The sequence below is a fragment of the Mogibacterium pumilum genome (genome assembly GCF_002243385.1).
Lineage (GTDB): Bacteria > Bacillota > Clostridia > Peptostreptococcales > Anaerovoracaceae > Mogibacterium > Mogibacterium pumilum.
The window spans coordinates 801,209-854,687 of record NZ_CP016199.1 but is presented as its reverse complement, the minus strand read 5'-3'; the positions used below and the strand labels follow the sequence as shown (position 1 = coordinate 854,687).

43 protein-coding genes, 1 tRNA gene and 2 pseudogenes are annotated in these 53,479 nt (G+C 42.2%); 11 read left to right on the top strand and 35 right to left on the bottom strand.

Translation table 11 applies throughout. The features are described from left to right. Positions 1-337: 337 nt before the first annotated feature. The 5 genes from AXF17_RS04085 to AXF17_RS04065 all read right to left on the bottom strand — a co-directional run bounded on the left by AXF17_RS04085 (position 338) and on the right by AXF17_RS04065 (position 6,014). Positions 338-1,639, bottom strand: coding sequence for a galactokinase (locus AXF17_RS04085; protein WP_094233928.1), 1,302 nt, complete (start codon positions 1,637-1,639; stop codon positions 338-340). A 10-nt stretch (positions 1,640-1,649) separates the two neighbouring features. Next, on the bottom strand, positions 1,650-3,515 hold the full coding sequence (locus AXF17_RS04080) for a Na/Pi cotransporter family protein (RefSeq protein WP_094233927.1): 1,866 nt from the start codon (positions 3,513-3,515) through the stop codon (positions 1,650-1,652). A gap of 65 nt (positions 3,516-3,580) precedes the next feature. Next, positions 3,581-4,240 carry a manganese efflux pump MntP gene (locus AXF17_RS04075; protein WP_094233926.1) on the bottom strand — a complete coding sequence of 220 codons (660 nt, stop codon included), beginning with the start codon at positions 4,238-4,240 and terminating at the stop codon, positions 3,581-3,583. Between the two features lie 63 nt (positions 4,241-4,303). Beyond that, positions 4,304-5,173, bottom strand: a complete 870-nt coding sequence (locus AXF17_RS04070; protein WP_094233925.1) for a phosphoribosylaminoimidazolesuccinocarboxamide synthase — start codon at positions 5,171-5,173, stop codon at positions 4,304-4,306. 76 nt (positions 5,174-5,249) lie between these two features. Further along, on the bottom strand, positions 5,250-6,014 hold the full coding sequence (locus AXF17_RS04065) for an alpha/beta hydrolase (protein ID WP_157682562.1): 765 nt from the start codon (positions 6,012-6,014) through the stop codon (positions 5,250-5,252). A gap of 96 nt (positions 6,015-6,110) precedes the next feature. Here AXF17_RS04065 and AXF17_RS04060 point away from each other — a divergent pair, with 96 nt between their 5' ends. Then, positions 6,111-6,593 carry a YfcE family phosphodiesterase gene (locus AXF17_RS04060; protein ID WP_094233923.1) on the top strand — a complete coding sequence of 161 codons (483 nt, stop codon included), beginning with the start codon at positions 6,111-6,113 and terminating at the stop codon, positions 6,591-6,593. Positions 6,594-6,760: 167 nt separating this feature from the next. Here the strand turns inward: AXF17_RS04060 and AXF17_RS04055 are convergent, their stop codons facing one another. The 6 genes from AXF17_RS04055 to galE form a co-directional block, all read right to left on the bottom strand. Further along, positions 6,761-9,115, bottom strand: a complete 2,355-nt coding sequence (locus tag AXF17_RS04055; protein ID WP_094234735.1) for an ABC transporter permease — start codon at positions 9,113-9,115, stop codon at positions 6,761-6,763. A gap of 8 nt (positions 9,116-9,123) precedes the next feature. Beyond that, on the bottom strand, positions 9,124-9,822 hold the full coding sequence (locus tag AXF17_RS04050) for an ABC transporter ATP-binding protein (protein WP_094233922.1): 699 nt from the start codon (positions 9,820-9,822) through the stop codon (positions 9,124-9,126). Between the two features lie 177 nt (positions 9,823-9,999). Then, positions 10,000-11,448, bottom strand: a complete 1,449-nt coding sequence (locus AXF17_RS04045; protein WP_157682561.1) for an aminoacyl-histidine dipeptidase — start codon at positions 11,446-11,448, stop codon at positions 10,000-10,002. Positions 11,449-11,688: 240 nt separating this feature from the next. Continuing rightward, positions 11,689-12,600 (bottom strand): translation elongation factor Ts, encoded by a 912-nt coding sequence (gene tsf / locus AXF17_RS04040; RefSeq protein ID WP_094233920.1) that lies wholly within the window; start codon positions 12,598-12,600, stop codon positions 11,689-11,691. A 97-nt stretch (positions 12,601-12,697) separates the two neighbouring features. Beyond that, the gene (gene rpsB / locus AXF17_RS04035; protein WP_094233919.1) at positions 12,698-13,438 is read right to left on the bottom strand and encodes a 30S ribosomal protein S2; all 741 of its coding nucleotides are present in this window, start codon (positions 13,436-13,438) and stop codon (positions 12,698-12,700) included. 235 nt (positions 13,439-13,673) lie between these two features. Continuing rightward, positions 13,674-14,717: a UDP-glucose 4-epimerase GalE gene (gene galE / locus AXF17_RS04030; protein ID WP_094233918.1), complete on the bottom strand. Its 1,044-nt coding sequence runs from the start codon at positions 14,715-14,717 to the stop codon at positions 13,674-13,676. A gap of 313 nt (positions 14,718-15,030) precedes the next feature. Here galE and AXF17_RS04025 point away from each other — a divergent pair, with 313 nt between their 5' ends. The 7 genes from AXF17_RS04025 to AXF17_RS03995 all read left to right on the top strand — a co-directional run bounded on the left by AXF17_RS04025 (position 15,031) and on the right by AXF17_RS03995 (position 23,088). Further along, positions 15,031-16,398: an NCS2 family permease gene (locus tag AXF17_RS04025; protein ID WP_094233917.1), complete on the top strand. Its 1,368-nt coding sequence runs from the start codon at positions 15,031-15,033 to the stop codon at positions 16,396-16,398. A gap of 149 nt (positions 16,399-16,547) precedes the next feature. After that, complete coding sequence (dinB, locus tag AXF17_RS04020) at positions 16,548-17,774, top strand: DNA polymerase IV (RefSeq protein WP_094233916.1); 1,227 nt, start codon at positions 16,548-16,550, stop codon at positions 17,772-17,774. 1 nt (position 17,775) lies between these two features. Then, positions 17,776-18,948 (top strand): GH25 family lysozyme, encoded by a 1,173-nt coding sequence (locus AXF17_RS04015; RefSeq protein WP_094233915.1) that lies wholly within the window; start codon positions 17,776-17,778, stop codon positions 18,946-18,948. A 78-nt stretch (positions 18,949-19,026) separates the two neighbouring features. Beyond that, positions 19,027-19,776 carry an exodeoxyribonuclease III gene (locus AXF17_RS04010; protein WP_094233914.1) on the top strand — a complete coding sequence of 250 codons (750 nt, stop codon included), beginning with the start codon at positions 19,027-19,029 and terminating at the stop codon, positions 19,774-19,776. Positions 19,777-19,926: 150 nt separating this feature from the next. Continuing rightward, positions 19,927-20,205: a thioredoxin family protein gene (locus AXF17_RS04005; RefSeq protein ID WP_094233913.1), complete on the top strand. Its 279-nt coding sequence runs from the start codon at positions 19,927-19,929 to the stop codon at positions 20,203-20,205. A 248-nt stretch (positions 20,206-20,453) separates the two neighbouring features. Next, positions 20,454-21,674, top strand: a complete 1,221-nt coding sequence (locus AXF17_RS04000) for an AsnC family transcriptional regulator (protein WP_094233912.1) — start codon at positions 20,454-20,456, stop codon at positions 21,672-21,674. Position 21,675: 1 nt separating this feature from the next. Continuing rightward, entirely contained in the window at positions 21,676-23,088 is a 1,413-nt protein-coding gene (locus AXF17_RS03995) for an acetate--CoA ligase family protein (RefSeq protein WP_094233911.1), read from the top strand. A gap of 200 nt (positions 23,089-23,288) precedes the next feature. On the opposite strand, the gene dnaJ is transcribed toward AXF17_RS03995, so the two are convergent. From dnaJ to AXF17_RS03915, 17 genes are all read right to left on the bottom strand, one after another. Continuing rightward, complete coding sequence (dnaJ, locus tag AXF17_RS03990) at positions 23,289-24,422, bottom strand: molecular chaperone DnaJ (protein WP_094233910.1); 1,134 nt, start codon at positions 24,420-24,422, stop codon at positions 23,289-23,291. An 84-nt stretch (positions 24,423-24,506) separates the two neighbouring features. Further along, positions 24,507-26,357 (bottom strand): molecular chaperone DnaK, encoded by a 1,851-nt coding sequence (gene dnaK, locus AXF17_RS03985; protein WP_094233909.1) that lies wholly within the window; start codon positions 26,355-26,357, stop codon positions 24,507-24,509. A gap of 73 nt (positions 26,358-26,430) precedes the next feature. Continuing rightward, positions 26,431-27,033, bottom strand: a complete 603-nt coding sequence (gene grpE / locus AXF17_RS03980) for a nucleotide exchange factor GrpE (RefSeq protein ID WP_157682559.1) — start codon at positions 27,031-27,033, stop codon at positions 26,431-26,433. Beyond that, on the bottom strand, positions 27,026-28,075 hold the full coding sequence (gene hrcA / locus AXF17_RS03975; protein ID WP_094233907.1) for a heat-inducible transcriptional repressor HrcA: 1,050 nt from the start codon (positions 28,073-28,075) through the stop codon (positions 27,026-27,028). Before hrcA ends, grpE begins: the two co-directional genes overlap by 8 nt. Before the next feature lie 272 nt (positions 28,076-28,347). Further along, a complete protein-coding gene (locus AXF17_RS03970) occupies positions 28,348-29,265 on the bottom strand; it encodes a TDT family transporter (protein WP_094233906.1) in 918 nt (305 codons plus the stop codon). Between the two features lie 33 nt (positions 29,266-29,298). Continuing rightward, the gene (locus tag AXF17_RS03965; protein ID WP_094233905.1) at positions 29,299-29,841 is read right to left on the bottom strand and encodes a C-GCAxxG-C-C family protein; all 543 of its coding nucleotides are present in this window, start codon (positions 29,839-29,841) and stop codon (positions 29,299-29,301) included. Between the two features lie 280 nt (positions 29,842-30,121). Beyond that, positions 30,122-31,471, bottom strand: coding sequence for an LVIVD repeat-containing protein (locus AXF17_RS03960; protein WP_094233904.1), 1,350 nt, complete (start codon positions 31,469-31,471; stop codon positions 30,122-30,124). 173 nt (positions 31,472-31,644) lie between these two features. Next, a complete protein-coding gene (locus AXF17_RS03955; RefSeq protein ID WP_094233903.1) occupies positions 31,645-32,517 on the bottom strand; it encodes a LysR family transcriptional regulator in 873 nt (290 codons plus the stop codon). 25 nt (positions 32,518-32,542) lie between these two features. Beyond that, positions 32,543-33,592, bottom strand: coding sequence for an ABC transporter substrate-binding protein (locus AXF17_RS08970; protein ID WP_157682558.1), 1,050 nt, complete (start codon positions 33,590-33,592; stop codon positions 32,543-32,545). After that, a complete protein-coding gene (locus tag AXF17_RS08965; RefSeq protein ID WP_157682557.1) occupies positions 33,589-34,365 on the bottom strand; it encodes an ABC transporter permease in 777 nt (258 codons plus the stop codon). The genes AXF17_RS08970 and AXF17_RS08965 overlap by 4 nt, the downstream gene beginning before the upstream one ends. Next, positions 34,362-35,177 carry an ABC transporter permease gene (locus AXF17_RS03945; RefSeq protein ID WP_330398544.1) on the bottom strand — a complete coding sequence of 272 codons (816 nt, stop codon included), beginning with the start codon at positions 35,175-35,177 and terminating at the stop codon, positions 34,362-34,364. Before AXF17_RS03945 ends, AXF17_RS08965 begins: the two co-directional genes overlap by 4 nt. After that, entirely contained in the window at positions 35,167-36,255 is a 1,089-nt protein-coding gene (locus AXF17_RS03940; protein WP_094233902.1) for an ABC transporter ATP-binding protein, read from the bottom strand. The genes AXF17_RS03945 and AXF17_RS03940 overlap by 11 nt, the downstream gene beginning before the upstream one ends. A 41-nt stretch (positions 36,256-36,296) precedes the next feature. Beyond that, the gene (locus tag AXF17_RS03935) at positions 36,297-36,830 is read right to left on the bottom strand and encodes a helix-turn-helix domain-containing protein (RefSeq protein ID WP_094233901.1); all 534 of its coding nucleotides are present in this window, start codon (positions 36,828-36,830) and stop codon (positions 36,297-36,299) included. 363 nt (positions 36,831-37,193) lie between these two features. Further along, entirely contained in the window at positions 37,194-39,701 is a 2,508-nt protein-coding gene (locus AXF17_RS03930; protein WP_094233900.1) for an FAD-dependent oxidoreductase, read from the bottom strand. Positions 39,702-39,745: 44 nt separating this feature from the next. Beyond that, complete coding sequence (locus AXF17_RS03925; protein WP_094233899.1) at positions 39,746-40,039, bottom strand: ArsR/SmtB family transcription factor; 294 nt, start codon at positions 40,037-40,039, stop codon at positions 39,746-39,748. A 232-nt stretch (positions 40,040-40,271) separates the two neighbouring features. Further along, positions 40,272-41,129, bottom strand: coding sequence for an Mrp/NBP35 family ATP-binding protein (locus AXF17_RS03920; RefSeq protein ID WP_094233898.1), 858 nt, complete (start codon positions 41,127-41,129; stop codon positions 40,272-40,274). A 72-nt stretch (positions 41,130-41,201) separates the two neighbouring features. After that, positions 41,202-42,146 (bottom strand): NAD(P)/FAD-dependent oxidoreductase, encoded by a 945-nt coding sequence (locus AXF17_RS03915; RefSeq protein ID WP_094233897.1) that lies wholly within the window; start codon positions 42,144-42,146, stop codon positions 41,202-41,204. A gap of 275 nt (positions 42,147-42,421) precedes the next feature. Here AXF17_RS03915 and htpG point away from each other — a divergent pair, with 275 nt between their 5' ends. Further along, a complete protein-coding gene (htpG, locus tag AXF17_RS03910) occupies positions 42,422-44,356 on the top strand; it encodes a molecular chaperone HtpG (RefSeq protein ID WP_094233896.1) in 1,935 nt (644 codons plus the stop codon). A gap of 143 nt (positions 44,357-44,499) precedes the next feature. Here the strand turns inward: htpG and AXF17_RS03905 are convergent, their stop codons facing one another. From AXF17_RS03905 to AXF17_RS08960, 4 genes are all read right to left on the bottom strand, one after another. Then, positions 44,500-45,072, bottom strand: coding sequence for a peptidylprolyl isomerase PrsA family protein (locus AXF17_RS03905; protein WP_094233895.1), 573 nt, complete (start codon positions 45,070-45,072; stop codon positions 44,500-44,502). Between the two features lie 20 nt (positions 45,073-45,092). Further along, the gene (gene selB, locus AXF17_RS03900) at positions 45,093-47,000 is read right to left on the bottom strand and encodes a selenocysteine-specific translation elongation factor (protein WP_094233894.1); all 1,908 of its coding nucleotides are present in this window, start codon (positions 46,998-47,000) and stop codon (positions 45,093-45,095) included. Next, a complete protein-coding gene (gene selA, locus AXF17_RS03895; protein ID WP_094233893.1) occupies positions 47,001-48,407 on the bottom strand; it encodes an L-seryl-tRNA(Sec) selenium transferase in 1,407 nt (468 codons plus the stop codon). 25 nt (positions 48,408-48,432) lie between these two features. Then, a tRNA-Sec gene (locus AXF17_RS08960) sits at positions 48,433-48,529 on the bottom strand. A 228-nt stretch (positions 48,530-48,757) separates the two neighbouring features. On the opposite strand from AXF17_RS08960, the gene AXF17_RS03890 reads away from it, so the two are divergent. Then, positions 48,758-49,912 carry an aminotransferase class V-fold PLP-dependent enzyme gene (locus tag AXF17_RS03890; protein WP_094233892.1) on the top strand — a complete coding sequence of 385 codons (1,155 nt, stop codon included), beginning with the start codon at positions 48,758-48,760 and terminating at the stop codon, positions 49,910-49,912. A 177-nt stretch (positions 49,913-50,089) separates the two neighbouring features. Beyond that, positions 50,090-51,073: pseudogene (gene selD, locus AXF17_RS03885) on the top strand (selenide, water dikinase SelD); the annotation flags it as partial. A gap of 126 nt (positions 51,074-51,199) precedes the next feature. Here the strand turns inward: selD and AXF17_RS03880 are convergent. The 3 genes and pseudogenes from AXF17_RS03880 to AXF17_RS09470 all read right to left on the bottom strand — a co-directional run. Beyond that, positions 51,200-52,099, bottom strand: coding sequence for a selenium metabolism-associated LysR family transcriptional regulator (locus AXF17_RS03880; protein ID WP_094233891.1), 900 nt, complete (start codon positions 52,097-52,099; stop codon positions 51,200-51,202). A gap of 135 nt (positions 52,100-52,234) precedes the next feature. Continuing rightward, positions 52,235-52,672 (bottom strand): ACT domain-containing protein, encoded by a 438-nt coding sequence (locus tag AXF17_RS03875; protein ID WP_094233890.1) that lies wholly within the window; start codon positions 52,670-52,672, stop codon positions 52,235-52,237. 3 nt (positions 52,673-52,675) lie between these two features. Further along, a pseudogene (locus AXF17_RS09470) lies at positions 52,676-53,479 on the bottom strand (threonine synthase); the annotation flags it as partial.

Here is a 53,479-nt window from a genome sequence, read left to right as displayed (position 1 = left end):
TCTCCCGGGGTAAGACATAGTTCTTTCGCCACACAACCTCCAGATTTACTGTCTCGGTGATACGTTTACCTTTTGGGCTTCGGTTTGTGTAGCAACCTCACCCACCGTTTAGCCTTGTATCCGGTTTCTGTTCGTAGGCTCGATGGCTTTGCTACACCGCTTCCTTCACTTGAGCATTACTGCTTTCCGCTTGCGGTTCGCTACACTTGGCGGTAAATACCCGTGACTGGACTCTCACCAGTAAGAACTGTGCCATGCCCGGCACACTAACAAAAGAGCTCCAAGGCAGATATAATCTGCTTGGAGCTCTTTTGATTATCTAGTCCACTTTATATCGCTATATTAACCTAAACTGTCTGGTCTTACTAAATTCATATATCTCAGATATTTCAGTTCCATTATCGTCACCGAATATCTTCTGCATGGATTTAATATATGATTCTACTCTTCCCGTTGCCGCAATGGCAGCAGATATACCCTGTCTGCCATCCCCTATGATGGCGGTAGTACCGCTATCATAGAGAAGCTCATCGCTCACCGAGATTGCAATCGCAAGTTCTTCAAATGTCGGAGCACCTGCAACGCCATAAGATTGAAGGTATTTGAATCTAGAGTCACTTGCAGACTTAAATGTGTTTATGAATCTCTCGATATCATTAGTGATTATATAGCTACTAGCCTCTAATGTCCTAACGATTTCCCCCATATAGCAGAACGCTCTGAGAAGCGCCCTATCACCGAGTTTATCCCTTATCTCTTCTGCATAGCCTATGAGAACATCGTTATTGACATCCCTAAGCACTCTAGCTCCGATAATGCCTGCAACTTGTCTAAGCTCATGGACGATATCCCCAAGTGCCGCGATATCCGTCCTCTCATTGAGAATTGCCTTTGGATACAGTTTCGTGAGCACCAACCGGTAATCTCTCGGCAGAACTTCTCCCAAGACCTTGCTTGAAATAGGAAGTCCTGGTTTCTTAAAATCCGCAAAGCTGAATCCACCCATACAAGAAGCGAGTTGCCTTGCAGTACCACTAGGTACGTCGTAGTGCGAGTTAGATGCGCATTGCCCTATCTCCGCCAGTTCATATTTATTAAGCTCCCCAAGGTTAAATAGTTCAAATATCGCCCTAGTCATCACAACTTCAAAGGTTGGTACATATATCTCATTGAGATTGAAAGGTGCACGTCCAAGAACATAGGCATTAAATCCACCTATCTTATATCCTCGAAGTTTCAGTTCAGCAAGCATCCCTCTAACAAGGCCTTTTTCAGTACGAACCTCATTCTCATTTCTTCTGAGTCCCCAAGGATCTAACTCGAGTATACCTTCAGCTTCAGAATACACGTGAACCATCTTATCTTCGGATTCACATATCACAACTACAAGCTCGCTATCTATGGCCGCACTAAGCACCGCGCCATTCTGAGCTTCTGTAAAGTCTCCGAGCAGCGGAATCGCAAACGGAGCGCTGTAGACAGAAACCTCCATCTGTCCGAAATCTTTCTCAAAGCCACTGATGGCATTACACAGTCTCCCTCTGAGTCTGGAAATCTCAATGGTGCTTGCTGTATCTTCGAGAAGAGAGTCATACACCCCATCATTTAATTCAAAAAGCAATTTGTTAGTTGTTTTCATATCCGTTTTATTACATTATAATATCGAGCTGAAGCTGTTTCTCAATTTCTGCATCATCGTAATCGGTTGAATCAGCTGACATGGAGTCGAGAACTCCCATGTACTTAGCCTTGTATTTTGCAAAAAGCTGATTATAAGTCTCATCGTCCGAGTGATGTATATCACGTAGGTACTGATGCTCATTTCCATAGATGTTATCATCTTCGATACCGAGTATATTAACACCTAGGTCAGAGCACTGGTCAGAGATACGCTCTAGATTCTGTAAGATATTCTGGAAGCTAATACCCTTCACCACATCGCAAAGGTTGTGCTTCATTCTCCACATATGTCTTCGTCTTACTTCATCAACCATCTCGTCGATAACTTCTTCGAGCGGCTCGATTCTCTTAGCCTTCTCATAGCTGCTTTCTTTGTAAGCATCAGCAGTTAATTCGAGAATATCATTAATTGCTGTAAGAAGAAGTCTTATTTCAGCCATAGCTACTCTCGAGAATTCAACATCATCTTCCTTCATACTCTTGATGGTATCCATGATATTGATTGCCAGGTCACCGATTCTCTCGATACTCACAAGTCCCTTCATCAGGAAGCTCTGGAATCTATCGTCATAGTCAAGAGTTATATGAGGAGAAATTTCAATTACGTACTTGTCAGCCACGTCTGTCATCTTGTCGATCATGTCTTCGCGCTGATTCATACGCTCATTTCTATTTGGATCGTACTCATACATCTGCTGAATACAAGCAGTATAGTTATGTAGTGCAACCTCGAACATATTGCTGGTCATGGTGTGAGTTTCACCAAGAGCGATACGAGGATTGTTGATAAGTCTGAGGTCGAGCTGCTTGATGCTCTCCTTGATCATGGTATCTTCTGGATCTTCTGGCTGATCAGGAACAAGTCGCTCTGCAATCTTTGCAAATACTCCAGCGCAAGGAAGAAGCATCAGTGCTGGGATTAGCTTAAATAGTCCGTGTACGTTAGCGACTCCACCTGCTTTAAGTGTCATATACCAGATATGGTCGTCGATAACGCCTGTTCCTCTGAGCACACCTACAGCTACGAACAGAAGAATAGCTGCCGTTACGTTGTATAGAATGTGAATGAGCGCAGTTCTGATCTGCTCCGGCTTTGCACCTATGCGGCACACTAGATAAGTAGTCAGGCAGTCACCGATATCAATACCGATGATTACCGCAAATACTCCGCAGAACTTAATACCGATGGTACTTGCGATCGACTGTAGTATTCCGACTACAGCGGATGAACTCTGTATAACTCCCGTTACGAACACACCTGAGAAGAATCCAAGTAGCGGACTTCCTTCAAAAGAAACGAGCAGCTTACTAAGCACATCGCCCATGTGAGATACTGCTGCACTCATGTTCATAAGTCCGACGAACAGCGTACCGAATCCCATCAGGATGGTTCCAGCCGTATTAGCAGCTCTTGAGTTCACGAACATAATCAGAATTATTCCAGCAATGAGCGCCATCGGCGCTAGATTGTCAGATTTAAAGAATGAAAGAATACTAGTAGAACCAGCCTTAACATCCATCAGTCTGATAATCTGTGCAGTAATCGTAGTTCCTACGTTAGCACCGAGGACGATTCCTATCGACTGTCTAAAAGTCAAGAATCCTGCCCCAACGAGACCTACTGTAAGGACTATAGCCGCAGTAGAACTCTGAATCATGCAGGTTACAACAAGTCCAAGCAAGAATCCTTTAAATGGCTTGTCAGTAACTCTAGCAAGTGCCGCCTTCATCGCACCACCTGATGTTGACTTTAGTCCATCACCCATGATGCGCATTCCATAAAGAAACATTGCAAGTCCGCCGAGCAGACTTACGATTTTAAAGAAAATCTCCAATCTGATATCTCCTTATATTAAAAAATTCGTGTTAAAGATTATAATAATCATGCAGTGTAATTTTATTACAGCAGTGTGCCTTTTGTAAACACTTCTATGCCAATAATTACAAGAATTACGCCGCCTACAATTGTCGCATGAGCAGAGAACAAATTACCTAACCTTGAACCAATTCTCATCCCAGTAAAACACATTATCCAAGTCGTAGATGCGATGATCGTCGAACATACAAAGGCTGCCTTAACATCGTAATCGACTATTGCAAATCCCGTAGATAAAGCATCGATAGATGTCGCAATCCCCTGCAGTAAAAGCGTCATAGCTGTAAGCTCTAAAGTGTTCCCGATATTTCGATCTACATCACTGCTACAGACTTTCATACTAGTATCAGTACTTGTATCTCCACCTATACAGACCTCCGATTCAGACTTACCATTTCTTAAACCTTCACGTATCATGCGCACCCCTAGAAAACCAAGCACCAGTAGTGCAATCCACGGAACAAGGTTATCAAATGCGCCCAAAGCTTTTACAACCTTGTGCACCAGAAACCATCCAAGCAGAGGCATCGCAAATTGAAAGAATGCAAACACCGCTGTAACTCTTATCACATATCCAAGCTCTGCATCTGGCTTACTGATACCATTCGCAATAGATATTGCAAATGCATCCATCGCTAGACCTATACCGAGTAAAATGCTACTTAGAAAAAATATAAAGTCCATAATCACCCTATATAATTTGAGAGCCGCATTTACGGCTCTCAATAAAAGTCTTATTAATACACCTTAGAAGTCTTTCCCTGTCAAAAGCTTATACGCCTCCTTGTACTTCTCGATTGTCTTTGCGATTACCTCGTCAGGTAGTTTGTAGTCGCTGTCTGGATTTGCCTTGAGCCAGTCTCTTACAAACTGCTTGTCGTATGATGGCTGTGACTTTCCTACTTCGTAACCTGCTACTGGCCAGAATCTCGAGCTATCAGGTGTAAGAACCTCGTCAGCAAGTACGATTTTACCCTCTTCATCTAAACCAAACTCAAGCTTAGTATCAGCGATTATAATGCCTCTCTCGAGCGCATAATCTGCACACTTCTTGTATACGGCAAGTGTCAACTCCTTAACCTTACGAGCTAGCTCTTCTCCCCTTCCTGGGTATGCCTTCTCAAGCACTTCGATACTCTTCTCATACGAGATATTCTCATCGTGATCGCCGATTTCAGCCTTTGTACTAGGTGTATAAATCGCTTCAGGGAGCTTTTCAGACTCTCTAAGTCCCTCTGGAAGCTTGATTCCACAAACCTCACCAGTCTCCTGATAGCTTGCCCAGCCACTACCTGTAATATATCCTCTAACGATGCACTCTAGAGGCAGCATGTCTAGCTTGCGGCACATAGTGCTACGACGTGCAAATTTCTCGTTTCTGAAGAACTCAGGCATATCATTGTTATCTACTGAAATTAAATGATTTGGCACAAGGTCGTTCGTCAAATCAAACCAGAACTTCGAAATCTGTGTCAGGATTGCACCCTTGTCAACGATATCGTTCTTAAGAATGTGATCGAACGCCGAAATTCTATCTGTAGCAACCATGATTAGGTTGTCACCGTTATCATAAATCTCTCGCACCTTACCAGCCTTAAAAGGTTTAAACTCCTGCATCTTGCTTCCTCCTAGTGTCTTTAAACAACTTACAAATCTGTACTTTATAAATTGTATCACCAATCGCCTCCGCTCGCTACTCCCAAAGGAATCTTATCGTCTCAGCAACAGCAATTTTTCTTTCTTCGAGTGTAGGAAACAAGTGCTTTCCACCCTCGATTTCTATAAGCTTTGCGTTCGGAAATATCTTTGCCGCCTTACGGGCATAGTCGATATCCACCAGCTCATCATCCGTGCCGTGTACAATCAGCACAGGATTCTTGTACCTCATCATCTCACGCCACTCGCTGATCACGATTGCATCTGCTACGTATCTTTTCCCAACCCTGAACTTGTCGTTCATCACCTTGAAGCTATCTGGAATCTCTTCGCCGTTAAATACAGCTCCGAGCATTGAACCCTTACGAGCGTCGTCAGGTATCGATAGTGCGGGATAGTACAGCACTAGTTTCTTGACTTCATCTTTACGCTTCTCTGCAGCGAGCGAAGCCACGAGACCTCCCTGGGAACATCCCATGAGGAATATCGCATTAGTATTTACGAAAGGTCTATCTTCTACATAATCGAGCACCACAAGCAAATCGACAACTTCTGTGGTAACACTCATCTCCGTAGGCTTTCGTCCTCTGCTAGTCCCACTTTCAGAGCCGCAAAAATCGAATACAAAAACAGCATACCCTTGTTTGCAAAGCATCTGAGCATACCTACTTGTTGATCTCATATTGGTACCGAATTCGTGACATATTATGATAGTTGGGTGCTTCTCTTCGCGCCCGTCCATATACCATCTCCCATGGATTGCCAGCGAACCCTCTCTAATTGTAACTCCTCTTGTAATCACTGTTTTCCCTCACTCAAAACTATTCATTTATATTTTAATTCTTGACCTCGCGCAAAACAAGTATAAGAATCACATCCCATATGCTACAATATCCATATGAATATTTTGGTTTTAAGTGATACGCATGGCGAACTAGACCGTGCACTCGAAATGTACGAACGTATATCAACTTCAATTTGCAAGATAGACCGCATTATCCACTGCGGCGATTTCATTAAGGATGCCCACGAGATAGAAAAGCAAACAGGCACCCCGGTTAGCTGTGTACCGGGGAACTGCGACGGCTGTAACAGGGAAGTTTTTGAAATTATTGATACACCTGCCGGTAAAATCTTGATTACGCACGGTCATGCGTCAGGTGTAAATTCCTCGCTACTTATCCTCAAATATCTTGTATCTTATCACGGCTGTGCTGCCGTATGCTTCGGATACACTCATGTTCCAGTTAACGAAGTTTCATCAGGTATAAGGTTTATCAACCCCGGAAGCCTAACTAACCCTCGCGGTGGAAGCAAGCGCTCTTGTGCGCTTATCATAGCTAAGGATGATAAGCTAGCAACAACTATAATCGAATACTAACTATAGTATAGCTGGATATGAAATCTAAACTTCTTTGACTTATAAGCCTACACTACATATATCTTGTATAACAAAACAGAAGAGCCGCTATACCGGTTGAAACATCAACCGATATAGTGGCTTTCCAATGCACTAATGAGGCTAGATATTTGTAGAAGTTTATAACGTTACTCCGCTTGCTTTAGAGCGATCGCCATTGGAATTTTCTTAATCTGACGCATCAGCACCTTTGATATCAAGAAGTACCCAGCTACTCCCAGCACCAGAATTTTAATGTATACTGATGGAGCTATGTAATACCCAAGGCAGCCGCTGTAATCAAGCATCATGTAATAAAACATTTCTCGTATAATCCGCTCTGCTAGGAACACCGATATTACCAGCGATGAAATCGCCACTATGCCCGTAGCACAATTGTACAACAGACCTATCTCTCTATTTGAATACCCGAGTATCTTGACCAGTGAAATCGAATTCACACTCTTCTCAATCGCGGACTTTGCAAGCAGATACAGGAACAGCATGTATAGCGTACAAGCAAAGGCTCCGAACATCTCAAATATCTCACCCATGGATGATTCTAATTGATCAGCTGTAAGTGTCAAATCCTTCTTAGTGATAATCGTTGCAACAAAGTTATTATCTATCTCACCTAGCTTCTTATCCGAGAAATATCCCGTATAATTATCCGCGGCTTTCCCGAATACCTCGTTATACTTCCGTATAGGCATGAAGATGGCCAGTGAAGATGGATATTTGTAAGTTCTCTTCACCACAAATGTGTATTTCTCATCGCCAAACTTCGCATGTAGCTTTATTTTTGCACCATCCTTCAAGCGATACTTTTCCATATATCCACTTGAAGCGAGAATTTCTATCTCTTTCTTGCCGTCGTCATACTTAGTATTTGAATCGTTTGACGCAGCATTGTCACTTTCGTTATCAGTTTGGCTTATGCTTTTACCATCATCAATTAGTTTCCCTTTAAAATATTTGGAATTCTCTTCGATTCCAAATACCGAAACCTCTTCATCTCGATCGTTCTGTAGCGTTGAGAACGCATACTTCTCAGCATTCTCGTATTTAACATCGTAAGGGGCTTTTAGTACATACTGATATGTAGCTATCTGACTTTTCAGTACATCTGTCTTGAAATGACTCAACATCGGTCCTAGCATGGTTCCGAACATCATGAGTATGCTCGCCATCAGAATTCCTATCGCCAGAGTTGCATATGCACCCATATTATGTAGTATTATTCTCACTCTGAATCTAGAAATAAATCTCCAGTTAGGTAATGTAAGAGGATTTCTCGACTTGCTCTTGCTCTTCACCTCGCCACGGAGTAGCTGAAGCGGTTCAGTTCTAAGCGCCAGGGAAAGTACTATGATATCGACTACTAGAACAATTACAATTGGAACTAACGTCGTCTTAATAAAGGCTTCGCTGCTCCAGTGAGTCGTGTACATCGGAAGCGAATAACTATGATAATATGCCTTTGCAATGTACTTCTTGAGCCAGGAATATCCCAGCAAATTCCCTATAACCGCCGCTACAAACGATACTATTATAGGGAGCATCATGTAATACGATAAAAGTTCTCTGCGTGTATATCCTGTTGCTCTCAGCGTTCCAACCGTTTTCGACTCTTTCTCGATACTGTTTCTAGCGCTAATCGCAAATATGAACGCTATTACCGCCATGATGATATACAGCATCCACTGCATCATCACAATATCATGCCCGAAGTCATTGCCGGTAAACATAATCGCATTGTTATCTGGTCTAGCGATTATATCACTTAGCATCACCCGCTTACCGATCAGCTCAACCTTTACATCTACAGCCTTATCCTTTTGCGCCTTTTCAGACAGTTTCTGATTGTTGTTTCGCCATGCATATGAGTAAACGATACCGTTATTTCCGAGCTTATCCCACGCATCATCTGTCACTACAGCCACCGTGAACTTCTGCGCATCGAACATCATGTCCGCATTATTTTTAAAAAGCGCACTATAATCGGAGAATGCACTAAACCCCGATACCTTGAATTTATGCCCATTTATGCTTAAAATGTCACCGATTTTTATCTTATTATTTTCAGCATATAGACGGTCTATAGCTATCTCGTCAGCTTGTTTTGGCAAATGACCAGACATCATGGATATCTTGTTTAATGTCTTTCTGCTCTTGTAAATTCGTAATGTATCTCCCTTGTGTTTGCCTGATGTCACGTCTTGTTCTTTGTAAAACTGCTTCTGTACTTTAATCGACTGGTTCTTTTCAAGGTCGTCTATTACCGTATCTAAGTCGGCATTTGGTTCAACCGCAACGCTAAAATGACCGTTCTCGATAGAGTATTTATCAAAGCCCTCGTTATAAGTACGGAGCATGCTGCTATCAGCAACAATATAACCACTCGTAAATCCTATGGAGAAAACTAGAAAAAGAAACAACACTAAATACTTTCCTTTTTCATCCCAGAGTTCTCTAAAGACTCTTTTATATATTGGATTCTTCATAGCCACACCTACCATTCAATCAGTTCTGCAGCTATTCTGCTCGAATTCTTCTCATCGCTCCTAATCTTACCATCGTGAAGGTTGATAACTTGGTGTGCCATCTGGCTAATCGCAACGTTGTGCGTAACAATAACTATCGTGCTTCTATACTTATTATTGATGTCTTCAATTAATTTAAGTATCTCCTTCGAAGTATTGTAATCAAGAGCACCAGTCGGCTCATCACAGAGTAAAAGGTCAGGATTTTTGACAATCGCTCTACCTATCGATGTTCGCTGTTGCTGTCCACCTGATAGCTGATTTGGTCTCTTGTCCTTATGTGCTTCAAGCCCAAGCAACTCTATTAATTCGTCTATTGGAAGTGGTTTGTCACTCAGATAAGCACCAACTTCAATGTTTTCTCTCACAGTCAGGTTAGGAATTAGATTGTATGACTGAAAGATGTATCCTAGGTGCTTTCGTCTATACTGAGATAGCTGTTTATCATTGAAATTCTCAAGTTTATCATCCCCTATAGTCACAGACCCACTGTCTGCCTTATCGATACCTCCTAATATATTTAGCAGTGTCGACTTTCCTGACCCCGACGGTCCAAGAAGCACGCATATCTCTCCCTTGTTTATGCCACAATTTACCCCTTTTAGAACATCGACGCGGCTATCTCCCGTGCCATAGCTTTTCTTAATGCTGTCAATCTTCAGGTACATGTTATATCCTCTGCCTTCCATATTAACTTGTGAACAATTTTAAATTATAGTTAGACATAACTAACTCATTTTGATTAAAAAACAGGAATAATAATACAACTATTCCTGTCTCTATTAATATATCACTGTTTATTTAACGATTCAATATAACTTTTGAATTCGCCAACTCTTAACAACTTACTTGCAGTGAGATAGGATTAGCTTGAGGTAATTCCAAGTCCTCTCTGTCGAAGAAATGGAGATGTTCTCATTCACAGAGTGAACGTCTGAAATATCTGGTCCAATAGATACTGCATCTACCTTGCCTACCTTCTCGGCCCAGATTCCACACTCAATACCAGCATGCATTGCACTTACAACAGGCTCTTCACCATACTGTTCCTTATATGCAGCTACGCATACATCGAGGAGATCTGACTTGTTGTTGAATTCCCATGCGCCGTACGAGCTACCGCTCTCAACTTTAGCTCCAAGAGCTTCTGCGAGGATGCCAATCTTTCTAGCGAGTAATGTATTACGTGAGTTTACACTTGATCTAACCATGGACATAGTAACCAATCTTCCCTCTTCAATCTTGATAATTCCAATTGAATGGGATGTCTCAACGAGTCCCTTTAGTTCTACGCTGTAATGCTCAACGCCTACTGGGCAAGCAAGCACGAACTTGAAGAAATTATCCTGGCATACGGTGTCGATTGCCTCTTCTTCTACTTCTCCTACCGCTTTAAAAGATACTGTGATTCCAGGATCCGAAGTGCGGTACTCAACCTTAATCTGCTCTGTAGAAGCAGCAATTCTCTCTTCAAACGCCTTAACATCCGAAGCAGCAACGATTACTTCTCCCTCTACCTTTCCAAGGATTACGTTAGTAGCTCTTCCGCCCTTGATTGATACGATGTTTAGTTCAGCCTTCTCTCTAGCATCAAGGAGTATTCTAGCTACAATCTGACCAGCATTTGCACGTTCCTGATGGATATCTAGTCCAGAGTGACCACCGAGTAGTCCATCAACGAGATACTTGTATTTCACACCCTTTACGACCTTTTTATCTGCCGGGAAGCTTGTAAAGATATCTACTGCACCTGCACAGCCAACGGTGATTACTCCCTCATCCTCAGAATCCACGTTGATTATCTTGCGGGATCTGATCTTTGATCCGTCTAGAGCGTACGCACCAAGCATACCGATCTCTTCATCAACAGTTGCGATGAACTCTAGTGGTGGGTGAGGAATATCTGTCGAATCGAGAAGAGCAAGTCCCATAGCTATAGCTGCGCCGTCATCAGCTCCAAGAGTAGTCTTGTTAGCAGTTAGGAAATCTCCATCGATAATAAGCTCTATTGGATCATTCTGGAAGTCATGAGCGCTGTCCTCAGTCTTCTCAGCAACGATATCCATGTGGCCCTGAATCATAACCATGTCAGAGTTCTCATATCCAGGAGTTCCTTCCTTCCAGATAATTACGTTTCCAGACTCATCCTGATAGTATTCTAGTTCGTGTTCTTTCGCAAAATTAACGAGGTATGTAATAATCTTCTCAGTGTGTCCTGAAGCACGCGGAACGTCACTGATTTCTTTGAAATATTTAAACACTTCCTGTGGTGCTAGTTTGCTTACGTCGCTCATTGATAACCTCCATAATATCATAATCATAATTATATGTAGTATATACATAAATAATTATAAAGAGATATGTGTATGAGTTCAATAACATTTACCCTCAATTATGTATTTTCGAGTTATCGTTTCCTTCATCTATTTCTGCATTAAAAAGCGCAGCCAATCGGCTACGCTTTTTCGTCACTCGACATATCACGAATATCGAGATCTTAATGCTATTGTATGTCCGCTTGAAACGAGTAGAGCTTAGCCCTGAACTGCTGCAGCAACCTCTGCTGCGAAGTCGTCTTCCTTCTTCTCGATTCCCTCGCCAACTTCAAATCTAATCATGGATACAACCTGCATATCCTTACCAACTTCTTTAGCGCACTTCTCTACGTATTGAGCGATGCTGAGGTCGCTGTCCTTTACGAATGGCTGATCAACTAGGCAAACTTCCTTGAGCTCCTTCTTGATCTTACCAGCAACAATCTTCTCAACCATTTCAGGCTTCTTACCCTCGTTGAGAACCTGCTCAGTGAGAATCTTCTTCTCGTTCTCGATATATTCAGGATCAACGCCAGCCTCATCAACAAACTTAGGGTTCATAGAAGCAACCTGCATTGCAACATCCTTACCACAAGCCTCAACCTCTGCCGCTGTAGCATCAGTCTTGATACCAACGATAACGCCGATTCTGCCACCACCGTGGATGTATCCTGTGTAAACAACGCCCTCTTCCTCAACTCTAGCATATCTTCTGATGTTGAGGTTCTCACCAATCTTTGCAACTTTAGCTGTTAGAACGTCATTAACAGTTGATCCCTGGAATGGCTCTGTCATGAAAGCATCCATATCTAGGTCACCCTTTACAAGTGCCTCAGCAGCAATTGCCTCAACGAACTCAACGAACTCTTCGTTCTTAGATACGAAGTCCGTCTCAGAGTTTACCTCAGCGATTGCCGCAACCTTGTTACCCTCTCCGAAAGCAAGTCTTACGAGTCCTTCAGCAGCGATTCTGCCAGACTTCTTCTGAGCCTTCATGATTCCCTTCTCACGAAGCCAGTCTACCGCCTTATCGATGTCGCCATCCGTCTCAACTAGTGCCTTCTTGCAATCCATCATACCGGAACCTGTGAGCTCACGAAGCTCCTTGACTAGTGCAGCTGTTACAGCCATTGTGTCCTCCTTACTAAATAACCGTCCGAGCCGGGTTAGTTCTCGGTCCGGACGGCATTCACTTGTTATATTATACGTTTATAAAAGTCTGTGTAATTTATGCTTCTGCTTCAGTCTCAGCTTCCTCAGCTGGAACTTCGCTATCATCGAAGCTTTCGCCCTGCTTTGCTTCAATTACAGCATCTGCCATCGCAGATGTGATTAGCTTTACAGCTCTAATAGCGTCATCGTTAGCAGGAATGATGTAGTCTACATCGTCTGGGTCACAATTAGTATCTACGATACCTACAACTGGAATTCCAAGAGTTCTTGCTTCCTTAACAGCAATCTTTTCCTTCTTAGGGTCTACTACGAACATTGCTCCGGGCATACCCTTCATGTCCTTGATTCCGCCGAGGAATTTCTCCAGCTTATCAGCTTCCTGTCTGATCTTAAGAGCTTCCTTTTTAGCGTATTTTTCGATAGTCCCATCAGCTTCCATCTCGCGAATCTCAGCTAGTCTAGCAATTCTCTTGCTGATAGTCTTGTAGTTTGTAAGCATTCCACCGAGCCATCTCTCGTTTACGAAGAACATTCCTGCGCGTAGAGCCTCGTCCTTTATAGCAACCTGAGCCTGCTTCTTAGTTCCTACAAACAGGACTGGCTCTCCATCTGCTGCTACCTTTCTGATGAAATCATAAGCATCGTCAATTCTCTGAATAGTCTGCTGAAGATCGATGATGTAGATTCCATTTCTCTCTGTGAATATGTATGGAGCCATCTTAGGGTTCCATCTTCTAGTCTGGTGTCCGAAATGAACACCTGCTTCTAAAAGCTGTTTCATTGATACTACTGACATAATTAACCTCCGGTTGTTACTTCCACCGTGAACACTAGCCTTCAACCTTCAAGAGGCACCGCGGCAACTTCACGATGTGATTATTACTTACTACATCCATGTATTTGGACACAAAGATGCCTATATATTATAGGTCACTAGACTAATTAAAGCAAGTAAATATTTGAATTTAGTGGTTGTACTTGTATTTTCATAATCAGATAACATCTGTATTTTTTATGCACATGGACATATTTTATAGTTTTTTCTTTATTAACTTCTTGTTCCAAGCCCATGCCGATTCACAGACATCTTCAAGGCTATATATGGCTTCCCATCCAAGTTCATCCTTTATTTTATCACAGCAGGCATACATCTCTGCAATATCACCTTCTCGAGCTTTTTCAATTTCACAAGGAATACTATGCCCACACACCTTCTCAAAAGTTTTGACCGCCTCTAACACACTATATCCACATCCTGTTCCCAGATTATAGATAGAAACTTTAGGCTCATCGTACAACTTATTGATAGCAGCAACATGTCCTCTAGCTAAATCAGAGATGTGGATATAGTCTCTTATACCTGTTCCATCGGGAGTGTTATAAGAATTGCCCATAATCTTGAAAGCCGGAACTTCTCCAGATGCTGCCAGCGCAATTGAAGGCATTATGTTGCCTGTTGCCTTGTTATATCTTTCTCCTATGAGACCACTTGAATGAGCTCCTGCTGGATTAAAATACCTTAACAAAACTATGTTCCATCTAGAATCCGATTCAAATAAATCCTTAAGAATTTCTTCTTGAATCCATTTAGTCCTACCGTATGGATTAGTACAATTTCCTGTTTTGCACTCCTCTGTAACTGGCATAATTTTCGATTCTCCATACACATTAGCTGAAGAACTGAGGATGAACTTGCGTACATCATGTTGTTGCATAACTTCTAGTAGCTCAAGAGTTGGGATAATGTTATTTTTATAATACTTTAGGGGGGAATTAATCGCTTCGCTAACTGACTTATAGCCCGCTAGGTGAATGACGATATCTATATGTTCCTTTTCAAACAGTTCGGTTAGCATTGATGAATTGCCCACATCAATGTTATAGAAAGGAAAATTCTTCCCACTAACATCAGTTATTCCTTGTAATGAGTCTTCACAAGAGTTGCTAAAATTATCTGCAATTACTATATCATAACCAACTTCAAGCAATTCAACGGCAACATGACTTCCAATATATCCCGCTCCACCAGCAAGTAACACTTTTGGGGGGCGGTATGTTTTTTTTAGTAATGACATTGTGTTTTACCAATATCCTTTTCTGTATTCCAATAAGTAGCTATAATTTTAACTTATGTCATATTTTATTATATAGACAAAGATAATATATATGTGTGTATGATCAAAAGAACAAACTTGAACATTTTTGACCAAATTGTGTTTCATCGTTCGGACAAATTACATTTTTATTATTTGTTTTCCTTTTTAAGCCTCATTTAATCTTAACTTTTATTGAAGTTATCTCTTTAGACTTCTATAATTATTTTATTACAAACAATCTTATTTGTTTTGATTTATAACTACAAAATTATTTTTAGAAGGAGTTATCTTTATGGAAAAGTTTTTTAAACTTAAGGAGCATGGTACTACCACAAGCACTGAAATCATTGCTGGAGTTACCACATTTCTATCGATGGTATATATTCTGGCAGTAAACCCTAACATCTTATCTGCAGCAGGCATGGATGGCGCAGCTGTTTTTACTGCTACTGCAATTTCTGCGACTGTAGCCACTCTATTCATGGCATTCTTCGCTAACTACCCTGTTGCACTTGCTTCCGGAATGGGACTTAATGCATACTTTGCGTACTCTGTCTGCATTCCAATGGCAAAGGCAGGAATAAATGATCCTTGGAAGATCGCACTCGCTGCGGTTCTAGTAGAAGGAATCGTATTCGTTCTTCTTTCTCTAACAAGCTTCCGTGAAAAGCTAGTTAACGAAGTACCTGCTAACCTAAAGTACGGAATCACAGCTGGTATCGGTCTATTTATCGTTCTCGTTGGACTCAAGGGTGCAGGCATCGTAATTGGTAGCGGCGCAACACTAGTTGAGCTTGGACAGGTAGGATCACCACAGTTCGTACTCGCTATGATTGGATTCTTCTGCATCTGTGCTATGGTTCGTAAAAATGTTCCTGGTGCTGTTCTATGGGGTATCCTCATCACATGGATTCTTGGAATCATCGCTGAGAAAACTGGTTGGTATCATGTAGATCCTGCAGCTGGTGCATTTTCACTAGTTCCTGCAAAGGTTTTCAGTCTTCCAGCTGCACCACACTTTGGACAGTTTGATTTTGCTTGGATTTCTCAGAATCTAATCAACTTCCTAGTTATCACATTCTCGTTCCTATTCGTTGACCTGTTCGATACAGTAGGAACTCTTATCGGTGTAGCTTCCAAAGGAAACCTCCTAGATGAGAATGGAAATCTTCCTCGTGCTAGAGGCGCTCTCCTAGCTGACGCATTCGGTACAATCTTCGGAGCTTTCGTAGGAACTTCTACAGTAACTTCTTACGTTGAGTCAAGTGCCGGTGTTGCTGCTGGTGGTAGAACTGGTCTTACAGCTGTAACATCTGCTGTAATGTTCGTAATCGCACTATTCTTCTCACCAGTGTTTCTAGCGATCCCGGGATTTGCTACAACTCCAGCTCTTATGTACGTTGGACTATTGATGGTATCATCAATCAAGAACATTGACTTCAATTCAGACATCGCTGATACTGCAGCTGCATTCTGCGCTATCACATTCATGCCTTTCACATATTCTATTGCAAACGGAATCATGTTCGGTATGATTTCATGGGTACTGCTTAAGGTTATCGGCGGAAAAGCTAAGGAAATCACTCCAGTTATGTGGATTTCTTTCGCACTATTCGCTCTCAGAATCGGTACTCTGATTGCTGGAGTCGGCTTCCACTAAGTTTAGTTCAGTACTATTAATGCGTTAAATAGAAATAGTTTAAGGCGAGCTCTTAGGAGCTCGTCTTTGTTATCTTAAAAACACTGTTCGCACGCACCATCAAATCGTCTATAATAGTATAAGAAATAAACTTACGAAAGGCTTGCAGCATGAATTCAGACAGACGAATACTACATTGCGATATGAATAACTTCTATGCTTCTGTCGAGCTCCTGTCACGCCCAGATATCAAGAATAAGCCAGTTGCAGTCGCCGGTGACCCAGACAGCAGACATGGAATTATCTTGGCTAAGAACGAACTAGCAAAGAAGTTTGGAGTTGTAACGGCAGAGACATTACAAGCAGCCAGACGTAAGTGTCCTGAGCTTATAACCATACCACCTCATCATGACAAGTATCGTGAATACAGCAATATGCTTAACTCTATATACCTCGAGTACACGAACCTTATCGAACCATTCAGTGTTGATGAATCGTGGCTCGATGTGACAGCTAGTGAAATGCTGCTAGGAGATGCAAAATTTATCGCTGATAGTATCAGAGAACGCGTACGCAGCGAACTCGGACTCACCTTATCTGTCGGCGTGTCTTTTAATAAGATTTTTGCCAAGATGGGAAGTGACTACAAGAAACCGGATGCAACTACCGTCATCTCAAGAGATAATTTCCGAGAACTCATATGGCCTATGCCTGTCTCTGAAATGTTCTTTGTCGGTAAAGCTACGGCTACTAAACTCAATAATTTTGGAATTCATACTATAGGTGATTTAGCGCATTCTAATCAGATGCTTCTTTCCAACGCCTTTGGTGTTCACGGAGTGAGCCTTTACAAGTATGCAAATGGCCTGGATGATGATCCAGTGCGCGCGTACGACAACCGCGAAGATATAAAATCAGTCGGACACGGAATGACTTTTCGCCGTAATTTAAAAGGTGCCGACGATGTCGGTCTTGCCCTGACAGAGTTATCTGACAAAGTAAGTACTAGGCTCAGACACCACGAGAAATGGGCACGCGGTGTCAAGGTAGAACTAACTACACCAGAATTCAAACGATTGTCGAGACAAAAACGCGTTCCTAGTCCTATTAATAGTCCGGCTGCATTTAGGAATATTGCCTTTGAATTAATTAAGGAGCTTAATTATACAAACAAACCAATAAGGCTTCTCACGGTAACAGCCATTGACCTTACCGACTCACCTGACGGAGGTCAGCTCACTATATTTAGCATGGGCGCTTCTACTAATGAAAATAATCAGAATGCAAAAGACGAAAATATAGCTAAGGCTATGGACGATATTAGAGGTAAATTTGGTAAGTCATCGATAAAGTTCGCACATGTAATCGGCAACGATATCGGAATCGACGAGGATTAGAATGAGACAGGGACGAAACAGTTCGCCACAACGGACACGAAGTAAACCGAGGAGAAAATCGGACGGTCTACGCGTCAGAATAAAAAAATGGTGGAAACGCAAATGTTCATCATTTAAACGCAAAACTATACGCAAGATAAAGAAGAACAAGTTTAAGGTAGCATTTTCTGTTGTCGGGCTCTTGGCGATTTTGATTGTGATTATCCTCCATTCTATGCGTAGCACCCCTTTCGAATACGGTAATTTTACACATGACGCGAGGTTTAAGGGATACGTAATATCAACTGGAATCGACGTTTCATACGCACAAGGGGATAACATTGATTGGCATAAGGTCAAGAAATCTGGTGTCGACTTCGTATATATTAGGGCTGGTTTTAGAGATGCGTCAAAGGGTAATCTCCACAAAGATGCAAAATTCGAACAGAATATCAAAGGTGCATCTGATGCAGGACTCATGGTCGGGGTATATTTATATTCACAGGCGACCACCACTGAAGAAGCTGCTGCCGAAGCTGACTATCTAGCCGGTTTAGTAGATAAATACCGCATAGATCTCCCGATAGTAATGGACTACGAGCTATATAATGGAGGAAGGCTCGCTCGAGCGATAAGCTCTGGCTCCCTTGGAACTTCGGGCATTAACAGAAACGCTTTAGCGTTCGTAAAGAGAGGTTGGGCACGCGGATACGAAACGATGATATACGGCAACTTTGACTTCCTCATGCACTACGCGAGCGGATATGAGTTAGCTAAAATCACGAATATCTGGCTTGCCCAGTACCATACACAGGCGACCTACAAAGGTGATTACATGATGTGGCAGAGCACCGACAAAGCGACTGTGCCGGGCATTAACAAAAATGTCGATCTGAATTTCATGTATTTGAACCCTAAAGAGACATATCATTCGCTACGTTTTAACGCGAACGGCAAGAGGTCGATTGAAAAATGTAATGTGCAACTTAAGAGCCATAGCTCCAGATATCTCGGATTCGCAGTTAAGCCTGGAATCGTGGTATATGACCATGGCAAAGAGTTAAGTGAAGGAAAAGATTACAAAGTTGCATATATTAAGAACACCTCTCCCGGTACAGGATATGCTATAGTTACGGGGATAGGAAAATACAGGGATTCTGTCATGACTAGCTTCAAGATTAAGAAGCTATTATGATACTGTGTTGGTAAAGTATGCGACTATAAAATCTTTAGATATACTTAAAATAAAATTCAACAAAAGGAAATTCACGAAATGAAGTTTATATCATGGAATGTAAATGGTTTTAGAGCAGTTCTCAAGAAGGGATTTGAAGACATCTTTTATGAGCTCAATGCTGACTTCTTCTGCTTACAAGAGACCAAGATGCAGGAAGGACAAGCAGACTTTCACCCAGAAGGTTATCACGAATATTACAGCTATGCGGAGAAAAAGGGTTACTCAGGAACTGCGATTTTTGCAAAAAAAGAGCCTTTCAGCGTAGCCTATGGAATCGAAGGCAAGCATAACGACGAAGGTCGTGTAATCACGCTTGAATACGAGGATTTTTACCTAATATGTGCATATGTGCCAAACGCTCAGAATGAGTTGAAGCGCATCGATTACAGAATGGAATACGAGGATGATTTGAGAGCTTATATGTCTAAGCTAGATAAGTTTAAGCCAGTTGTATACTGTGGCGATCTCAACGTAGCACACCAGGAAATAGACCTCAAGAATCCTAAGAGCAATCGCGGTAGTGCGGGCTTCTCAGATGAGGAGCGCGGTAAGATGACTGAGCTACTGGCTGCCGGCTTTACAGATACCTTTAGGTATCTTCAGCCTGAAACCACAGGCGTATACTCCTGGTGGTCATATCGCTTCAATGCGAGGGCAAACAACGCTGGTTGGCGTATCGACTACTTCTTAGTATCAAATCGCCTAGAGCCAAAAATCAAAGAAGCTGCAATTCTCGCCGATGTATACGGCAGCGACCACTGTCCAGTTTCATTGGTGCTTGAGTAGCATGTGCGACCACATTAGCTTTGCTCACACCTAAATGTTTCAAACCGATAATATAGGTGATTAAAATATACTTGTAATGTAAATACTTAAAAATCAAGCTATCTAATTTAAAACTAACATTAATTTATATAAAAGCGGAAAGGGAAAAATATGAAAAAGATTTTAGCATTTGAATATGCCGGCTGTCCATATTGTGTGCAGGGAAAGAAAGCTCTTGCCGACCTCATTGAGGAAAATCCGGAATATGGCAAGGTAGAAATTGAATGGATTGAAGAAAACGAACATCCTGAAATCATCGCAAACTATGATTACTATGCGACACCTTCGATGTTTATAGATGATGAGAAAAAATACGAGGCACACCTCTTCGAGAGTTACGAGGAGTGCAAAGGGCACATCAAAGATGTGCTTGATGAAGCACTTCAGTAGTTGATTCAAAAGCCTAACACACTCTAAATCTAAACACTGATTCCTCTGCCTATAGAGCCTATTTCAAAGTTTTGTTTCAATATTCAAATTATTTATATTATTTTAAATAAAAAGAGCAAATTTTAATACCGGTAAGGTTCTATTTCACTATACATTGTGATACAATAATAACACAAGGTGATATTGTTTACTTCATCTTGTTGTATGTTGTAACTGATTAGTTGTAAAAGATTAGGAGGTTAGTATCAATGAGTGAGAAGAAGTACATGCTTGGCACTGACCAACAGCAAGCGTGGATGCATAAAAATTGCTTTCCACCACGTGGCTACGGCTTTCTGGAGCCGGGAACCTTTGGTCTGGATGCAACAGAGGTTGCTGCCTACAACGTAGTTAAGTCATTCTATCAGGTATATCCTGACGTTTGGAACCTTGACTACATTGCCAAGAAGACCGGAGGCAAAAAGGACGACATTAAAAAACGTCTAAAGAGGATGTATGATGAACACTTGATTATGTTCGTCATGAATCCGAATGTCAGTGTTTATGGTTGGGGACTCTACTATTGGGTTGTTAAGTTGAAAGACGGAACTGATTCAGCCACGAAGGACGAGTTCGCAAAATGGTATCAAAACAAAGATGATATATGCACTGGCTACATGACTGAAGGGGATTTTGATTTCTTCAACGGAAACCACATGCGTGTAATAGATAATCTGCTTGCAGATGTTTTAGCTCCGTGGAGAGATCGTCCAGAAGTCGAGTATGTGCACCTCTGCCCTATTCGTGCAGATGTGCGTGAGTCCATGGTAAACCAGTGGGATGTGCCGGCAGACCAGTTTAGAAAGTTCGTGTTTGGAGAGGAGCAAAGGAAGAAGTTCCTAAAGGTTCAGCAGAAGATTGACAAGACAGATCTTGCAATTATTGATGCCCTGAATTCTACCGAGTCCGTTGCAGACATGTTCAACTTCAAGAGGTTGGAAGAGCTTTCAGGTCTTGATGGAGAACAGATGAGAAAGGACATTATAACCTGCGTAGATGATCGTAAGTTTATGCTTCCGATGATATATTTAAACTATCGTGGTATCGGACTTTCAATGCATATGTATCTCGTTCGCATGTTCCAGAATGTTCCTAGCTACAGAAAAGCAGAACTGATTGAAGAGTTTACCGGACAGTCTGAATTTGTTGATATCTTCCAGTTTGGCGATTCTTTCTATGACTGCCTATTAAGTGTCTTCACAGAGTTAAATGATGTTGATGAAATTCGCAACAAGCTCGAAAAATATGCAGAAATTGAAGAAGTTAAGGTCGCTAACTCCAAACGCCAATTCAGACGTTGGGTAGCACGACTGGATGATGAAAATGGCTACTGGGAGGAGTGCGTCATGACAGACGACTTTCTCCAAAACCGTATGGAAACCGGAGCACCGAAGTGCCGATTTTCAACGGATCATGAGGAGGTGAAATAAGATGATTGTAAAACATCCTCGCGATTATGTAATAGATAATCTTCAGTATGCATTAAACCCTAAGTCTATCGCCGTTGTTGGTGCCAGTCGTTATTCGACCAAGGTAGGTTACAAGGTTGTAGACGGTCTAAAGTTGTGGGGTTACAAGGGCGATATTTATCCGGTTAATCCGCGTGCTGATAAAGTGAATGGGCTTAAGGCATATCCTACAGTTAAAGATATTCCTGAAGAAGTTGATTTGGCATTCCTCGCTGTTCCGGCACACATCGTTAAATCCGTATTGGAAGATTGTGTTGCCAAAAAGGTAAAAATTGTAGTCATCGCTACCAGTGCATTTAAGGAGATTGGTCGTGGTGCCCTACAAGATGAGCTGACGCAGTATTGCCGTGACAACAAACTGCCTCTGATTGGACCAAACTTGGTTGGGATGGGAAGCCCATATCTTGACTTCAATTGCGGATTTATTCCGTACCTACCTATCAAGGGACCTGTTGCAATGATTTCACAGTCCGGTGCTAACTTGCTTGCCGCTTTGGGTTCTTCTCAAAAGGATCACTACGGCATGAGCTTCTTCGTCGGACTCGGCAATAAAGCCGATGTGGATTTCTGTGAGTTCATCTCATATGCAGGCAGAGACAAAGATACGAAGTGCCTTGCTGTGTATATTGAAGGGCTGGACAGTCCTGATGCTTTTATAGAAGCGTGCCAAAATGTAAATAAACCAATCGTCACCATAAAGGTTGGTGGTTCAAAAATTGGTGAGAAAGCTGCATTTGCACATACTGCTTCTGAAAATGCAGGAACATCAGATGCGTTCTATGACGAAGTGTTTAAGAAAGCGGGAGCGATTCGTGCGACAACATGGGAAGAATTCCTCGATATATCGATGGCACTCGGCATGCAGCCACCTGCAAAAGGAGATAATATCGTAATGATTACAAACGGAGGAGGATCCGGGCTGTTGAGTTGCGATCACTTTGAGCGTAGAGGTATGCCTATGCATGAACTGAATGAGATTTCACCAAGTCTGTCTGACAGAATTCGTGCTTACATGCCTATGTTCGGTTCTCCACTAAACCCTGTTGATATTTCAGGAACAGCTTCACCAATTCAGTACAAGGGAGCCTTTACACAGGCTATGCGTGACCCTAATGTACACGGCATTATCGGTTCGATTTGCCCTACCGCCGTGACTGATGTGGATGCAGTTACTGATTTGGTTATCCGCATACATGATACCTACCGCCATCTCGGCAAACCGTTTATCATGGAATGCCAGGGCGGAAACGAGTGCCAGGAAGCTATCCTTAAACTAAGGGATCATGGCATTCCTGCATATGCAACTGCAGAACAGGCTGTTAATGCTATGGTTGCTCTGTATCAATACGGAAAAATCAGCAAAGGGCATAAGTAACATTTATTACTTAATGGAAAGTTATATAATTAAAATAATTGAAGCCATTCTTCAAGAAAATGACTTCGAACAGGATTGTATCTACTAACATGGGGCTATCGCACATTTTGTGCGGTAGCCCCATGTATTGTGTATTATATTTTTGCATACTTATTTTACTAATTTTCGTAATGTGTTTTTTTACTTATTTTACACTCATTTTATTTATCAAACTTGAGGTTGTTGAACTCCTTCTTGCGTGGATATGAATCCTCAGAGAAATCCTCGGCCATGCGCTTAATCGCCTTCTTCTCTTTAGCGCTGAGTTTGGTTGGAACCTCGATATTTACCTTTACATAGAGGTCGCCATATCTGCCGGTTCTCGGGTTCTTAACCCCCTTACCCTTGAGTCTGAAGTTGGATCCTGTCTGAGTTCCTGGAGCCAGTGTGTAAGAATATGTCTCATTGAATCCTGGAACCTTAACCTTATCACCGAGAACTGCCTGATCGTACGAAATAGGCATTGTCAGGTACAGGTCATCGCCTCGTCTCTTGTATATCTTGTGAGGCTTTACGTTGATGACGATATAAAGGTCTCCAAACGAGCCACCATTTACACCAGGCTCACCTTCACCTCGAATTGGAATTATGCTGTCGCTATCAACTCCCGCAGGAATGTCAATCTTAAGTGTAACAGTCTTTCTCACAGAGCCCTTACCATGGCAATCAGGACAAGGTTTATCTATAACCTGACCAGTTCCACCGCAAGCATCACATGCAGAAACATTTTGGAAAGTTCCAAAAGGAGTCTGTGATACATGTGAAACCTGACCAGTTCCACCGCACTTATCACAAGTGCGTTTATGCGTTCCAGGTGCAGTTCCCTCACCATTACAAGTCTTACACTTAACTTCCTTGGTAAGCTTGATTTCTTTCTTACAGCCAAATATTGCTTCTGTAAAATCAATCGTAATCGACTTCTGTAGGTCATTTCCCTTACGTGGTCCAGTACGCCTTGTACCTCGTCCACCGAAGCCACCAAAACCACCACCGAACATATCGAATATATCTTCAAAGCCACCGAAGCCGCCAAAGCCTGCTCCGCCATCGCCAAAGCCTGCGTTCGGATCTACTCCAGCGTGCCCAAATCTATCATACTTATTCTTTTTATCAGGATCCGACAATACAGCGTATGCTTCATTGGCTTCCTTAAATTTTTCTTCGGCTTCCTTGTCCCCAGGGTTCTTATCAGGATGGTACTTCATAGCCATCTTACGATATGCCTTCTTAATTTCGTCTTCGGAAGCGCCTTTCTGGATGCCTAGCACCTCATAATAATCTCTCTTATCTGCCATATTATTTCCTTCCAACGATAAATTTTTTAAATCAGTGAACTGCCGGCACTAAGTGCCGGCAGTGATCACCTGCTGAATTTAGGCTTACTTATCTTCATCTACCACTTCATAGTCAGCATCTACAGTGTTTCCGTTTGGACCTTCACTCTGTGTTCCATCCTGAGTCTGCTCAGCTGCTCCGGTAGCACCTGCTTGAGCCTGAGCTTCCTGATAGATTCTCGATGAGATTGGGTAGAATGCCTGTGTTAGAGCCTCAATCTTAGCCTTAGTATCTTCAACATCGTTAGCTTCTACAGCCTTCTTGAGGTCCTCTCTAGCTGCATCTACTTTAGCCTTCTCATCTGCTGTAACCTTGTCACCAAGTTCGTTCATCTGTTTCTCAGTTTCGAAGAGTATTCCTTCAGCCTGGTTCTTAACCTCAACTTCTTCCTTCTTCTTCTTGTCCTCTTCAGCGTACTGCTCAGCTTCCTTAATCTTAGCATTGATCTCATCTTCAGATAGCTTAGTCGAAGATGTGATAGTAATCTGCTGTTCCTTACCAGTTCCAAGGTCCTTAGCGCTAACATTTACAATACCGTTTGCGTCGATGTCAAATGTAACCTCGATCTGTGGAATTCCACGAGGAGCTGGAGCGATGCCAGTGAGCTGGAATCTGCCTAGCGTAATGTTGTCAGCAGCCATCTCTCTCTCACCCTGCATTACGTGAACGTCTACTGCAGTCTGGTTATCTGCTGCTGTTGAGAAAATCTGGCTCTTCTTAGTTGGAATAGTAGTGTTTCTCTCGATTAGTTTAGTTGCTACACCACCTAGTGTCTCGATAGAAAGCGATAGTGGAGTAACGTCGAGTAGAAGAACGTCATTTACCTCACCTGTAAGTACTCCAGCCTGAATCGAAGCACCAACGGCTACGCACTCGTCTGGATTGATTCCTTTGAATGGCTCCTTACCAGTAACCTTCTGAACTGCAGCCTGAACCGCTGGGATACGTGTTGAACCACCAACAAGGATTACCTTCGCAATGTCAGAGTTGGATACACCGGCATCTGACATTGCCTTCTTCATAGGTTCAATACTTCTTTCTACAAGATCGCTTGTGAGCTGATCAAATCTAGCTCTTGTAAGATCCATATCCATGTGGAGTGGACCAGCTTCAGAAACTGTGATGAATGGTAGGTTAATCTTAGTTGTCTGAGCGCTTGATAGCTCCTTCTTAGCCTTTTCAGCAGCTTCCTTAAGTCTCTGTAGTGCCATGTTATCTTTTCTTAGATCTATTCCGTGCTCTGCCATGAAGGAATCAGCTAAGAAATTGAGAACTGCATTATCGAAGTCATCTCCGCCAAGGTGAGTGTCTCCGTTTGTAGCTAGTACCTCAAATACTCCATCTCCTAACTCTAGAACAGATACGTCGAATGTACCACCACCGAGGTCGTACACGAGTATCTTCTGAGTTCCATCAGCCTTGTCTAGTCCGTAAGCTAGCGATGCAGCTGTTGGCTCGTTGATAATTCTCTTAACCTCGAGTCCTGCAATCTTACCAGCATCCTTTGTAGCCTGCTTCTGTGCATCGGAGAAGTACGCAGGAACTGTAATTACAGCCTCTGTAACCTTCTCTCCTAGATAAGCTTCAGCATCAGCCTTGAGCTTTCCTAGAATCATAGCTGAAATATCCTGCGGTGTGTAGCTCTTGCCATCAATCTCAACAGTGTAGCTCTCACCCATATGTCTCTTGATAGAAGCTATAGTTCTATCCGGGTTAGTGATTGCCTGTCTCTTAGCAGTCTCTCCTACTAGCCTCTCACCATTCTTGGTGAACGCAACTACAGATGGAGTAGTTCTTGCACCCTCTGCGTTTGCGATTACAACCGGTTCTCCGCCCTCTAGAACGGCTACACAGCTGTTTGTTGTTCCTAAATCAATTCCAATTACCTTACTCATTTTATTTACTTCCTTTCATATAAGAAATCTTTATTTACTAAATTTATATACACGCCTAGTCGTGCATTTTGCACTACTTTGCGACGGTAACCATTGAAGGTCTGATAACCTTACCATTTAAAGTGTACCCCTTTTGAAGTACATTGCATACCTTATTGCTATCGTACTCTTCGCTATCCGCTGTCATAACTGCATTATGCATGTTAGGGTCAAAGTCTTCTCCGAGAGCCTTAACTTCCTCAAGCCCCGATTTGGTTAGAACTCCGAGAAACTGGTCAAATATGAGCTTCATACCTTGCGCATATCCCTCTGCTTCTGCAGTAGTCTCGCTTGCAAGCGCTCTCTCGAAGTTATCGAGCACCTCGAGCAGTTCGGTTACGATCCTTTCATTTGCATAGGAGCGGATATCTGTCTTCTCCTTAGCTACACGTTTTTTATAGTTCTGAAACTCTGCCATCAGCCTTAAATACTTGGTTTCGCCATCCTCCTCAGGCTGTGCTTTCTTCTCCGATGCTTCACCAGACTCATCCGCACTTTCAGCTACTTCATCAGCATTTTCAGATGTCTCTACATCTTCATTACCTTCTGAGTCTTCGGTCACACATTCTGCTGTTTCAGTCTTTACCGCCTCCTGCTCTTCAGCCTGATCGATATTAATCTTCTTCTCTTCAGTCATCCTTGATTTCCTTTCCATCGCTTAATAAGAACGCTTTGCTTAGGTTCTCCGTCAGATACTCCATAATAGAAGTAACCTCGCTATAGTTCATGCGTGTCGGTCCGATTACACCAATCTTGCCTATCAATTTACCATCTACATGATATGTCGCTGTAACGAGCGAGCAATCTTTCATAGATGAATCATCATTTTCATTACCAATAGTTACGATTATGCCGTCCTCACGCTGCAGCATGTCTCTAGCAAATTCATCCTTCCTGCTCACAAGCTCGATAAAGGATTTTGCCTTGTCGATGCTACTGTATTCAGGAATGTTGAATATATTTGTCAAGCCTTCCATATATAGATTAACGTTGAGCATATCCTCGAGCGTCTTCATAAAGTTAGGCATAACCATACTAGCCAGCGGACTCATCGCCGCGAGGTCAGAATTGAAATCTGCAATAATTGATTTCTTGAGTGCCTCGTCTATCGTGGTCCCCTTATAGCTGTAAGTCATCGACTTGCTCAAAATCTCAAGAGATTCAGGGGTGTAAGACACATCGACTTTGAGCGTCGTGTTATTCACATTACCTGTATCTGAGACTATCATCAATACAATTGTATATTCGTCCACAGGAAGCAGTCTGATGAACTTAAGTGTGTCAAAGTTCGCCGAAGGTGTCATAGCAAATGATGCCAACTTCGTTATATCTGATAAAAGCTCCGCGGCGTGCTGAAGTGTCTGATTGAACTCCGCAACGCTTACCTGCATTCGCTCATTGATAATCTCTTTCTCCTCTGGTGTGAGATCGTGCTTACTCATTAGGCTATTTACATAAAGTCTATACGCCTTATCAGAAGGCACACGACCTGCCGAAGCATGAGGATGTGTCAGGTAGCCGAGTTCTTCGAGGTCAGCCATCTCATTTCTAATCGTCGCTGGGCTGACGCCTAATCCATATTTCTTAGCAAGTGAACGTGAGCCGACAGGCTCCGCACTCTTGACATAGTCAGTGATAATCGCCTGAAGGATCTGAAGTTTTCTCTTGCTTATGTCCATTGATTTTCCTCCTTGCCTTCAAAGTTGTTAGCACTCATTAATCTGGAGTGCTAATCACTACCCATAGTGTACTATCGTATGCACCATGTGTCAACACATAAAGTTGAGCGATATATGTTTTTTTCGTGAAGCGTATGATATTACTGAATCACATAATAATAGACCTCAGCATACAGCCGAAGTCTATTAATCTTTACAACAGGTGTGATACTTTTTCTATACTATGTCATCATATAATAACAATCTTTTTAAAGCGGCTAGTATCGCTTTTTCTAGCTTTCCTGTTTTGGATTGCTTGCAAATATAAATACCATATATTTTACATATACATAAACCACAAATACTACTGCAATCGCCGTCTCCACGAGTACTACATTGCTTAGCCAAGGAAGTGGATGTCCCATAAGCGCCGAGCAAGCCATAACCTGCTTAGTTGCAATCGCACTGATTACAAACGGAAACGTGAACCCCGCAAAGCTTGGGTAGAACTTCTTTACAAGTCCGAAACTTGCAACTAGAGAATATACGTATAGCACTGTTGCTGCTACGAACATAATCATCAGTAGCGTAAAGTTCTTAACTTGAACTGACTGAATATAAGCTGCAATACAAAGGCTCATTGGCGCTGCAAAGATACCAACTAGCGGTTTAGCCGGATCAGGTGAAGGTAGCGTTGCATATCTTTTTATCACTATTATAAGTAGCGGAATGAGTGTGATTAAACCGAACCAGAATGTTGCTGCTCCAAAGCCAGTCTTTTCATACGCAGGTGCAGTAACTCCTGCAACCGCAATTCCCACGTATACGATGAACCAAGTTGTGAACACTTTTTTCTGGTCATATTTTATCAAGAACTTCACTGTAAAATACACGATCAGTATGCCGTGTAGCGCTATCGCAAACAGCCAGATTAAGTATGCTCCTTGCCCTATGAATGGTTTAACGTATGTGCTGAGGATCATCAGCCCCATTGTGAATGTTGCTGATACTCCTGCCATAATGGGATTACCCATGTCTTCTTTTATCATATCCGGATACATTACAAGCTTAAGCAGTATTAAAACCAGCAGAAACGCTGCTAGTATACCGCAAAGATTTCGTACGCCCTCAGAATAACTCTGAAGCAGGTTCCCTAAAGCAGCTGTTCCGAGCATTACACCACATATAGGTAAAGGTATTTTTTTAATCATTGTCACATTCTCCGTTTTCTACAAACACAAGTATTAAGCTTCAAGAGGTGTAGTTCTTGTCTTTAGATAGTCATCATGAGATAGAACTGTGATTTCTCCTGTTGTCTCAATTCCGAGTTCACGAGCTATGATTTCAGCAGCCTTTGCTGCACACATACCTGTGTAGTAGATACACTGAGACTTGTGGCCACCCTGACTCATATCAAATTCTCTTGTGAGAACTCGGCAACATGCAGCCTTCTTTGTATTGTTATCTTTGAACCAATCATGGAGCTCATTAGTCATACTCATACACTTTACAACTTCTGGATCCTTAGGACCTCTCTGCTCATCTCTGCCAAACAACATGCTTATAGCTAGAACACCGCCATTGAGTGCTCCACAGATACATCCTGACTTCCCAACACCGATAGCCATTCCAGAAGCCATCTTGATAATCTCATGAGGAACATCGAGCTCAAAGTTATCCATGATAACATCCATAACTGCTTCGCAGCAGAAGAAGCCTTTACGATATGATTCCTCAGCATCAGCCTGCACCTTCGCTAAATCAATTGATTTTGCATTAACTTTCATTTTGTTACCTCCTATCAATACCTTCAAAACCTATCAGTCATTTGATACGTTTTAAACTATTGTAACAAGTTAAATTGTGTACACCTAATAAAATTTATGCATATCAACAATTTCAATATTGAAGGGTGTTTATTAGTATAAATATAAATATTTTCAATACTTCCCAAAGCAAGACACTTTAGCAAACTAAACAAAATAGCGACCTCCAGGATTAAGGAAGCCGCTACCTAAAATGGCATGGTTATTAATATTTATACAGTCTATAACTTAAGGATTATATTTATACTGTGCAACGAACGATATAGAGTCCATCCTGATATGTATCTACGTAGATGTACCCCCTGTCGTCTACTATACAGTCCTCAGCGTGTCCAACGTGTGGTCCAGGGAAAAGTGTTCCTTCTTCGATATCGAACCATGTACCTTCTGGATCTGGTGGCATGAAATACGCAATTTCCTTTGGTACAAATGGATCTGAGACATCATAGATACGGAGCCCCGCCTGGAAGTGGCAGTTATACACTCTGTCATCTCTGCTCTCTAGGCAGTCCTGTCCAAATGCATCGAACATATTATGTGGTCCAAATACCACCCTCTGACCATCGATGATGTTGAAGTTCTCACCGTGACACTTCTTGTATTCTTCAGGCACCTCAGGGTAGGGGAATACAGAGATGAGTGCTGGATTATCCTTATCAGCAGTCTCAACCATTCCTATAATATTCATTGGCTGGCTAGTAATCTTGTGAAACATCCCTTCTTCTCTGTTATTATCGAAGTACCATGTTCTCTCACCCTCTGTTGTTACGATAGCAAATGGTCTATCACCGAGTGGCATAGCTGTGTGCACAGCAGCTCCCGACTGACCATTACTGAATGGAGGGTTTAGAGAAACGTTACCAAGAAGTCTAGGTCTGCTCTTATCCTGTACATCGATCATACAGAATCCTACATTAGGGAATGCTGCATATACCACGTCATCTTTTACAGTAATCGCATGACCGTTAGGAAGTTTCATGAATGGCTCTGTACCAACCTCCGGCATGTCAGATGCCTTCTTGTTACCGAGGTACTGTCCATCTGCCCACCAGCTTCCAACTTCAGTTGGATTAGATGGGTCTGAAATATCCACGATTCTCAGAATAAATCCTCTGAAATTACGCTTGCTACCCATGATATAAGCATAGTCACCACCGTTGTAGAAACTGCGATGAACTCCTGGCCCATCCTCACATTCGAACTGGCCTAATAGCTTAGGATTTAGAGGATCTGTCTCAATATCGTAGATCTTAAATCCACCCCAGTATGGCTGCTCATGTGTGCCATGAAGAACTCGCATAGTTCCACCGTAGCAAGCGATGAGCTTTCCGTCAGCTACCTGCAGCTTTGCAAGACTCTGTCCATCATGAACCTCGCCTACCCAGTCTCCCTCAACCCACTTTGCAACTGGATTTGCAGGTTCTGTAACGTCGACGATATTAAAACCATTGTCACGGAAACATGCAGTATATAGATAATATCTGCCATCCTTAGTACGGTGCATTCCCATCTGGAAGCCTGGCTTCTTGTTTAGATCTGAATAACCTACGAACTCTGTGTTCTTAAATAGCATTTCTTCTCTTCTAGACATCTTACCCTCCTTATAGTTTTTATATGAATCTCATATCTTACCTTTTGATGTCTAAAGAGTATCACCTATGTTGCACAATTATAACCTACCAAAATTGAATAGGTATTCATGCATATTTTGCATGAATACCTATTATTCTTCTACATTTTTGATATTTATACAAAGTTATTCAGTTAGACCTCAAAATGTTTACGCAGCTCATCTTTGAACAGCGTAACTTCTCTGTTCGGAGCACCTTCGTGCCATGCGAGAGCAACATTTGCCTTGCTACCGATGATAACAGAGCAAATTTCCTCTCCTCCGCTCACGCTTACCCATTCATCCGCTAGAATAACGCCTCTTCCATTCTGAACATTTGCAAACATAGATTCCAGATTAGGAACAACTTTAATTTCAGGAATAAAATTGTAAGGCCTTAGGTTAAACCCTATGAGCGAGATAATCTCACGAAGCTTCGGATCATCAGCAACGAACATCGTAACATCTTTTAGCTCTTTGGGACTAACCACCTGTTTGCCGAGTAGTTTCTCAGAATATACGATTGAGCGCTTTACTTCAGTCACAACCTCGTACTCTATCCCTATTTCAGAAGTAGCCTGCATGTAATCATCTAGTGAAAGCACCGCATCTAGCTGCCCTGCCTGAAGCTTATTCATAAGGGTTTCAAAACTGAGGCATTCAATATTCACCGAGAAATCGCTATGCGTCTCTCGACACTTCTCTATAACATCGGGCAGAAAATGAGATATATTCCACCCTATATTGTATCCTAGCCTAAGCTCATGTGTACCATCTTTCAGTGAGTCTCTAGTCTTGGCGAGGTCCGCATCGAATCTTCGGAACAAGCTATAATACTTCTCGCCAGCATAAGATAGCTTAATGTTTCTAGAGTTTTCTCTATCAAAAAGCACCACACCTAGCTCATCCTCGAGCGCAGCAATCGCGCGACTAACCTGCGACTGTGGCACATATAACTTTTCAGCGGCTTTCGTAAAATTTAGAAGTCTAGCGGCTTCTACAAAAGCCTTTATCTGTCTATCGTTCATTATCTATCTCCGATTTTCACACACCTTACTTCGACTTCACTTCTTTCCAGCTATCACTATAAAGCTTTGTCGTATCAGGGTCAAGATTCTTAAGCAGCGTGCAGCGAGCAATAGTCTCTTTGCTCGGGAACACCGCTGGATTTGAAACGTATTTTGAAGGGATAATCTTAATCGCTGCACTATTCGGTGTAGTGTAATATATGTAGTCAAAGTTCTGCTTTGCTACCTTCGCCTTGCACATGTAGTTTATAAACCTCTCAGCATTTCGCTTGTTCTTAGCGCGCTTAGGCACTACCCATGAATCGACGAAAAATTCAGAGCCTTCCTTAGGAACCACAAACTCAACGTCTTTATTGAGACCATGGGTATAAATGTATTCTCCATTCCACACAACACCAATTGCTGCTGACTTATCAGCCAGCAGGTCTCTTGCGGAATCGTTAGCATACTTATACACGAGCTTCTTCTGCTCTTTTAGAGCATTCTTCGCCTCTTCAATTTCCTTAGGATTGGTAGTGTTAGGCGAATATCCAAGTCTCATAAGCGAGATTGCAAACGCATCACGAACGCTGTCCTGCATGACTATATTATTCTTAAAATCCGGATCCCAAAGCGCATCCCACGAGTCTATCTTTTTGCCCTTTACCATCTTCTTGTTGTAAAGGATACCTGATACACCAACGATATAAGGGATGGAATACTCGTTACCTGGATCATACTCCTCGGCCATCTTCATGTAATCTGTGTCTAAATTCTTGATATTCTTGATATTCTTCTTATCCAGCTTATATAGCAGATCCTCATCCTTCATTTTGCTAATCATATAGTCTGATGTACACACGACATCATAATCAGCTGAACCATTCTTGATGATAGGATACATCTCCTCTGCAGTATCATAAGTATCCTGAATTACCCTGATTCCAGTCTCCGCCTCGAAGTCAGCAACCACCTCTGGATCATAGTAATCTCCATAGCTGTATACGTATACCTCTCCATTTTCACCGCTTCTGCATCCCGTCATAACAACCATGAGAAGCACGAGCAGCGAGCCGAGTATTAACTTTTTCTTCATGCTCTCTTTTGCTCCTTATCCCTATTTACATTGACAATTAATAGTGCGATTAGAGCTATCAAAAAAATAATCGTTGATAGCGCATATAGCGACGGTCTGATGCCGATTTTTACTTCGCTGTAAATGAGAGTCGATATAGTGTTGATGCCCGCTCCCCTTGTAAAATGCGTGACTACGAAATCATCGACAGACATCGTAAACGAAAGAAGGGCACCGGCGAGTATTCCCGGCATGAGCTCCGGCAGCACAACCTTTCTAAACGCATATGAACGCGAAGCTCCAAGATCCATCGCCGCTTCAAAGAGTGTATCCGTCCTCTTGTTAAGTCTCGGCCTCACCGAAAGTATCACGTATGGGATACAAAATGTCACGTGCGAGAACAATATCGTCATATATCCGAGCGAAACTCCAAATAGCAGAAACGATAGCATAAGCGAGATACCAGTTACGATATCAGCGTTAAGCATCGGAATGTTGTTAACTGCAAGGAGTGTCTGCTGCGCACCAGGCCTTAGCGACTCTATACCGAGCACCGCCAAAGTGCCGATAAAGGTTGCAATAAGTGAAGCTAGTATAGCTATCGAAAATGTATTTACAATAGCTCCCAGTATGAGTCTGCTGTGGAACATCTCCTGGTACCACTTCAGCGAAAATCTCGTAAATACCGACATCGAGCGACTCTCGTTGAACGACAGGAATATGAGCGTTAGAATTGGTAAATACAGGAAGAGCATTATTATTATTAAGTACATATTTCCGAAGAATTTCTTCATAATAAATGATCCTCCTCTCCGTCACCGAACTTCTGAACTATGAGCATGCTGACGATGATGAACACCATCATAACTAGTGAAAGTCCCGAGCCTAGATACCAGTTTGAATTAACAGTGAATTCCTGCTCGATAATGTTTCCTATAAGGTTCACCTTGCCGCCTCCGAGCATATTAGATATTACGAATGTAGTGAGCGCTGGGATAAACACCATAGTCACGCCACTTGCAATTCCAGGTATGCTGAGTGGAAAGATTACTCTTCTAAACACATAGAATTTGCCTGCACCAAGGTCATACGCAGCCTCAATTAGGCGGTTATCGATTTTGGACACAACATTATAAATAGGGAGCACCATAAACGGAAGGAAGTCGTATACCATACCTAGCACGACTGCTCCATGCGTTCCCATCATCTCTTGCCTGTTTAGTCCTATGGATGTGAGCAAAGAATTGATTACTCCCTGTCTCTCGAGAAGAACCTGCCATGCCATTGTTCTGAGTAGAAAGTTCATCCACATAGGAAGTATGAACACAAATATCATAAATCCCTGTTTGCCAAACCTGCTTTCCTTCAGAATTAGAGCCATAGGAAAAGCCAACACGAGGCATACTACCGTACTTACAACGGAGAGCAGTAGAGACATGCCAAGCGCTTCTAGATGCTGCGAATTGAACATCGCCGTGATATTTTCAAATGTAAAAGCACCATTCCTATTGGTAATGCCATAATAGGCAATAGTCAAAATCGGGATTACGGTTCCTGCGATAATCCAGATGGCGAAAGGTGCTGTGTACCTTTTCTTAGATATCAACTTCCTGTGCCTCCTCGTCTTCTGATGTAGGTTTATGCATGATCTGAATGTTCTCAGGTCGCACATACATACCTATCATCTCACCAACTTCATGAGAATCGTAGTTCTGGAGCAACCACTCCACCTTACCATCCTCACTCTGCACGAGCATCTCGTAGTGCACACCGATGAACAGCTTGCTGATAATCTTGCCGTCCATGATGCCTTCTCCATATTCGCGGATTTCTACATCTTCAGGTCTGATTACCGCATCGACAGGCTGTCCAATATTGAATCCATTGTCCCTGCCATCAATACATTTAAATACATGACCGTCTATCTCAACGAGCTTATCATCCACCATCTTGGCATCGACGATGTTGCTGTCTCCGATGAAGTCCGCAACGAAAGCATTCTCTGGTTCATTATAAATCTCTTCAGGAGTGCCCATCTGCTGAATGTAGCCATTGTTCATAACGATGACCGTGTCCGACATGGTAAGAGCTTCTTCCTGATCGTGAGTAACGAATATGAAGGTAATGCCTAACTCTTTCTTGAGTCTAACCAGCTCGTACTGCATCTCCTGTCTGAGTTTTAGGTCAAGAGCACCTAACGGCTCATCGAGTAGTAGCACCCTAGGCTCATTAACTATCGCACGCGCCATAGCAACTCTCTGCTGCTGACCACCAGACATCTTGTCAACTCTTCTATTTCCATAACCGTCAAGATTAACAAGCTTAAGTCCGTATGCAATTTTATCCTTTATATATTGCTCCGACTTTCCACTTACACGCAGACCAAAAGCGATGTTCTCCTGCACCGTCATGTGCGGGAACAATGCGTAGTTCTGAAAGACTGTATTTACATGACGCTGATTCGGTGGGACATTGGTTATATCCTTGCCGTCAAAAATTACCTTCCCTATGTCAGGAGTCTCAAATCCTCCGATGATACGTAGAGTAGTGGTTTTGCCGCAACCCGATGGACCTAGCAGCGTTACAAATTCGTTCTCCTTGATTGAGAGCGAGATATCGCTTAGCACCTCGTGGTCGCCGTAGCTCTTCCCTATGTTGTCAAGTCTGATTAACTCGTTCAAAATCTTCCTCCAATGTAGCTATTTTAAGGCGTTATCCTGCTATCTTAGAAACTAGGCGGCGAGCTCACCCATATAATTTCAGCACCTTTTCCAGAACTTATGAAGTGCTCTTGTTCTGGATATATGTAGAATGACTCACCCTTTTCCACACGATACGTGTCGTTACCGATATGCACATCGATATTGCCTTTAATAACGTATCCAAACTCCTCGCCTTCATGCGGATTATCAGGTATGGTCGTCCCGCCAGCTCCTATCTTCACTCTGATAGGTTCCATATTGTTCTTCTGAGCATTAGGCACTATCCATTCTATCGTGCTCTTGTGACGCTCATCTTCCTTTACAAAGTAGTCCTCTCCGCTAAATACGACCTGCGGTCTCTCCTTCTCCGAGAAAAAAGCCGTAAGATCCGTTCCTAGCGATATAATGATGTCTTCGAGTGTTGCAATTGACGGTGAAGTGAGATCCCTCTCTACCTGTGAGATAAATCCCTTCGATAGTTCTGCCCTATCCGCCAATTCCTCTTGTGTGAGTCCACGTTCTATTCTAAGCTCTTTAATCTTCTCTCCGATTTCCATCTATCTTCCAGTCTAATTGTTCTAGTAATTGCAGCATGTTCACATATATACATTCATGTAATATTATTTGCTGCTATGCATTATAATAAGTAATTAGTTTAGTATTTGTAAACCAATAATACAATTATAAACTTCTTCATGATGGTGTCAATATATTAATAAAATTTCTCAATATATTAAACTGTCTCACTATTAATATTTCATTTAACTATGTTTTTTCACTAAAAAACCGCCCTCCTTGGGCGGTTTTTCTCAAATTATCTTTTTTTGTAGGTCAAATAATATTTTTTCGTATAACTTTCTTACTCGCTCCTCCATTTTGCACTCATCAAGCAATATTTTACGTAATATGTAATCATCCAGTTAGATAAATAAATTCATATTTGATCTATCCGAATTGTTAAGCATAGTTGCAACACCACCCACTTTGACACTATCTATTAGCTCTTCCTTAGTAATCCCCATAACATCCATGGACATCTGACAAGCTGTCATCTCTACACCCATGTTTATTGCAGTTTGAATAAGTTCTTCAAGCGTAGTAATGCCTTTTGATTTCATAACCTGTCTAATCATCTTTGCACCCATTCCGCCCATATTCATGTGCGATAATTTTAGTTTCCTCGAACCTTTAGGAATCATATTTGCAAACATTTTAGATAAAAAGGATTTCTTCACTGCCGGTGGTTGAGTCTTTCTTATGACACTTAGCCCCCAAAAAGTAAAGAACATGTGGACTTTGTTGCCCATGGCAGCGGCACCTGTTGCAATAATAAATGAAGCAATCGCTTTATCTAAACTACCATCAAACACTATCATGGTTTTTTCTTTTACTGTGCATGCTGTATCAACAACCTTATCATGTTCACAAGCGATAGCTTCGCAGCTGCCATCACTATCACAATTGACCCCTCGTCTTAGCACAACATTATAGCTTCCCCCATTTGAGTACGATTCTAGCAGTGTGTTGCCTGTGTTCTGGCACCAATTTTCTATATCGGCGACAAATCCCGGATCACTGGCAGTAACTTTGAGTTCATCTCCAATTTTTAACCCGTTCATATATTCGGATACTTTAATAATTGGTCCCGGGCAGCTAAGTCCACATGCATCTAATGTAACTGTGTTTACACTACCGGGACTAGGTTTCAAGTTTAATTTTTCCTGAGATGTGTCATCTTTGGCGCTGTTACTCATAGGATTTGCTTTGATTTTAGCTGTATTTTTGTAATGGATATTCATCGTCCTACAGCCACCAAGCAGATAGTATGCTTCATGTCCTCTTTGACGAAGAATTCTCTCAGCAATATAGCCCCTTAGTCCTACGGAACACAGCGTCACATATGACTTGCCGTGCTCCAACTCCCCTATCCTATTTCTGAGCTGTGTTAATGGTATGTGAACTGCACCTTCTACCGGGCTAGTCATAGCTTCAATTTCTTCTCGTACATCTAGAAGCACGTACTCATTAGAACCTTCGACATCCAGTTCATCAACTCTCATCGGATGAGCTAAATCAGATAATATATTTTCAGCCGTGTAACCTGCAAAATTAACAGGATCCTTTGCAGATGAATAAGGCGGTGCATAGGCTAATTCTAAATTTGCTAAATCTGAAATTGTACCGTGAAAATGTAGTAGTGTTGAGATAGTGTCGATTCTTTTGTCAACACCATCATATCCTACTATCTGAGCACCAAGCACTTTACCATCTCTATCAAATACTAATTTTATAGTCATAGGAGTTGCCCCAGGGTAATATCCTGCGTGACTCATCGGATGTACAAGTGATACAAAGTAGTCTTCTCCATATACCTTTCCTACTCGATTAAGTGCTTTCTCGCTTGCACCAGTAGAGGCTACTGTCATGTCAAAAATCTTAGCAACCGATGTACCAAGTGTTCCATCATAAGTTTTTTCACCGAGACCAAGCATATTATCTGCAACATTTCTACCTTGCTTATTTGCTGGACCCGCAAGCGGAATCATCACTTCTCCACCCAGCATATAGTCCTGTACACCAATTACATCGCCGACTGCATATATATTTTCATCAGAGGTGCGCATATACTCATCGACCTTTATTCCACGCCTTGCATTGAGCTCGAGTCCTGCAGCTTCAGCAATCTGGCTATTAGGCTTTACGCCAATGGACAGAATAACTAAATCAGTTTCTATAGAGGTACCATCGGCAAGCAGAACCTTACTTCCATCGTTTTCTATATCCTTGAGACCGTTTCCTAGATATAGGTGTACACCTTTTTCAGCTAAACGTACTTCTACAATTTTAGCCATATCCTTATCTATAGGTGGCATAACTTGATCCGCCATATCACACAGCGACACCTCCACCCCTCTATCGCTAAGGTTCTCTGCCATCTCAAGACCGATAAACCCTCCACCAACGATAACAGCACGTTTTGGGGCATGGTTTCCTACAAACTCATATATCTTGTCAGTATCTGGAATTGTCCATAGTTTGAATACTCTTCCCTGCTCTAACCATGATGGATTAGGTACAAATGGCGACGATCCTGTTGAAAGGAGAAGTTTATCATACGATTCTTGATATTCCTCCCCAGTTTCAGAATTCTTTACCGTCACAGTCTTGTTTTCCCTATCTATCGATTCGACATTGCTATTTAGCCTAATCTCAACTCTGTACTTCGCTTCAATTGTGTCCTTATCTGATACAAATAACGAATCTCTATTCTTAATCTGTTTTCCAATATAATATGGTAGTCCACAGTTAGCGTAAGAGATATATCCACCCCTCTCAAAAACTATGATTTCTGCCTTCTCATCTAATCTTCTAAGCCTTGCAAGGGCTGTTGCACCACCTGCCACAGCACCAACAACCAAAATCTTCATTTCCGCTCCTATCCTGTAATTTTCATATGAATTGAATATTACATTTATCGATTTTTATCCATTTCAAACAAAGTTTCTACAAATGACTTTACGTCCTCTCTATTGCAGCTATAGAAGGCCATATTTCCTTCTCTCCTTACATCAACTAAACCGGTAATCTTTAACTTTGCTAGCTGTTGTGAAATGCTAGATTGTGATAAACCCATGCAGTTAGTTATGTCACCAACTGTCTTCTCACCTTCTTCTATAAGTGTCTTTACTATACATAATCTAGCTGGAGATGAAAGTGCTTTCAATATATTTGCCTTCTGCTCTATAATCTCTCTCTCTGCTTTCATCTGGTTTCTATCCTTTCATATTGGCCAATCATATATATCAATATATTGCTATATTATAATATTCTAATATAATTGTCAACAACTGTTTTGTAATTTAAAAGCAGACAATATTGCTATCTATAATTTATCGGCTGAGATTTTATATTTAAAAACCTCAAAACTCACCAAATGAATTTTGAGGTAATGTATTTATTTTTTTCGATATATATTACGTTTATTACTATACCCGACACTATTTCTCAATATCGTGCAGCAACTGCATAATTGACTCATCTAGCGCTGAAGTATCAGCAAACTCGATACGTCCCTGGTCGCTAAGAGTAGCAAGGTCAGGATTGATTGGAAGCTTTGCGAGAACCTTAAGTCCATTCTCTGATGCAATTTCATCTACACGACTCTTTCCAAAGATCTCGTACTTCTTGCCATTATCCGGGCATTCGAAGTAGCTCATATTCTCAACAATACCGAGGATAGGAACATTCATCATCTTTGCCATCTTAACTGCTTTTTCAACAATCATAGATACAAGCTCCTGTGGGGATGTAACTACGATGATTCCATCGATTGGAAGAGACTGGAATACTGTCAGTGGCACGTCTCCTGTACCTGGTGGCATATCGATGAACATTACATCGAGGTCTCCCCACGCAACATCTGTCCAGAACTGTGTAACAGCTCCTGCGATTACAGGGCCTCTCCACACTACAGGATCACTTTCATTTTCTGTAAGCAGATTAAGGGACATGACCTTAATCTCCGAAGCGCTCTTACCAGGAATAATACCTATCTCACTTCCGTAAGCCTTGTCGTGTATACCGAACATCTTTGGAATCGAAGGTCCGGTGATATCGGCGTCCATAACACCAACATTACAGCCGTTTCTATTAGCCGTTACAGCCGCCAGCGCAGTAACCATTGACTTACCAACGCCACCTTTTCCGCTCACAACAGCAACAACCTTCTTGATACTGCTGTGTTCATTTAACTTCTCATGACCGTCATGAGCGCCACCGTCTCTTGACGGGCAGTTTGATCCGCAGCTTGAACAATCGTGGCTACAAGATTCAGGTGTCTGCATATTATCTGTCATTTCATTCCTCCTATATATCAAATTAGTATCTGATAATCATGTCTTTATATTGTACTACAAATTTAAGAATTCCTAAACGTATTCCTGTCCGTTCATTCTGTCAACGTAGTTGCAAGCCTTCGTTGCAGCAATTGAACCATCAGAAACTGCAGTTGTTAGCTGATTGAGCTCCTTTGATCTGCCGTCTCCAGCAACGAACACCCCAGGTGTTCCTGCTTCACAGGATTCACCGATATCGAAATATCCCGCTTCATCAGTAGCTACGAGATTCGAAAAAGGCTTTCCATTTGGAATCTTGCCGATAGCTACGAAAAGAGCACTGACAGCAATATCTCTACTCTCACCTGTCTCGTTGTTCTTAACAGTGATGGATTCAAGTACATGCTCACCGTTTACACCTACAACATTGCTAGTCATTACAAACTCAACGTTATCAAGTGCTTTAAGCTTATCTACAACCGCCTGCTCAGCTCTAAATCTATCTCTTCTGTGAATGATAGTAACCTTTGTGCAGATGTTAGCGAGAAACGCCGCATCCTCGACAGCCGTATTTCCACCACCGTATACTGCAACTTCCTTATTTCTAAAGAACGCACCATCGCATACAGCACAGAAAGAAATTCCGCGACTGATTAGCCCATCTTCACCAGAAATTCCCATCTTTCTATTATCAAGGCCAGTAGCAAGTATAATAGCTGTAGCCTCATACTCGTCGCTGTTCCCCTTAATCTTGAATGCTCCACCTTCAGTCTCTGGAGCAGCAACTTCTACGATTTCATCCATGATAATGTCTGCTCCAAATGATTCTGCCTGAGCCTGGATCTTCATCGCGTACTCAGCACCATTCATTCCTGGAGCAGCAGGAAAATTATCTATAGAATCAGTAAAGGTAATCTGACCTCCTATAAGTCCACGCTCAATAATAGCAGTAGACTTTCCAGCCCTAGCCGCATAAATTCCAGCAGTTAAACCAGCCGGACCTCCACCAACGATTACAACGTCATACTTATTACCCATCTCTAGTACCTCCGTGTATTAGAATCCTTATGTATCCTCATAGTGAGCAAATTCATTCACCATCATTATAATGAGTCCATTATACTCCAAGAACGTCACAAATTATGAATATTCTGTGATTTTTAATTTTGTACAATCTAATTTTGTAGTGTTTACATTATTTCTATTTTATTGTCTGCTTCTTGAAATATTATCTTGCTAGTAGTATATTATTTAGCAGATAACACTAGAGAGTGCTAATTTGTCAAATAATATTACGAAAGAAGGTTTATGATATGGAGAAAATGCAGTTTAAAGCAGAGTCTCAACGACTCCTGGATATGATGATTAACTCTATCTATACTAATCGTGAAATATTCATGAGAGAAATTATCAGCAATGCGAGTGACGCAATTGACAAGCGCTACTATAGAGAAGCTGAAGATGGTTGCACAGGAAAGTCCAGAGAAGATTTTGAAATCAGAATTGCCGTAGACAAGGATGTGAGAACTCTGACTATCTCAGATAACGGAATCGGTATGAGCAAGGAAGAATTAGAAAATAACCTTGGAATTATTGCGAATAGCGGTTCTCTCAAATTCAAAGCCGACAACTCAGAATCATTACAGGATGTGGATATAATCGGGCAGTTCGGTGTTGGCTTCTATAGTGCCTTTATGGTAGCTAAAAAGATTCAGGTAATTTCCAAGGCATACGGTACAGATCAGGCATATATCTGGGAGAGCGAAGGCGCTGAAGGCTTTACCATCGAAGAAGCAGAGCGCTCGAACGTTGGAACTGATATCATCATCTATTTAAGAGATGACACCGAAGACGATAAATACTCTGAGTTTCTAGAAGAATTTAGAATTAGAGGAATCGTAAAGCAGTATTCCGATTATATCCGCTACCCAATCGTTATGAATGTTACGAAGCAGCGACAGATACAGGCTTCTGAAGAAGAGATGGATGCCGAGGATTATAAGCCCGAGTATGAGACTTATACAGAGGATGAAAAGCTCAACAGCATGATTCCGCTATGGAAGACTAAGAAGAGCGAAATTACAGATGAGCAGTATAACGATTTCTACAAGAAAACATACATGTCATGGAGTAACCCGCTAAAGGTTGTTCATACTAATGTTGAAGGTGTCATCTCGTACGACGCACTGCTGTTTGTACCTAGCGAAGTTCCTTTTAACTATTATAACAAGGATTTCAAACCTGGACTTCAGCTCTACTCTAGCGGTGTCCTAATTATGGATAAATGTGAGGATCTTCTACCAAGTTACTTTGGATTTATCAGTGGGCTAGTTGATTCTCCTGACCTATCGCTAAATATCTCGAGAGAGATGTTGCAGCAGGATAGACAGCTCCGTGCCATCGCACAGAGACTGGAAAAGAAACTTCTGCAGACTTTCGGAGAGATGTGTGATAAAGAGCGCGATAAGTACGAGCAATTCTTTGAAAACTTTGGAATACAACTCAAATACGGAGTATATGATAACTTCGGCGCTGACAAGGATAAGCTTAAGGACATCCTTCTATACTATAGCGGAACTATAGAGGCTATGACTACTCTTAAGGACTATGTATCGAGGATGGCAGATGATCAGAAATATATCTACTATGCAGCGGGAGAATCTAAAGGCAAGATCAAGATGATGCCGCAGATGGATTTATTTGCAGATAAGGGATACGAGGTTCTATACTGCACTGATAACATCGATGAGTTTGCATTCATGACTATGAGAGAATATGAAGGCAAAGAGTTCAAGAACATCTCCGATAGGGATCTCGGATTCGAGAAAACCGACGAGGAACTAAAGGCTCAGGAAGATAAAAATGAAGCAGCAAAAAGCACTCTAGATGCAATTAAAAAAGCTCTCGGAGATAAGGTATCAGCTGTAATCCTATCGACTAGGCTGAAGAATCATCCTGTGTGCTTTGCTACAGCAGATGGTGTATCTATAGAAATGGAGAAAATACTAAAAGCACAGGCAGCGATGTCTGGTAACAAGGAGCTGTCAGGAGTTGAGGCAGATAAAGTTCTCGAGCTGAATGGCGATCTCCCATTCTTTGAAGCTATAAAAAAAGCAGTATCTGATGGTGACACGGAGAAAGTTACTGACTACGCACACCTTTTGTACGATCAGGCACTTGTACTAGAAGGAATGCCAGTTGAGGATCCACTTGCATTTGGAGAGAGAATCTGCAAGCTGATGAAGTAGAAGTTGGCCATTCAACTTAAGGTCAACAATCTCTCTCCTCAAGTATTGAGGTTAGCCACAAAACATATGAATACGAGAAAACCGCGGCATAAATGCCGCGGTTTTTTAGTCGATTAAACGTATAGTTCAGGTTGGTTTAGAACTTACTGCTGAGCTGTTACAGTCTTGATAGCTGTGAACATTCCACCCATCATAGCGTCTAGGAAATCAACATTATTGTTGATATCTGTTGTCCATTCACCCTTGTCATTCTTTGTACAGTTGATTGTAACTGTCTTCTTGTATGACTTGTCCTTTACAGCATTTAGGTTCTGGAACATTAGGTTGTAAACGTAGTCCTTAATGTCAGTTGTTGCAGTGATCTTACCGCTCTTAGCGTCAGCAACTACAGCATCATAAGTCGTCTTGTAAGCTGCACCGAAGTCGTATGTCTTGATCTCAACCTTTACAGTTGCTTTCTTGCCATCAACCTTTTCATCCTTTACTTCATAATCGAACTCCTGAACCTTCTTGATGAACTTTTCATACTCTTTTCCGTACTTCTGCTCTAGAGTGCTATCGTTGAATAGCTTACCAACGTTTGTAGAAGCCTTCTCAGTCTTAATCTGCTTGAGATTATCCTCTACAACGCTCTTAGGTGACTTGCTGCCACAAGCTGTTAGCGCCAACATAGCTAGAACTAACATGCTCACAATAAGTAGTGTCTTTTTCTTCATTATAGTTCTCCCTTTCGTAACTATTTAATTGTCTTTCGATACTCTCCATTAAACACTGTTATACCATACTTGTCAAGTGCGGATAACAAAATAGATGCAAATTTCCTTGAAATTTCAAGCTTATCACGATATTCAGCCAAGGTAAATCCTTCTGGTTTTTCTATTCCAAGTTCTCGTCCAGCAGCTACTGCGATATCCCATGCCTTGGTATCGATGTAGTAACTAGCATCAAGCTTAAAGATTTTACCCTGTGAGATGAGTTCAGCCTGCAAAGCACTGGCAACATTCTTATCACCTACTAGTTTGTAGATTTCTTCATTCTTGATAGTTTCAACTCCTGCTTCACTATACATCTGACTAATCTTATCCATGAGTGCAAGCTGTTCATCAGAAAATTCAACCTTGAAGCCCGCAAGCGATATTGTCTTCTCCTTGTCTTCGAGCATCCCAGAATCTAAGAACTTATAAATAATAGCCTGTCCTAGCTTGTCATCCTCGATGTGCCTGTATTCCTTTAATCTACTAAGCAGCTCTCTCTTCGGAATACCCTCCACCATAGGATTCTGACTGTGATATTCATCGATTATTTGGGAAAGCGTATCTCCGAGCACCTTCAGCTTGTCTTCACTCACAATAGAGCCATCTGCAAGTATTAGCACCCTGCCATGATCAGCAAGTGATTTTATTATATGTCTAGCTTCAGCTTCTGTGAGGCCAAGCTCCTGACCGAGTTCCCGTTCTTTGTAGTATTTCCACTTTCCAGCCTTGAGGTAAACAATTTCATCTACATCTCCACTAGCAAGTATTTCAAACTCAGTCATAACATCTTCACGATTTCTCTTGTGTTTCTCCGGGTTTGCATCTAGGATTCTACCACCACCAATCGTAATTACTGGAGAATAGAATCTGACTATGAACTTGTCACCTCTTCTTATTGCTATAGGTTCTTCAAGTCTGAACTGCACATATGCCTTATCTCCACTCACCATGACTTCACGATCCATAATGATGACTTTTGCCAGAACTTCTTTGCTACCAGTGTGTAGGTGAACCCTGCTATTGTTGAGAATCTGCCTATCACTGCTCTTAAATACGCCCATCTCTGCGTCGAGCATATTGGTTACAGTAACAGCCCCTGGTGCTGCTAGCACCGAACCTCTAGGCGCATTTTCCTTTTTGATTCCTGAGAGATTCACGGCAGTTCGCTGTCCAGCAACCGCTTCGTCTGTATCGCTGCCATACGTCTGAATCCCTCTAACCTTTACAGTCACATCCTCTGGATATATAATCATTTCATCATTGAGCCTTAGAACACCGTCTACGAGAGTTCCTGTCACTACGGTTCCAAACCCCTGCATGGAAAAAGTCCTATCTATAGGCAATCTGAACAGTTCCGGCTCCTCACGTCTCTTCGACTCACGGTCGCACTTCTTTAATATTTCTGCTTTGAGAGCATCGATATTTTCTCCTGTCTTGGAAGACACAGCTATCATAGGCTTGCTTTCGAGGAAAGAGTCCTTGAAGAAGTCCTTAACATCCTCAAAAAGCATCTCGAGCCATTCTTCGTCTACCATATCTTTCTTGGTAATCGCAACGATTCCATCGTCTATACCGAGAGCCTGCAGAATCTCAAAGTGCTCCTTAGTCTGCGGCATGATTCCCTCATCTGCAGCCACTACAAATAGTACGAAGTCGACGCCGCTGATTCCAGCTAGCATGTTCTTAATAAACTTCTCATGGCCAGGAACGTCGATTACTCCAATGTTGTAACCAGCATCATTATCTATATGAGCAAAACCTAGCTCGATTGTGATTCCACGCTTCTTCTCTTCGGACAGTCTGTCTGTATCGATTCCAGATAGAGCTTTAATCAACTGAGTCTTGCCGTGGTCAACGTGTCCTGCCGTACCAATAATTACATTCTTCATCTATTCCACGTCCCCTAATGCAGCTGCGATATAATCGAGCTCGCGATCCAGCACCGTTCTAACTGAGAACAGCAGCTCATCCTCATGAATCCTTGCAATTACAGGAATTTTATGCTTTCGAAGAGCTCTCTCAAGTCCTTTAGTAGTAGTCTTGTCTGATGTCACAGCTACAGCAACTCCTTGCAAGAATACCATCGGAGCAGATCCGCCACCAACCTGGTCATCCGCATCGATAATCTTAATGCTGAGTTTGTCATTTACTGCACCGATTTTGCCCGCTAATTTCTCAGCTCTCTCGAGCAAAACTTCACGAGGAGTCGTGATCATACGGAGCACCGGGATATCACGCATCGCAACGCTTGTGTCTCTGTACTTTTTTAGCGTCTCTTCCATCGCTGCAAAAGTCATCTTGTCTACTCTCAATGCACGAGCGAGAGGATGCTTCTTCATCTTCTCGATATATTTGCGCTTTCCAGCGATAATTCCAGCCTGCGGTCCCCCAAGCAGCTTATCACCGCTGAATAGGATAACATCGATGCCTGTATTGAGAGAAGCTGGAACATTAGGTTCATCGAGTCCATACTCTGCTAGGTTCACCATGAGACCATTACCCATATCAAAGATTACCGGAAGTCCATGTTCCTTGCCAATGGCAACCAGTTCATCGAGTTCAGTCTCTTCAGTAAACCCCATAATCTTGTAGTTGCTGGTGTGAACCTTCATGAGAGCGCCAGTGTTCTCATTGATCGCCTTCTCGTAATCACTAGGCTTAGTCTTGTTGGTAGTACCAACTTCATGCAGCGTCGCACCACTCTGCTCCATGATATCAGGAATTCTAAACGCGCCACCGATTTCAACAAGTTCACCTCTCGATACCACGACCTCGTGACCCTCCGCCATAGCAGAAAGCACAAGCATCGTAGCTGATGCATTATTGTTGACTATCATGACATCCTCAGCGCCTGTCAGTTTAACCATGAGGTCTTGCAAAATATCATGCCTCGACCCACGCTTTCCGAGCTTAACATCATATTCGAGATTTGAGTAGCCGCGTGAAACCATCTCTACATTGCGCACTGCATCTTCGCAGAGTGGAGCTCTGCCTAGGTTCGTGTGTAGGATCGTTCCAGTAGCGTTAATAATTCCGTGTAGATGATTCACTTTGTCCGCCTCGAGTCTATCCTTAATCTCATCTGCTATGCCAGCGATACTTATCTTGGCAACATCGTACGCCTCAAGTGCTTCATCGCTTAAAACTAAAATCTCTGCACGTACTTCGTCAATAACATTTCTAGCCATCGATGTGACTACATCTCTTCCGATTTTCTCGAAGGCATTAGAAAAGAGGTGCTCTTTAAGCACCTCATCTATCTTCGGAATCTGTCGTAAAACTTCATTTCTTTTCATATTATTTCTCCCATGCAAACTTAAATGGCGGGAGTGCGTGGGAATCGAACCCACCCGAGAAGGTATCAGCTCCTCATATCGGTTTTGAAGACCGTAAGGCACACCAGCACCTATCCACCCCCAAGTTACATACTTCGTCATTATATCATCAAAGTCATATGCTATCAACAAATAGTTGTGCTGATGCAGGCATTAACTCTTTCAAGTGTATTTGCCTATGCGGTTTTCTTTACAATAACCTAATTTGTATATAAATCAGCACTAATATAACTATGGAACATTTTTATGATATAATTTTGACCAACACTCGTTTCTAATATTAAAAGCTATTATTTCATGGGAGGCTCTTGATGATTTATCTAGATAACAGCGCAACGTCATACCCAAAGCCACAAGAGGTTGCAAATGCGGTATATGAATACATGACTAAAATTGGTAGCAACATCAATCGCGGCGGATACGAAAAAGCTTATTCAGCAGCAGAAATAGTCCTCGAAACCAGATCGATTATTGATTCGATGATGAATGGATACGGTGCAAGAAACGCTATATTTACACCTGGCAACACATACGCTCTTAATTTCTTAATCAAGGGCTTGGCTAGAAAAGGGGATAAATTTCTCACCAGCCATATGGAACACAATGCAGTCTATAGACCGTTACACCAGCTTCAGGAGGATGGTGTAATCCAATATGATTGTATGCCTTGTAATGAATTCGGACAGCTTGAACTTGATAAGGCTCTCGAGATGATCACCTCTGATATTAGAGCTGTTGTTATGCTTCACGCTTCTAATGTGAGCGGAACTATACTTCCAATCGAAGAGGTAGGAAAGAAATGCCACGAGGAAGGTGTGCTCTTTATCGTAGATGCAGCACAGACTGCAGGAAATACTCCTATAGATATGCAGAAATGCCATATTGACGGACTTACTGTTCCAGGTCATAAGTCACTTCTCGGACCGCAGGGAATTGGCGTGATGCTTATCAACCCTGATATCAAGGATGATATTATCCCAGTGATTTCAGGAGGTACAGGCAGCCACTCTGACATGGCTGAGATGCCTTCCGAACTTCCAGACAGATTCGAGAGTGGAACTCTCAACTTACCAGGAATCTTCGGACTTCATGCAGCACTTAAGTGGGTGCATGAGCATTTTGAAGAGATTCGCGCACATGAGAAAAAACTAACTGCCAGGATGCTTGACGGAATTGCTAATATTAAAGGTGTGTGTCTTGCCGGAATGCCTACGGTAGATGGAAGAGTAAGTGTAATTTCTATCGATTTTACAGATAAAGATAACGGCATATGCGCATTCAATCTTGAACACACGTATGGAATAAACACGAGAGTGGGGCTTCACTGTGCACCGCTTGCACACGAGTCACTACACACTTTCCCAGAAGGCACTGTCAGATTCTCAATCGGACCTTTCAACACTGATGAAGAAATTGACATTGCACTTAAGGCAATCGAGGAACTTGCTATGGCAAGCAGCCTATAGATATTTTGCAATACGTTGCAATTATTAGCGCAATATGATTTAACTAGATTCAATAACAGAAAGAGGAAAAGGCTAATGGGAGAGAATGAAAAGAAATCTTGTTGTGCCATACCTATGGCACTGGAAGATGTGAGACTTACTGAGATGACTGCTGCTGGCGGATGAGGAGCTAAAGTAGGACCGGGAGTCCTAAGCGATATATTATCTAAACTACCTAAGATTCGCGACGAGAGGGTTTTGGTCGGGTTTGATAGCAGCGATGATGCTTGTGTATATAAGGTAAGCGACGATTTAGCTATAATCAACAGCATAGACTTCTTCCCGCCAATCGTAGATGATCCATATATGTTTGGTCAGATTGCTGCAGCAAACTCACTCAGCGATATCTACGCTATGGGTGGAACACCTAAGCTCGCTATGAACCTGCTCACCTTTCCTGAGAAGCTGCCGCTAGCTGCTGTTAAGGCGATTCTCGAAGGTGGAAACGATAAGGTAAATGAGGCCGGTGCCATGACTACAGGCGGTCACAGTATCAACGACAAGGAACCTAAGTACGGACTCAGCGTAACAGGGTTTGCACATCCTGACGATATCCTGAGCAACAGTGCTTCTGAAGGAGATTACCTCGTAATCACCAAGAAGATTGGTTCTGGAGTTCTCACAAGTGCTGATAAGGTAAGCCTACTGAGCGTCGCAGAAAGTAGAGCTCTCAGCGATACCATGGCAGAACTCAACAGATATGCTTTTGAAGCTACTGCTGGTGTAAAGGTTAACGGTTGTACGGACATCACTGGCTTCGGTCTACTTGGCCACGGTGCCGAGATGGCAAAATCAGGTGACGTGACACTAGAGATTTTCACCGAGAGAGTGCCTCTCATGGATCGTGTGCTAGAATTCGCATCACAGGGCATCCTTCCTGGCGGAGCACACAACAACATGGCTTTCCTTGAAAAGGATGTCATCGATTATAGCGTCGGTCTAAATCAGGCGCAGATCGATATGCTATACGACCCACAGACTTCAGGTGGACTGCTCCTCGCGGTTAAGGAGCCAGAGCTTGAGAGACTACAGTATCAGCTCGGAGAGAAGGGCTGCGAAAATGCAGTAATCGGAAGATTCAAAAAGCGTACATCGCACTACATTGAAATTCTTAACAAGTAGCACTGGTCCACTTACCTTTCAGGGCTTAGTGGCAAAACTCAATACAAACAAATAGCAGGAAGCGAATTGTTTCGTCTTCCTGCTTTTTCTAATCTGATTATTATATTAACAAGCCTTCAAAGCACCTTACTTGTGCTGCTCTGCATTCTCTAGTACGAACTTTCTAAACGCCTCAGCAACTGGCGAAAGGAATACATTCTTGAGCGTAATCATGTAGAAGCTGCGAAGCTTATCAAATCCATCGATTTTAAGAACCTTAAACTCCTCCGACCTTACGACCTTGTTGACGGTCTTCTCGGATAGTATCGCTGCCCCAACGTTATTTGCAACGAGACGCATAATCAGGTTGAGGTCATTAGTTCTAGAAATCACTCTAAAGTTATTCTTATCAAAACCTTTAGAAGCAACCGTATCCTCGAAAGACTTACGAGTTGCAGAACCGTTTTCTCTCCAGATGAGCGGAAGCTTGGACATCTCCTCAAGTGTAATTGTGTCCTTATCAGTCTCATACGTTCCTGGAACTAGCAGGACTGAACGGTCATGGAATATTTCATGCACCTCAATACCTGGCTCAGCAACATATTCGCCTATAAATCCGATTTCACCACGTCTCTCGAGAAGGCTTTCAACTGTTGCCTTGCTGTCATTCATCTCAATATAGAACTGAGTGCAAGGATGAGCATCTGTGAACTTTCGAATAACTTCAGGAAGAAATGCAATTCCTGGTACGGTAGAGGTTTGTAGCTCCAAAACTCCATCCAGGTTATCATCACCATTATCAAGCGCTTCGATAGCCTGTGCTCTAGCATTAACCATCTCAACAGCATACTGGTAGAACTTCTGACCATGAGGCGTCATCTCAACAGTTCTGCCCTTTCTATCGAGCAGCTTAGTGTTGAGTTCCTTCTCAAGCGAGCTTATGTGTGTACTGATAGTTGGCTGGGTAAAGAATGTCGCATCTGCCGCACGACTAAAGCTCTTAAACCTAACAACATTTACAAAAGCTTCAATTTGTTTAAAATCCATCTTTCCTCCCTTACCCTTAAATAAAAAGGAGCGCCTCGCTAATGAAACACTCCTGTTAGCTATTCTAAATAGTATATTATTTGTAATATTGTGTCAAACAAACAGCATTGTATACGGGTTTGCTATTGAAAAATTCTATTCTATGCCGATAAGATTAGCTTTTTTTATACCTTCCGTCTTCCTCATATCCAGTATGAGTTGTTCGAGACCGCATGTCGCATCATCCATATTGAGGGTTATTATAACCGTCGCGATGTTGTTCACTGGCGGACTCTGATTGATCGTCCATATGCTGTATGAGTGACTAGCTATAACGCGAATAAGTTTCTCCAGCACACCTGCCTCATGGCGTAGCTGCATGGAGATAATCGCCTTCTTACTCGTCTTCTTGGCACTCAGCTCCATCACGTAGTCTTTGTACTTGTAATACGTACTACGCGAAATACCCACTGTACGCACCGCTTCACTGATGTCGGTAACCTCGCACTCGGCAAGTAGCCGACTTGCTTCAACGACTTTCTCGAAGTATTCGGGCAGAATTTTTTTATCTACTATAAGGTACCTACTATCCACCTTCTACTCCTTACCTTCACAAGCATATTTCACGACTTTAACTTTCATCTCGTCAACGTCGATAATATCCCTATGCTTAACTTCTCTTTCAAATATATCTCGAAGAGGTCGAGGAATTTCAGTTCCTGTAAGCTCTGATAGCCTCTCCATATCAGCTCTGTCATCTCCCGACGCTTCCACTCCAAGTGCCACGAGAACCGAACCCGTAAACTTGTATGGAGAAGCAGTTGATAGAACTACATTCTTAGCATCCGACACTCCCTCACCGATGAACTTATCTGATGCAGCCCATGCGATGGCGGTATGCGTATCCATAACATATCTCGCATCCTTGAACAGCTTGCCGATAGCAGCTGAACCCTCTTCATCCGAGCATGCACAACCTACAAAATCACTCTTGATTTTGGACAGCTCTTCCTCGCTTATCTGATACTCTCCAGTTTCAGCAAGTGACTTCATATACTCCATAGTCTTGTCAGATCCGCACACGAAGAACAGCAGTCTCTCAAGGTTACTTGATACGAGGATGTCCATCGATGGGGATGATGTCTTGTAAAATTCTCTCTTCTTGTCATAGTGTCCCGTCTCGAGGAACTCTGTAAGCACGTCGTTCTTATTGGAAGCACAGATTAGCTTTCCAACTGGAAGTCCCATCTGCTTAGCGAGGTATCCAGCCATGATGTCTCCAAAGTTTCCAGTCGGAACTGTACAGTCAACTGCATCACCTAGCTTAATCTCACCTGCATCAACAAGACTCTTATAAGCTGCAAAGTAATAAACCACCTGAGGAACGAGTCTTCCTATATT

What these genes read in the sequence shown, in the direction of transcription:
- AXF17_RS04050 (WP_094233922.1), bottom strand. Translation starts at nt 9,822, where the DNA reads ATGTACCTGAAGATTGACAGCATTAAGAAAAGCTATGGCACGGGAGAT.
- galE (WP_094233918.1), bottom strand. Translation starts at nt 14,717, where the DNA reads ATGTCATTACTAAAAAAAACATACCGCCCCCCAAAAGTGTTACTTGCT.
- AXF17_RS04015 (WP_094233915.1), top strand. Translation starts at nt 17,776, where the DNA reads ATGAGACAGGGACGAAACAGTTCGCCACAACGGACACGAAGTAAACCG.
- AXF17_RS03955 (WP_094233903.1), bottom strand. Translation starts at nt 32,517, where the DNA reads ATGAACGATAGACAGATAAAGGCTTTTGTAGAAGCCGCTAGACTTCTA.
- selB (WP_094233894.1), bottom strand. Translation starts at nt 47,000, where the DNA reads ATGAAGAATGTAATTATTGGTACGGCAGGACACGTTGACCACGGCAAG.
- tsf (WP_094233920.1), bottom strand. Translation starts at nt 12,600, where the DNA reads ATGGCTGTAACAGCTGCACTAGTCAAGGAGCTTCGTGAGCTCACAGGT.
- AXF17_RS03995 (WP_094233911.1), top strand. Translation starts at nt 21,676, where the DNA reads ATGATTGTAAAACATCCTCGCGATTATGTAATAGATAATCTTCAGTAT.
- AXF17_RS03905 (WP_094233895.1), bottom strand. Translation starts at nt 45,072, where the DNA reads ATGAAGAAAAAGACACTACTTATTGTGAGCATGTTAGTTCTAGCTATG.
- AXF17_RS03880 (WP_094233891.1), bottom strand. Translation starts at nt 52,099, where the DNA reads ATGGATTTTAAACAAATTGAAGCTTTTGTAAATGTTGTTAGGTTTAAG.
- AXF17_RS04045 (WP_157682561.1), bottom strand. Translation starts at nt 11,448, where the DNA reads ATGAGCGACGTAAGCAAACTAGCACCACAGGAAGTGTTTAAATATTTC.
- rpsB (WP_094233919.1), bottom strand. Translation starts at nt 13,438, where the DNA reads ATGTCAGTAGTATCAATGAAACAGCTTTTAGAAGCAGGTGTTCATTTC.
- dinB (WP_094233916.1), top strand. Translation starts at nt 16,548, where the DNA reads ATGAATTCAGACAGACGAATACTACATTGCGATATGAATAACTTCTAT.
- AXF17_RS03970 (WP_094233906.1), bottom strand. Translation starts at nt 29,265, where the DNA reads ATGATTAAAAAAATACCTTTACCTATATGTGGTGTAATGCTCGGAACA.
- AXF17_RS04005 (WP_094233913.1), top strand. Translation starts at nt 19,927, where the DNA reads ATGAAAAAGATTTTAGCATTTGAATATGCCGGCTGTCCATATTGTGTG.
- AXF17_RS04075 (WP_094233926.1), bottom strand. Translation starts at nt 4,240, where the DNA reads ATGGACTTTATATTTTTTCTAAGTAGCATTTTACTCGGTATAGGTCTA.
- AXF17_RS08970 (WP_157682558.1), bottom strand. Translation starts at nt 33,592, where the DNA reads ATGAAGAAAAAGTTAATACTCGGCTCGCTGCTCGTGCTTCTCATGGTT.
- AXF17_RS03935 (WP_094233901.1), bottom strand. Translation starts at nt 36,830, where the DNA reads ATGGAAATCGGAGAGAAGATTAAAGAGCTTAGAATAGAACGTGGACTC.
- AXF17_RS03890 (WP_094233892.1), top strand. Translation starts at nt 48,758, where the DNA reads ATGATTTATCTAGATAACAGCGCAACGTCATACCCAAAGCCACAAGAG.
- AXF17_RS04055 (WP_094234735.1), bottom strand. Translation starts at nt 9,115, where the DNA reads ATGAAGAATCCAATATATAAAAGAGTCTTTAGAGAACTCTGGGATGAA.
- AXF17_RS03925 (WP_094233899.1), bottom strand. Translation starts at nt 40,039, where the DNA reads ATGAAAGCAGAGAGAGAGATTATAGAGCAGAAGGCAAATATATTGAAA.
- AXF17_RS04025 (WP_094233917.1), top strand. Translation starts at nt 15,031, where the DNA reads ATGGAAAAGTTTTTTAAACTTAAGGAGCATGGTACTACCACAAGCACT.
- AXF17_RS03920 (WP_094233898.1), bottom strand. Translation starts at nt 41,129, where the DNA reads ATGACAGATAATATGCAGACACCTGAATCTTGTAGCCACGATTGTTCA.
- AXF17_RS03930 (WP_094233900.1), bottom strand. Translation starts at nt 39,701, where the DNA reads ATGAAGATTTTGGTTGTTGGTGCTGTGGCAGGTGGTGCAACAGCCCTT.
- htpG (WP_094233896.1), top strand. Translation starts at nt 42,422, where the DNA reads ATGGAGAAAATGCAGTTTAAAGCAGAGTCTCAACGACTCCTGGATATG.
- AXF17_RS04010 (WP_094233914.1), top strand. Translation starts at nt 19,027, where the DNA reads ATGAAGTTTATATCATGGAATGTAAATGGTTTTAGAGCAGTTCTCAAG.
- AXF17_RS04000 (WP_094233912.1), top strand. Translation starts at nt 20,454, where the DNA reads ATGAGTGAGAAGAAGTACATGCTTGGCACTGACCAACAGCAAGCGTGG.
- selA (WP_094233893.1), bottom strand. Translation starts at nt 48,407, where the DNA reads ATGAAAAGAAATGAAGTTTTACGACAGATTCCGAAGATAGATGAGGTG.
- AXF17_RS03960 (WP_094233904.1), bottom strand. Translation starts at nt 31,471, where the DNA reads ATGTCTAGAAGAGAAGAAATGCTATTTAAGAACACAGAGTTCGTAGGT.
- dnaJ (WP_094233910.1), bottom strand. Translation starts at nt 24,422, where the DNA reads ATGGCAGATAAGAGAGATTATTATGAGGTGCTAGGCATCCAGAAAGGC.
- AXF17_RS03915 (WP_094233897.1), bottom strand. Translation starts at nt 42,146, where the DNA reads ATGGGTAATAAGTATGACGTTGTAATCGTTGGTGGAGGTCCGGCTGGT.
- AXF17_RS08965 (WP_157682557.1), bottom strand. Translation starts at nt 34,365, where the DNA reads ATGAAGAAATTCTTCGGAAATATGTACTTAATAATAATAATGCTCTTC.
- AXF17_RS03965 (WP_094233905.1), bottom strand. Translation starts at nt 29,841, where the DNA reads ATGAAAGTTAATGCAAAATCAATTGATTTAGCGAAGGTGCAGGCTGAT.
- grpE (WP_157682559.1), bottom strand. Translation starts at nt 27,033, where the DNA reads ATGACTGAAGAGAAGAAGATTAATATCGATCAGGCTGAAGAGCAGGAG.
- hrcA (WP_094233907.1), bottom strand. Translation starts at nt 28,075, where the DNA reads ATGGACATAAGCAAGAGAAAACTTCAGATCCTTCAGGCGATTATCACT.
- AXF17_RS04060 (WP_094233923.1), top strand. Translation starts at nt 6,111, where the DNA reads ATGAATATTTTGGTTTTAAGTGATACGCATGGCGAACTAGACCGTGCA.
- AXF17_RS04085 (WP_094233928.1), bottom strand. Translation starts at nt 1,639, where the DNA reads ATGAAAACAACTAACAAATTGCTTTTTGAATTAAATGATGGGGTGTAT.
- dnaK (WP_094233909.1), bottom strand. Translation starts at nt 26,357, where the DNA reads ATGAGTAAGGTAATTGGAATTGATTTAGGAACAACAAACAGCTGTGTA.
- AXF17_RS04070 (WP_094233925.1), bottom strand. Translation starts at nt 5,173, where the DNA reads ATGCAGGAGTTTAAACCTTTTAAGGCTGGTAAGGTGCGAGAGATTTAT.